This is a genomic window from Pseudomonas sp. CGJS7 (genome assembly GCF_036961695.1).
On record NZ_JBAMDI010000101.1, the window covers coordinates 1 to 41780 of the forward strand.

Here is a 41780-nt window from a genome sequence, read left to right on the forward strand (position 1 = left end):
GTCGGCGGCGCGGCGTCGTCGCCGGCGCGGTAGAAGCCGTCGTTGCGATTGCGGTTGCTCGACCAGACCCAGGCGAACATCGCCAGACCGATCGCGAACGCGCCCAGCACCCACAGCCAGGCCTTGCCCGAGGGCAGCCAGGACGCGATATCGAAGGAACGGCGCGGTGCGGGGGAAGGCGTCGACATAGGGCAGGCGGCTCGCGGGTCGGGTGGGTCACGGCGATAGCGTGATGCCGTGCATTCTGCAATGAAACCGCAGGCTACGTCGTTCGTGTGCGGCGGGCGTGTGGCCGTTGTGCGCGGCGCGCGAACGGCTCGATCGCGCCTTGGCGGCCTCGCCGGCCGGGTTGGTTCGCGAAAAAACCGCTTTGACGCGATAATCTGCGGTTCTCCCCGCCACATCCGGCTAAGTCATGCTCGATCCTAACCTGCTGCGCCAACAGCCCGCCGAACTCGCCGCCCGTTTGCACGCCACCCGCGGCTATGCCCTGGATCCGGCGGTGCTGGCGTCGTTGGAGAGCGAGCGCAAGATGGTGCAGGTGCGCACCCAGGAACTGCAGGCCGCGCGCAACAAGCTCTCGGCCGAGATCGGCAAGCGCAAGAGCAAGGGCGAGGACGTCGCCGAGGTAATGGCGCAGGTTTCCAGCATGGGCGATGAGCAGAAGCTCGGCGAAGCGCGCCTGGAAGCGATCAAGGGCGAGATCGAGGCGATCGCGCTGGGCATTCCCAACCTGCCGCACGATTCGGTGCCGCTGGGCGCGGACGAGGCCGGCAACGTCGAACAACACCGCTGGGGCACGCCGCGCGAATTCGATTTCCCGGTCAAGGACCACGTCGAACTCGGCGCCCGCCACGGCTGGCTCGACGCGGAAACCGCGGCCAAGCTGTCGGGCGCGCGCTTCACCGTGCTGCGCGGCCAACTGGCGCGGCTGCACCGCGCGCTGGCGCAGTTCATGCTGGATCTGCATACCGAACAGCACGAATACCAGGAAACCAGCGTGCCGCTGTTGGTCAACGCCGACTCGATGCGCGGCACCGGCCAATTGCCCAAGTTCGAGGACGATTTGTTCGCGACCTTGGTCGGCGAAGGCGAATCGGCCAGCAAGCGCTACCTGATCCCGACCTCGGAAGTGCCGCTGACCAACATCGTCCGCGACGAAATCGTCGAAGACGCCGGGTTGCCGCTGCGCATGACCGCGCACTCGATGTGCTTCCGCGCCGAAGCCGGCAGCGCCGGCCGCGACACCCGCGGCATGATCCGCCAGCATCAGTTCGAGAAAGTCGAGCTCGTGGCCATCGCCCGTCCGCAGGACAGCTACAGCGAACACGAACGCATGACCCGCTGCGCCGAAGTGGTGCTGGAAACCCTGGGCCTGCCGTACCGCCGCATGCTGCTGTGCACTGGCGATATGGGCTTCTCCGCGGCCAAGACCTACGACCTGGAAGTGTGGCTGCCGAGCGAGAACCGCTACCGCGAGATTTCCTCGTGCTCCAACTGCGAAGCCTTCCAGGCCCGGCGCATGCAGGCGCGCTGGCGCAATCCGGCGACCGGCAAGCCCGAGCCGGTGCATACGCTCAACGGTTCCGGCGTGGCCATCGGCCGGGCGATGATCGCGGTGATGGAGAACTATCAGAACGCCGATGGTTCGATCACCGTGCCGGAGGCGTTGCGGCGTTATGTGGGTGGGGCTGAGACGCTGGCTTGATCGCCGTCGGCCGCTGAAGACTCGCGGCCCTCACCCCAACCCTCTCCCGCAAACGGGAGAGGGAGCAGTTACGCCGCTTGCTCTTAGCTCCCTCTCCCGCTTGCGGGAGAGGGCTGGGGTGAGGGCCGCAAGTCGCCCCGCACCCACCTTTCTCGCCCCCCAATAAAAAAGCCGGGCCCGTCAGGACCCGGCGAATGCCGGCGTGGGGGAGGGAACGCCGGACTTTGAGCTACACGGTTGGACACGGGTATTGCGGGACAGACACGGATGTAGCCTCAGGCCGCCTTGCGTTGCGGCAGCGCAATGGACGCGTGCGCGGCAGCAAGCGCATCGGCACGATGCTGAGGTGAGTAAGACACACCCTCGGCGCGCACGAACTCGACATCGGTCACGCCGATGAAACCCAGGACGTGACGCAGGTAGGTCTCTTGGAAATCGCTGGGCTGGCCGCTGTGCAAACCGCCGCGGCCGCTGGCGATGATCGCCTTCTTGCCCTTGGCCAGACCCTCCGGACCTTCGGCGGTGTAGCGGAAGGTCTTGCCGGCGACCGCGATCCGGTCGATCCAGGCCTTGAGCGTGGAAGGAATGCCGAAGTTGTACATCGGGGCGCCCAACACGATCACATCGGCGGCCAGGAATTGTTGCAGGATGCGCTCTGATTCCTCGGTTTCGGCCGGATCGACCTTAGCCAGGGAACGACCGGTAAGATGCGGTACCGGATCGGCGTCCAGGTCGCGGTATTCGATGCTCAGGCCGGGCAGTTCGTCCTGCCAACGGGCCGCGACCGCTGCCGACAGCTCGCGGGTCACGGAATTTGCGCCCAAGGCGCTGGAATCGATGTGCAGCAGCTTCATGGTGGGCCTCGTTGGGCTGGAAGGCGGGCGTCGCCGCGTTGGAGCAAAGTCTGGATCGTTGCGCGAATGGGATAAAGCTGGTTCAATATCACTCGCTGTTCTAATTTTGGAACTATCGTCATGCACGATCTCAATGACCTGTACTACTTCGCGATGGTCGTCGACCACGCCGGATTCGCCGCCGCCGAGCGCGCGCTGGGCATTCCCAAGTCGCGTCTGAGCCGCCGCATCAGCCAGTTGGAAACCGATCTGGGCGTGCGCTTGTTGCAGCGTTCCACCCGCCGATTCGCGGTGACCGAAGTCGGCAACAGCGTCTATCGCCACGCCCAATCGATGCTGGCCGAGGCGCAGGCCGCGCGCGAAGTGGTCGACCGCCTCAGCGCCGAACCGCGCGGGGTGATCCGGGTCAGCGTCCCGGTCGGTCTGGCCCAGCAGCAGATTCCCAAGCTGCTGCCCGAATTCCTGGCCAAATACCCGCAAGTGCGCGTGCAGTTGCACATCAGCAACCGGCGCGTGGACATCATCAACGAAGGCGTCGACGTCGCCTTGCGCGTGCGTTCCAAGCTCGACGACGACGGCAGCCTGGTGATGCGCAGCTTCGGCCAGATCCAGGAACTGCTGGTCGCCAGCCCCAAATACCTGACCCGCATGGGCCGCCCGACCAACCCCGACGAACTGGCCGACCACGTCACCCTGAGCATCAGCGAAGACGACGCCCGCCAGCGCTGGGAACTGCACGGCCCCGACGGCGAAGTGCGCAAGGTCGAACTCAAGCCGCGGGTGATGGGCTTCGATTTCCCGATGCTGATGGCGCTGGCCGAGCAGGGCGTGGGCATCACCTTGCTGCCGGAAACCGTCTGCGCCGAAGCCGTGCGCCGCGGCGACCTGGAAGTGGTGCTGCCCAACTGGCGCCTGCCGCAGGGCATCTTCCACGCCGTCTTCGCCTCCCGCCGCGGCCTGCTGCCGGCGGTGCGGGTGTTCATCGACTTCCTGGCCGAGAAAGCCCCGTCGCTGGTCGAATCCGCGCGCCTGCAGTGCAGCGACATCAAGGGCCACCCGTGCCCGGACAGCATTTCCGACCGCGACGGCAAGAAGCCCGACAAGCCGGTGAAGATTTCCGCTCCGGCATGAGACAATGCCGCGCGTCCGGCGCAAGGCCGGATGCGCGAAGCTGAGAGTTGCGCGCGGGCTTGCGGCCCGCGTTTACAACGGAGAGATGGCCGAGTGGTTTAAGGCAGCGGTCTTGAAAACAGTTGTAGGAGGTGTGGCAGAGTGGTCGATTGCACCGGTCTTGAAAACCGGCAACGGGCAACCGTTCGTGAGTTCGAATCTCACCGCCTCCGCCAATTTAGAACAGGCACTTACGCAGTATCGACGAGCGAGTGAACCGCGAGAGATGCAGCAGAGAGCTCAGTGGTCTCGCAGGCGAAACAGCCGTTCGAAAAAATTGGGGCCGTAAGCAAGCCGTAAGCACAAACACAAAAGCCATCTAGGCGGGACACACGAAGGAACAACGACAAGATGGCAGAGCAGTTTCACTATCCTCCCGAGGTGTTTAATCTGCTGGTGGATACGATTCCGCTGCTCTGCCGGAGCAAGCAAGACGTCGTTTTGTTCCTCCAAGGCGCAGGAGTTGTGCCGGAAGACCTCGCTGAGGTCTCTAGCATCGTTCGCGCCAACCGCGACGCTATCAACAAGTTCGAGATTGTCCGCAACGTGCTCACGAGGGTGAATGCGCGTGGGGATGGCGGGTTACGTCCTCGCCGCGAAATCATCAAGCGTGTTACCGAGTTCGACAACTTCGACACCTGCTGGGACTCTGACCGGCTCAAGGCCAAAGGGCTTGTGGCCGAGTTGAGTAAGACGGTCAACGTCAAGGACTCCTTCACGCGGATGAAGCAGGAACGTGATGCTGAGCGGGAACAGGCGCTTGTCCGTCAGCGCTCCGAGCAAGCGGCAGCGTCTGAGAAGCGCACTAAGATTGAAGAAGTCAGTACGCGACTATTCGCCCTGTTCGGCATGGACGACAAGCCGCAAGAGAGGGGCAAGCTGCTCGAAGCTGTACTGAACGACCTTTTTAAAGCCTACGGCATTCACGTTCGAGAGGACTTTCGGCGCAAGTCACCCGACACCAGCACCGTACTTGAGCAGATTGATGGGGTGATCGAATTGGACGGTGCCATTCATTTGGTGGAGATGAAATGGCTCAATGCGCCGGTCGGCATCGGCGAGTTTTCCCCTCACCTCAGTCGCTTGTTTATGCGCGCGAACGCGCACGGCATTTTCATTGCGACAAACGGCTACACAGAATCCGTGTTGACTGAATGCAAGAGCGCGCTGAACCTCAAAACTATCTTCTTGTGCTCGTTGCAGGAGTTCGTGATGCTGCTTCAACGGCATGGCGATCTGGTTGCACTGCTTAAGAAGAAATCGCAAGCAGCCATCATCGACAAGAATCCTTACCTTGAGGTTCTTAGCTAACAATGAGAACGGAGTGCCAATGACTCTTGATGAGATAAAAGCCTGTCTGCAAGCGGGTGGCTTTCAGATTGCGAATGAGACGGCGCTGGCGAATGGCACAGGCACGCAACTCCGGTTGCAGAATGGCGCAATCGTCAACAGTTACCACACAGGCAATTTCAATGTTCAGGGCAAGAGCCAAGATGCTGTGAAGGCATGCCTTGGTGTGCAGCTTACGCAAGCTGCGGCTGCGCCCGCATCGCAGAATGGCGCCGCTGCCAAGCCGATGCTCAGCAAGGTGTTTGTCGTCTATGGGCACGACGCAGCAGCACGCACTGAGCTTGAAGCAATGCTGCGCCGTTGGAGACTTGAGCCGCTAATCTTGGATCAGCTTCCATCGGAGGGGCAGACCATCATCGAGAAGCTGGAGAAGTACACGGCAGAGGTGAAGTTTGCTGTAGTGCTGGCCACCCCTGATGACGAAGGCTACCGCGCTGGACACGAGGACGAAAAGGCCTTCCGTGCGCGCCAAAACGTTGTGATGGAACTGGGCATGATGCTCACGCTGCTCGGTCGCAAGAACGTTGCCATTCTCATGAAGCAACAAGACAACATAGAGCGCCCGTCCGATATTCAGGGATTACTCTATATCCCGTTCAAGGATAACCTGCAAAAGGATGCAGGGCCGCTTCTGGCGAAGGAAATGGCGGCTCAGGGCTACCCGATTGCTTTGGCGAACTTGTAGCAAGTCTTACGTCTGACAAGTGCAGTGCTCGATTGGGTCCTTGAGCAACTGCTTGCCGAGAACGGGCTCATCGAATGAACCGCCCCTGATTTGCGGGCCTCGCGGCGAGGATGCGAGGGAGCCTCAGGCTTGGCATATTCGACGTTCGAATCCTGCCCGACACTCGCGAGAAATCCGCGCAGCGGGCCGTACCGGCCCGCCCCGCGATGCATCGACTCAGTTCACCGGCCCGCCGCCCGGCGGGGCGATGACGAAACAACGGCCGCGGTCGACGCTGTAGGGGCCGGTGGTGACGCCCCAGCCTGTGGGTTGCGGGTCGGCGCAGCCGCGGCTGATGTATTGCACGCCGATCACCTGGCCGGTGTTGTCGCGGTAGGTGCGGATCTCCACGTGCGCGTTGGTTTGCGCGGTGGCGGCGAAGATCGCGCTCAGCGATGCGGCCAGTGCGGCGGTGGCGAGAATCCTTTTCGTGTAGCCCTTTTGCATGGTCCTGCTCCTTGGTCATGGGGCGGGCGAAGGCCCGCTGGGGTACTTCCTGTGCCGGCGTCGCGGTCGTCATGGGGCGAACGGGCGATAGAGCTTTAGCGTCGGGCTGGGTGGGGTGTCAAAGCCGTATGCGCGGTTTTGTGAAAGGGGTGGTGTTGCTGGGCTCCGGGGGGATGGCGGGAGGCTTGGGGCAATCGGGTGACAGGTGAGTGTCGTCGTTGTTGGGAGTTCGTGGTCGCGGCTCGCGCCGCTCCTACAAGGGGGCTTCGGACTGGCGGGGTGAGGGGTAGGATTGGGGGGATGCCCGAATCGATCCGCTACCTGCCCACCGCCATCACCGGCGTCGACGCGATGAGCGCGGCGACGGCGCGGGCGTATCCGCGGCATGTGCACGACCAGTACGGGATCGGGGTGGTCGATGCGGGCGGGCATGCGTCGGCCAGCGATCGGCGCCAGGTCGAGGCCGGGCCGGGGCAGTTGATCTTCGTCAATCCAGGCGAGGTGCACGACGGGCGGGCGATCGGCGGGCGGCCGCGTGCGTGGCGGATGTTGTATCTGGATCCTGCCTTGGTCGAGCGCGCTCGCCTGGATATCGACGAAGGCGCGGGCCGGCCGTTGGTGTTCGCCGCGGCGGTGTTCGGCGATGTACGTGTGCGCGGGTTGCTGGAAACTGCGTTCGCGAGCGTGACCGCGGCGGACGCGCCGATGGCGTGCGAGACGGCGTTGCTGCGTTTGCTCGCCGGTGCGGGCGTCAACGCCGCTGAGCCGCGGCGCGCGGGGACCGACGCGGCCGTCTCGGTGCGGCGCGCGCGCGAACGCATCGACGCCGAGCCGGGCGCGGAGTTGTCCTTGCTCGATCTGGCCGGCGAGGTCGGCGTCAGTCGCTATCAGTTGATCCGCGGTTTCGCCCGCGAACTGGGCCTGACTCCGCATGCGTACATCGTGCAACGCCGGATCGCCTTGGCCCGGCGTTTGATCCGCGCCGGGCAGGGCGCGGCCGAGGCGGCGGCGCAGGCGGGGTTTTACGATCAGAGCCATCTCAATCGCTGCTTCGTGCGCCAGTTCGGCGTCACTCCGCTTCGTTACGCGCAAGGAGCGCGCTGAGCGGGCGGCGCGCACTTTTATCCAAGACCGGTGGTCGCCGTGGCGGCGACAGTGGGACTCCCACCCACAGGAGCCCGCCATGCGGTCCGTTCGCGAACTCGCGTTTTTCCGCTCGATTCATCGCCGCTCTTCGCCCGTCGCCGGAGCCGTCCGATGAGCGCGCTCGCCCCGGCCACTGCCATTCGCCCGTGCCGCGAGGACGAACAAGGCGCCATCCTGGACATCGTCAACGCCGCCGCCGAGGCCTATCGCGGGGTGATTCCGGCCGACCGTTGGCATGAGCCGTATATGTCGGCGCAAGACCTGCGCGATGAGATCGCCGCGGGCGTGGCATTCTCCGGGTTCCAGGCCGGCGGCGTTCTGCTCGGGGTGATGGGCATCCAGGCGGTGCGCGATGTCGATCTGATCCGCCACGCCTATGTGCGTCCAGGCCAACAGCGCTCGGGCGTCGGTGCGGCCTTGCTCCGGCATCTGCGCGAACGCGCGCAGCGTCCGGTGCTGGTCGGTACTTGGGCCGATGCGTCCTGGGCGATCGCGTTCTATCGCCGCAACGGCTTCGTGTCGGTGCCGCAGGAGCGTGCGAATGCGTTGCTGCGCAGCTATTGGCGGATTCCCGAGCGTCAGATCGAAACTTCGGTGGTGCTGGAGCTGGCCAGGGACTGACAGGTCTTTGTCGACGGCTTAACCGTGGTTTGTCGATTCTGGGCGGCGTGGATCGTCGTATCGATGGGGGCCGCACGGCCTTCGCCTTCGTTCATCCGTCGTCTACAGGAGAAATCCCCATGCAAAACAACCGCGTTGGTTGGTTCGAGATCTACGCCCACGATATCGACCGGGCCCGCAAGTTCTACGAGGGCGTGTTCGGTATCACCCTGGAGAAGCTCGAAAGCCCCGACGGCCAGATGGTGATGTGGGCCTTCCCGGGCGCCATGGATCAGCAGGCCCACGGCGCTTCCGGCGCTTTGGTGCATATGCCGGGCGCGCCGGTCGGCAGCGGCGGCACCCTGGTTTATTTCATGTCGCAGGACTGCGCCATCGAGGCCGGCCGCGCGGCGGCGCACGGCGGCAAGGTGGCGATGGAGAAGTTCGCCATCGGCGGCGATTATGGCTTCGCCGCCTTGCTCAACGACACCGAGGGCAATACCTTCGGCGTGCATTCGATGGAGTGAGTCGCGCAGCTTGCCGGGCCGTGTCGAAGACGCGGCCCGGCCAGCGGCCGCGAGCCATCGGCTCGCGAGGGCGGTCGCTAAAGATTCCGACAGCGGCCCGGGTCGGCGCGTTGTCTCATGAGGCCTGTCCATTCGGCTTCAAGAGAACGCATCCATGTCCATCGATTCAGCGCTTACGCCGGTCGCAACGGAATCGGCCGACCGCCGCGTCTGCGTGTTCGGCGCCTACGGCCACACCGGCCGCTTCGTGGTCGCCCGCTTGTTGCAGCGCGGCTGGCTGCCGGTGCTGTCGGGCCGCGATGCGGTGCGTTTGCAGGCCTTGGCTGCGGCGTTTCCGCAATCCCCGGTGCGGGTGGCTTCGGTGGACGATCCCTCGTCGCTGGATGGCGCATTGGAGGGGACGGTGGCGGTGATCAATTGCGCCGGGCCTTTCAGCGAAACCGCCGAAGCGGTGATCCAAGCGGCGCTGCGCGCCGGCGCGCATTACCTGGACACCGCGGCCGAGCAGCAACCCGTGCTCGCCGCGTTCGACCGCCATGCCGAGGCCGCGGTCCGCGCCGGTATCGCCGTCGTGCCGGCGATGGCGTTCTACGGCGGTCTGGCCGATCTGCTCGCCAGCGCGGCGATGCAGGGTTGGAGCGAGGCGGATTCGCTGGACATCGCCATCGCCTTGGACAGCTGGCATCCCACCGAAGGCACCCGCATCACCGGACAGCGCAATACCGCGCGGCGTTTGACCATCGCCGGCGGCGTTCTGCAGCCGTTGAGCGATCCGCCCGCGCAGCGCGCCTGGCGTTTCGACGGCGCGTTCGGCGAGCAGGCGATGGTCGCGGTGCCGTTCAGCGAAATGTCGCTGATTTCCCGGCATTTGCGGGTGCAACGGGCCGAGTCCTTCCTCAATTTGGCGCCGCTGCGCGATGTACGCGATCCGTCAACGCCGACGCCGGTGGCTGCCGACGCGAGCGGGCGCTCGGATCAGGTGTTCGCCATCGAAGTCAGCGCGCGCCGCAACGGCAGCGAGCGCAAGTTGAGCGCGCAAGGGCGGGACATCTATGCGGTCACCGCGCCCTTGATGGTGGAAGCCCTGGAGCGGATAGTCGACGGGCGCAGCCGCGGCGCCGGGGTGTGGGCGCCGGGCGCGACCTTCGATGCGCGCGATTTCATCGCCAGTCTGGCGCCGCACGATCTGCAATGGTCCGCTTGAGCGGCTGAGCGCCTATCAGTTGGGCAGCGACAGGATCGCCTGAAGCCCGCCGTCCTCGCGCGGCGACAGCGTCAGCGTCGCACCCAGCGACAGCGCCAGTTGTTGCGCGATCGCCAGGCCCAGGCCGGCGCCGCCGCTGTCGCGGTTGCGCGAGGATTCGATCCGGTAGAACGGCTGCATCACCGCGTCGAGCTCGTGCGCGGCGATGCCGGGACCGCGGTCGAGCACGCGGATTTCGACCGCGCCGCCGTCGCCGCGCCGGCCGACTTCCAGCTCAGCCGCGCCGGCGTATTTGATCGCGTTGTCGATCAGATTGCCGACGACCCGGCGTAGCGCGTGCGGCCGGCTGAACACCGGCGCGCCCAGGGTTCCGCTCAGCGATACGGGCTTGCCGGTGTCCTGGTAATCGCAGACCAGACTGTCGAGGAACGCATCCAGATCGAGCTTGATCGGCGCCTCGGCCGCGCCGTGCGCGCTGCGCGCATAGGCGACGCCTTCACGCACCAGATGCTCCATCTCGCCCAGATCGCCGATCAGCTTGTCGCGCTCGGGCGAGGCGTCCATCGCCTCGGTGCGCAAACGCATGCGGGTGATCGGGGTCTGCAAGTCGTGCGAAATAGCCGCGAGGATCTGCAGGCGTTCGCTCAAATACGCGGCGATCCGATCCTGCATGGCATTGAACGCCGACACCGCCTTGGCCACCTCGGTCGGCCCGCCTTCGCGCAAGGGCGCGGCGCCGCCGCTGGGGCTGAGCGAATCGGCGGCGCTGGCCAGCCATGCCAGCGGCCGGGTCGCCAGCCGCACCGCTACCCAGGTGCATAGCAGCAACAACGCCAGTTGCGCTGCGAGCACGAACGGCAGCCATTGCGCGACCGGCATGGTCGAGGGCGTGACTTCGACGATCAGCGGTTGCCCGTCGCTGAGGGTGAGGTGGACCTGGAAGCGTTCGGGCCGGGTCGAGGTGGTGTCGGCGCGCAGCGGATAGCGCGGGCCCAGCGCCGAGCCGATCAGGCGGACGATGTTCTGCGCGCGCTCGCTCAATTCCGGCTTGCCGGGTTCGCCGGCGCCGAGCACGTAGTGGTAGGTGCGGCGCTTGAGCTGCGGCAGAAATTGCGCGCGGTCGGACGCGGGAATGCGTTCGAGCACCGCGACCGAGGTGATCACGTCCTGCTCCAGATTGCCGAGCATCATCGAGGTGGCGGTGACGTAACGCTCATAGAACAGCAGCCCGAACGACAATCCGTGCGCCAGCAACAAGCCGGCGAACAGGATCAGGTACAGCCGCGAGGCGATGCTGCGCGGCAGCCATTTCGACGCGGCGGCGGGCGTGGGCGCGTTCACGTTTCCTCGCCAACCAACGTGACCGGCATCGAGAACACATAGCCCTCGCTGCGAACGGTCTTGATGTAGGTCTGCTCGCGCGCGCCGTCCTGCAGGCGCTGGCGCAAACGGCTGACCAGCAGATCGATGGAGCGGTCGAAGTGTTCGGCGTCGCGGCCCTGGGTCAGGCTGAGCAATTGATCGCGGCTGAGCACGCGCTGGGGATGATCGAGGAACACCCGCAACAGCCGGAACTCGGCGCCGCTGAGCGCCACCGCGGTGTCTTGCGGATCGAGCAGGTGGCGCGCGCTGGTGTCCAGGCGCCAATCGCCGAACGCGATCAGCCGGCTGGCTTCGCTGATCTGCAGGTTCGGCGGCAACATCCGCGTGCGCCGGATCACCGCGTTGATCCGCGCCAGCAACTCGCGCGGCGAGAACGGTTTGACCACGTAATCGTCGGCGCCCATTTCCAGGCCGATGATGCGGTCGGTGGCGTCGTCGCGCGCGGTCAGCATCAGCACCGGGATCGCGCGGTGCTTGCCGGCGCGCAGGTTGCGGCACAGCACCAGGCCGTCGTCGCCGGGCATCATCACGTCGAGCACGATCAGATCGACCGCCTGCGTATCCAGCAGCGCACGCATTTCGCGGCCGTCGGCGGCGACGCTGGCGCGCAGGCCGTTCTTGCGCAGGTAATCGGCGACCATCTCGCGGATGTCGCGATCGTCGTCGACGACCAGAATGTGATCAACGTGGTTCATGCATCGATTCCGCCGAAGAAAAGGCCGCCATGCCGGGCCGCGTTCGCCGCGATTATGCCACCGGGCGCGGGCGGCGCCGGCCCGGCGGCGGGTGCGCTCAACGTTCGGCCAGCAGTTGTTTGATCTTGGCCTCGGTCTGGGCGTAATCGCCTTCGCCGAAGTGCTCATAGACCACCCGGCCGTTGCGGTCGATCAGGTACAACGCCGGCCAATAACGGTTGTGGTAGGCGTTCCAGGTGGCGTAGGCGTTGTCTTGCGCGACCGGATACTCGATGCCGAAGCGCGCGACCGCCGCATCGACATTGCGCGGGATCTTTTCGTAACCGTATTCGGGCGTGTGCACGCCGACCACGGTCAGGCCGCTGTCGCGATAACGCTGATGCCATTGCTTCACGTGCGGCATCACCCGGATGCAGTTGATGCACGAATAGGTCCAGAACTCGACCAGCACCACCTTGCCGCGCAGGCCGGCCATGGTCAGCGGCGGACTGTTGATCCAGCGCTCGATGCCGGCGAATTCGGGCGCGGTCGGCGCGGGTTGGGTGTGGGTGCCTTGCACCGGTTCGGCCTGCGCGCCGGGCGTGCAGGCGACCGCGGCCAGACACAGGCTCAGGGCGCAGAGGAGGGGTTTGAGCGTGCTCAGGGTCTTGGACATGGCGGTTTGCCTTCGAAAGGATTGGGGGATTCAAAGTCCGGTGGAGACCGCCGGCAGCCATTGCGTAGCCCAGGCGGAAAACAGCACGTCGTACTGCAGCAGTTGCAGCAGGGCGACGGCGATGGCGACGGCGCCGAAGATGCGGCGGGTCGTTACGGCGTGGCGGTTGAAGAACGCCAGCCGCGCCGACACCCAATGGCCGCCGTACGCGATCGCCAGCAGCGGCACGCCCGCGCCGAGCGCATACAGTCCGAGCAGGGCGGTCGCTTTGGCCGGCGCTTGCGCCGAAGCGGCCAGGGCCAGCACCGAGGCCAGGATCGGCCCTGCGCACGGCGTCCACACCAGGCCGAGCGAGGCGCCGATCAACAGCGCGCCGAGCTTGCCGGTGCGCGCGGGGCCGGCCGAAACGCCTGAGGTCAGGCGTCGTTGAATCTGTGCGGCCAACCAGTCGAACGGCGCCGACCACAGGCAACTCAACCCTGCCAACAACAGCATCGCGATCGCGGCGGTGCGCACGGCGTATTGCCATTCGCCGGAGATCGCCGACAGCGCGCCGAGGGCGATGCCCCCGGCGGCGAAACTGGCGGTGAAGCCGGCGACGATCAGCAACGGTTCCAGCTTGCTGCGCCCGGCGGTGGTGGCCAGCACGATCGGCAACACCGGCAGGATGCAGGGCGAGGCGATGGTGGCCACGCCGGCGGCGCCGGCCAGGGCGTACTCGGCGAAGGCTTGCGCGAACATCGCTCAGCCTCCCGCGTGCGCGGCGGGTTCTTCGGCCTTGACGCCGGCCGCTTCCAGAATCGCGTAAGCGACCTCGCGCGGTTGCGACAGCGGCGCGGCGTGGCCGGAGGCGATCGAGCGCACCTGCGCGCCGATCCGGCGCGCGGTGTCGGCCTGCAGTTCCGGCGCGATCATCCGATCGTTGCGCGCGATCACGTACCAGCTCGGCTTGCCGCGCCACGCCGCCTGGGTCACCGCTTCGCCGAACGCGCTGGCCTTGATCGGCGCCTGGGTGCTGAAGATCAGGCGCGCGTCGCGGGGTTTTAGCTCCGGGGCGAAATCTTCCGCGACCGTGTGCTCGTTCAACCACAAAAAACCATCGTGTTCGCGCAAGCCGCTCAGACCGTGCGGAACCGGAAAGCCGCGGCCTTGATCGCCGGTGTTCTGACCGACGTCGGGCGCGAACGCGGCGACATAGACCAGGGCGCTGACCCGCGGATCGGTGCCGGCCTGGGTGATGACCGTGCCGCCCCAGGAATGGCCGACCAACACCACCGGTCCGGAGGCGTTGTCGATGGCGCGGCGGGTGGCCTGGACGTCGTCGCTGAGCGAAGTCAGCGGGCTGTGCGTGGCGACGGTGCGCACGCCCCAGGACTGCAGGATCGCGATGACCTTGTTCCAGCTGGCGCCGTCGGCGAAAGCGCCGTGGACCAGCACCACGGTCGGGGCGGCGTTGTGGTCGCGGACGTCGGCGGCGGCCAGGGACGGAACCAGCGACAGCGCGGTCAGGGCGGTGAACAGTGCGGTGCGGAACATTGGGCGGATCTCGTTGGGAAGGTGCGGCTATTGCAGCGTCGCGGCCTGTCTCGGCTGTGTCGGCGGCGGCGGGGTTTTGTAAGCCAGTGCGGCCGGCGCGGGCCCGATCTACATTCGCTTACAAATCTCCGCCGCCGCCGCGCGTACGGCTCAGACGATTTCGAACTCGACTTCGACGTTGTCGCGGATGGCGTGCGAATACGGGCAGGTCTGATGCGCGGTCTCGACCAGCGCGCGCTTCTGCGTGTCGTCCAGGCCCGGCAGGCTCACGCTCAACTTGACCGAGAGCAGGTAGCGGCTGCCGCCGTCGGTCTTGCCCAGCGAGACCGCCGCATCGACCGCGGTGTCGGCGGGCGGACGGATGCCGAGTTTCGCCCCGGCCAGCTGCATCGCACCGATGAAACAGGCCGAGTAGCCGACGCCGAACAACTGTTCGGGATTGGTGCCGGGCCGGCCTGAGCCCGGCGTGCTGAGCTTGACTTCCAGCGCGCCGTCGTCGGAACGGCCGCCGCCGTCGCGGCCGCCGGTGGTGTGGGTGTGGGCGGTGTACAGCACTTGTTCGGTGGTCTTGATCATGGTGGTTCTCCTGGGATGTGCGGCGATGCGGTTGTGCTCGCCGGGGGGATGAAACTTCGGGCAAGCGGAGTGGGCGGATCGATTACGCGGAGTCGGCGCGTTGCAGCGAATGCCCGCGCGCTGCGCGCTTGTTGGCTTGGGCGAGCTTGCCGACCCAGCGGATCGCCACCGCCGACAGCAGGATCGCGAACGGCACGGCATAGGCCGGGCTCATCGGAATGCGCTTGAAGTAGGAGTAGGCGAAGATCGCCGCGATCACCCACATGCCGGTGGTGTGCAGACGCTTCCACGCGCGCGGGCCGAGCCGGCGCACGGCGCCGTCGAACGAGGTCGCCGCCATCAGCACGATGAACGCGTAGCCGATGCTGCCGGGCACGTTGGCCAGGCCGGTGCGGCTGGGCCAGAACTCCGGCGCCAGCTGGCCATAGGCGTAGATGGCGATGGCGTGGACCAGGTGCGAGAACGCGAACGCCAGGCCGATGTAGCGGCGTTCGCGCAGCAGCGCCTTGGTCACCGGCGAGGGCACCAGGGCGACGAAAGCCGAGGCAGTGAAGGCCAGCAAGAACAGGGCGAACGACGTGCGTGCGGTCGCGCGGATCGCGCTGCGCAGGGCTTCGGTCCAGTCGGCGTTGGCGCACAGGATCAGGCCGACCATGGCCAGGATCGCCACGGCGATGGCGCCGAACAGGCTCCAGCCGGTGAGTGTGGGCAGGCGGTTTTGCGGTTTCATTGGGTTGCTCCGACGATGGAATCGAGCGCGATAGGGATAAGAGGAGGCGAGCGGCGATCAGGGTTCGGGCTGGGCGCAAAGCACGATCGAGTCCTCGCGCATGCGCTGTAGCAGCGCCAGCCCTTGCGCTTGCACCGAGGCGGGATCGCCGCCGGTTTCCTGCGCGAGCGCGTCGAGGTGAGCGCGGCCGCTGCGGGCATCGGTTTGCAGCGAAGTCAGCAGGCGGTAGGCCATGGGCGCGATCCGGGCGAAGCGAACCTGCAGGGCGGCGTCGCGATGCACCAGCAGCAAGGTCGGCTGCTCGGGCGGAGCCAGCGGCTGGAACTGCGGGCCGATGGCGTCGACCGGCCAGCGATAGCCCAGCGGCATCGCCAGCGGCGAAAGCAGCAGCACCGAGTCGAGCAGGTCGCCGTCGCGGCGATGCGCCGGCAGCGCGGCGTCGCTGAGCTGCAGATCGATTTCCACCCATTCGTAATGCGCCAGCTCGGCCAACCACGGCGCGCTGTCGTCGAGCGCCGGGTAGCCTTGGACGAAATCGACGAACTCGGCGGCGATGCGGGTGAACAAGGGCGTGGCGCTGCGGTGTTCGGCGTAGAACGCGCGCACCAGCGTCCGCCACGCGCTTTCGTCGAGGGTTTGCCGCAGCACCGGGAAGCTGCCGGCCAGCAGCGATTCGATCGAACCGAAGAACAATTCGCGATAGATCCGCAGCCGGCGATCTTCCAGACCCGGCGGCGGCGCGTGCCGCGACGGGTCGCGCAGATGCCGGGCCAAGGCGTATTGCTGTTGGCGCAGGCGCTCGCTCATGGCGCGGCCTCCGCGGCGGCCTGCATGGAGCGGATGCGCGCGGTTTCGGCCAGCAATTCGCTCAGCGGCGGGAAGTTGAAGTCGCGTTCGAGCAAGGTCGGGCGTACGCCGAAACGGGCATAGGCCTGAGCGAGCAGCGACCAGACATCGTCCTTGACCGGCGCGCCGTGGGTATCGACCTTCAGGTCTGTGTCCTGGTCGAAATGCCCGGCGATATGCAACGAGGCGATGCGGTCGGCGGGCAGGCGGGCGAGGAAGTCCGCGGCGTCGTAGCCGTGATTGCAGGCGTTGACGAACAAATTGTTGACGTCGAGCAGCAGGTCGCAATCGGCCTCGGCCAACACCGCGCCGATGAAGTCGATTTCGCTCAGCGCCTGATACGGCGCGGCGTAGTAGGACACGTTCTCCACCGCGATCCGCCGGCCCAAGGCGTCCTGCGCCTGGGCGATGCGGCGGGCGACGTGGCGCACGGCTTCATCGGTGAACAGGATCGGCATCAGATCGTAGAGATGGCCGTCGTCGCTGCAGTAGCTCAGGTGTTCGCTGTACAGCGCGACCCGATGGCGGTCGAGGAAGTCGCGGGTTTGCGCCAGCAACGCGGTGTCCAGCGGCTCGGGGCCGCCCAGCGACAGCGACAGGCCGTGGCAGCTGAGCGGGAAACGCGCCGACAGCTGCGCCAGCGCATCGCCGTAGCGGCCGCCGACGCCGATCCAGTTGTCGGGCGCGCATTCGAGAAAGTCGAGCGCGTCCTCGTCCATCGTCAGCAATTGCGCGATCAAGCCGCGGCGCAGGCCCAGGCCGGCGCCGCGGATGGACGGGTAGCCAGCGCTGCGCGTAGCGGTGAAGGCGGGAAGGTTCATGGCGATACCTCGAATCGAAAAGCGCGCTCCTTCCCGGTGGGAAAGGGAAGGAGCGCGAACCGGTCAGGCCTGGCCGCCGCACTTGCCCTCGCCGCACTTGCCTTCGCCCACTTCCTTGCCGGCGGCGCGGCGCGAGGCCTCCACCGACTTGAGCGCTTCGGGCAGCGAGATGCTGCCGTTCTTGTCGGTGTCGATGCGGTCGAACTCGGCGGCGCGGGTGGGAGCGGCGGCGACGAATTCGGCGCGCGAGACTTTGTGGTCGTGGTTGGTGTCGGTCTTGGCGAAGCTTTCTTCGCCGCACTTGCCCTCGCCGCATTTGCCTTCGCCGGCCTTGGCGGCGTGGCTGGCGGAGGCCAGATAACCCTGCGCCAGAGGCTGCACGGCGAAGGCGGACTGGCTCAGGATCAAGCCGCCGGCCAAGGCGACGCCGATCAGGCCGATGCTGTGCTTGCCGCTGCGGGCGGTGGAGTTGGAGTCGTGGTTGCGGGACATGGTGTTCTCCGAGAGATGCGGCGATGCCGCGGGATAGGGCCGCGAATGCGGCGGATGCAACGAAAGCGAGGCGGCGCGGAAGGCGCGGCGGGCGTTCTCAGGCGAACGCGGATGCAGGTGCGGCGATGGCGCGCGCAGGTTTGAACGCGATCAACGCCAGACCCGACAAGGCGAGCGCGCCGCCGATCCAAGGCAGCAGCAGACTGGTCGGCAGGCCGAAGGCCAAGGCGACCCAGCCCCAGGCGCGGCGGTCGGCGCGGATGGTGGATACGTTGGCGCTGCGTGTGATCAACGCGTCGACGCTGAGCTTGCCGCCGCCGTTGAGCACCAGCGGCAACAGCATCGCCAGATACAGCAGCGGCAGCTTGTAGTTGCCGTGGCCCTGATCGCTGATCGCGTAGCCCTGCCACAGCTCGGCCAGGCTCGACCAATCGCTGGGCCAATGCACGGCGTAGATCGCCACCACCGTGAGCACCCACAAGGCGAAGGCCGCATAGCGCGTGCCCAGGCCGATCAGCAAGGCCAGGCTGGCGCCCAGCTCCATCCAGGTGGCCAGGGTCCAGTTGAGCTGCGGGCCGAGCAGCGAGAACGGCAGCGGAAACTTGTCGCCCAGATCGGCGAACCAGTTCTCGCCCAGCCATTTTTCGCGGCCGGCTTCGAAGAACTCCCAGGCCAGCAGCACGCGCAGACCGGCCGGCGCGAGCCAGCGGCCTACCGCGTCGACGCGGGGGATGAGCGGGGTGGTGCTGGAAAGCTTGGGGAAGTACCGCATGTCCGACTCCTGAGGCCGCTGGCCCGTTTGGGTGCGGCTATTTCGGAGTGCGGCGGTATCGCCAGGGTGTCGGCGGGAGTGCGGATTTGTCAGCCAACCGCGCGGATCGGCGCGCGGATACATTGCGATACAAACGCCGGGCGGCCGCGGCGGGCCGCCCGGCGGATGCGGGCCGTGCGGGCGCCTCAGCCGCCGCCGCGCGGGCGGTTGCGCCAGTCGACGTAACGCCGCAGCAAGGCGTCGTCGAGCGGCGGGCAGACGTCCAGGCCGCCGAGTTCCTCGACCGCGTTGCCGATCCGGATCGCGCCGAACGCGGTCGCCACGCTGGGATCCTCGGCCAGATCGGCCGGTAGGATCGAGGCGATGTTGCGGGTGGATTCGTCGCTCGCGCAGCGCGACAGCCAATCGCGATACGCCAGGCTGCGCACCGGCGCGCCGTCGCTGGCGGCGATGGCGGCAATGAGCCGACTCAGCGCGAATGCGCGCGGATGGGTCAGGTTGAGCGTGCGTCCGCGGGTGTCCTGGCGCAGCGACAGTTCGACGATGAACTCGCTCATCCGGTCCACCGGCACCCAGTTCAACGTATCTTCCTGGTCGGGAACGGCGCGATGGCGCAGGCAGGCGTCGACGAACAGGCTCCAGGTATCGCTGTCGTTGCTGATGCCGCTGTCGGCCGCGCCGCAGATATGCGTCGGCCGATACACCGTGTAACCCAGGCCGCGGCTGCCGCCCAATCGCAGCAACTGCTCGGCGACCCATTTGCTTTGGGTGTAACCGGCCGACAGGCCTTGCCAACGCGCGAACAGATCCTCTTCGTTGCGCACATCGATCCACGCCGGGTCCAGCGGCGGCAGTACGCCGGTAGTAGACACGTAGTGGATATGTTTGGGCGCGCCCAGGCTGGCCAGGCGCAGCACTTGTTCGGTCGCCAGCACGTTGGCGGCCTTGAGCGTGCGGTAGTTGTGCAGCGAATTGACCCAGGCGCCGTTGTGGTAAATCGCGTCGAGCGACTGGGCCAATTCGGCGAACCGCCGCTCGCTCAGGCCCAGCCGCGGTTGGGCGAGGTCGCCGGGCAGCACGACGATGCGCTCTGGGTCGAGCGGCGGGTTCAATCCCAGCGCGTTCAAGCCGCGCCGCAGCCGTTGCAGGCCTTGCCCGGCGTCGTCGCAGCGGATCAGGCAATGCACGCGCGCATCGGTACGACGCAGCAAGCGGGTCAGCAGGAACGCGCCGAGAAAACCGGTGGCGCCGGTCAGCAGCACTTGCCGCGGCGACAGCGGCGCGGCGTGCGGGAGGGCGGCGCGGATGTCCGGGGCGAGCTGGATTTCTTGCCGCAGGTCGACGACCGCGCTCACGGCATCGGCAGGCGCGCGCAGCAACTCGGCCATGTCCTTGAGCACCGGACGCAGGAACACTTGCCGGACCGGCACCGCGCCGCGCTCGCGCGCATCGGCGTCGCGCGCCGCGCCGATGCGCGCGGCCAGTTGCGCGGCCAGCAGCGAATGCCCGCCGAGTTCGAAGAAATGATCGTCGCGGCCGATGCGTTCGACCCCGAGCAAGGCGCTCCACAGCGCCGCGAGCGTGGTTTCCGGGCCGTCGAGCGGCGCTTGGAAATCGTACCGGGCCAGGTCTTGTCGGTCGGGCGCGGGCAAGCGCTTGCGGTCGAGCTTGCCGTTGGGCGTCTGCGGCAAGGCATCGACGGCGACGAACGCGGACGGAACCATGTAGTCGGGCAGTCGCGCGCTCAGATGCGCGCGCAAACGCGTGGCCAAACCGCTGCGCGGCGCGCCGGCAGCGGCCGGCACCACGTACGCGACCAGACGTTTGTCGCCGCCGTCTTCGCGCGCGAGCACCGCGGTTTCGGCCAGTTCGGGGTGCTCGGCCAAGCGCGCCTCGATCTCGCCCAATTCGATGCGGAAACCGCGGATCTTGATCTGATCGTCGTTGCGGCCGAGAAAAATCAGTTCGCCGTCGCCGCGGTAACGGGCCAGATCGCCGCTGCGGTACATGCGCGCGCCGGCCGTGTCGGCGAACGGATCGGCGATGAAGCGCTCGCGCGTCAACGCCTCGCGGTTCCAATAGCCCTGGGCCAGGACCGCGCCGCCGATATGGATCTCGCCGACCGCGCCCAACGGCGCCGGTCGGCCGCGCGGATCGAGCAGGTAGATGCGGGCGTTGTCGATCGGACGGCCGATCGGCGCCTGATCGGGCCAGGCTTCGACCGTGGGCGGCAGGGTGTAAGCGGTGACTACATGCGATTCGGTCGGGCCGTAATGATTGTGCAGGCGGCAGTCGGGCAACTGCTGGAACAAGCGGCGGATCTGCGGGGTGATGCGCAGTTGCTCGCCGGCGACGACGACATCGCGCAAGGCCGGCGACAGCATCGCGATGCGCGCGGGATCGTCGGCCGCGGCTTCGGCCAGCGCTTGCAGGGCGATGTAGGGCAAGTGCAGACGTTGCACGCGCTCGCGCGCGATCCTGGCGATCAGCAGGCCGAAATCCAGGCGCAGTTGCGCGTCGATCGAGACCAAGATGCCGCCCGCGCACAGCGTGCCGAAGATCTCCTGGAACGCGACGTCGAACCCGAGCGCGGCGAACTGCAGCGTGGTTTGCGCGGGCGGCAGTTGCCGGTTCTGCCATCGCAGCAGATTGACCAAGGGCCGGTGCGGCATGGCCACGCCCTTGGGCACGCCGGTGGAACCGGAGGTGTAGATCAGGTAAGCCGGACGATCGGCGTCGGCATGCGTGTCGCCCGGGTTTTCATGCGCCTCGTCGTCGGCGGTGAAAGCGTCCGCGGTGAGTCGGTCCAGATCGAGCGCGTGGGCGCAGTGCGATACCGCATCGCCCAATGCGCGGCGGCCGGCGGCGTCGCCCAGCAACAGCGCCGGTTGCGCTTCGGCCAGCACTTGGGCCAAGCGCTCGGCGGGATAGTCCGGGTCCAGCGGCAGATAAGCGCCGCCGGCCTTGAGTATCGCGATCAGCGCCGCCACCATCGCCGCGCCGCGGCCGGCGCAGATCGCCACCGGCTGCCCGGGCCGCAAGCCTTGGGCGATCAATCGGTGCGCCAACCGGTTGGCCAGGGTATCGAGCTGGCGATAGCTCAATGAATCGTGGTCGTGAACCAGCGCGATCGCGTCGGGCGTGCGCTCGACTTGCTGTTCGAACATCCGGTGCACGCAGGTGTCGGCGACGGCCGCGGTCTCGCCGCGGTTGAAGCGTGCGAGCAACAGCGCGCGCTCATCGGCGCCGACCACGTCGATATCGGCGATGCTGCGCGCGTCGTCGGCGACCATCGCCCGCAGCATCGCGATCAGACAGTCGCGCTGGCGTTCGATGGTCGAGCGGTCGAACAAGGCGGTGCTGTAGTACAAGGTGCCGTCGACGGTTTCGCCGGCGGCGGACGCCGCCGATGGGCTCAGGTGCAGTTCCAGATCGAACCTGAGCGTGTCGACGGCCATGCGCGGCGGCTCGGCGCGCAGACCGTCGAACGCGAACACGCCCGCTTCGTTGGTCTGCCAGGCGAACAACACCTGGAACAGCGGGGTGTGATCGAGCCGGCGCGGCGGTTGCGCCGCTTCGACTACGCGCTCGAACGGCAGATCCTGATGGTCTTGCGCCGCCAGCGCGACCGCGCGCACCCGCGCCAGCAACTCGGCCACGCTGGGGTCGCCGCTCAGGTCGATGCGCAAGGCCAGGGTGTTGACGAAGAAGCCGATCAGCGGCTGGATCTCGGCGCGGTTGCGGTTGGCGCTGGGCGTGCCGACGATCAGGTCGGTGTGTCCGGACAAACGCGCCAGCACCGCCGACCACGCCGCCAGCAAGGTCATGAACAAGCTGCCGCCGTGCCGTCGGCTCAGGCGTTGCAGCGCATGGGTCAGTTCGGGCTCAAGATGCAGCGCTACTTCGGCGGCGGCGAAGCACTGTTGCGCCGGCCGCGGCCGGTCGGTCGGCAGCTCCAGCAGCACCGGTGCGTCGGCGAGTTGGTTGCGCCAGTAATCGGTCTGCGCGTCGAGCCGGTCGCCGTCTAGCCACTGCCGTTGCCATGCGGCGTAGTCGGGGTACTGGATCGCCAACGCGGGCAACGAATCGGCGCGGCGTCCATGCGCGGCGTTGTAGAGCTCGCCGAGTTCGCGCGCCAGTATCGCGATCGACCAGCCGTCGGCGGCGATGTGATGCAAAGTAATCAGCAACTCGTGTTCGTTTTCGCCCAGCCGGATCAGCCGCGCGCGGATCAGCGGACCGCGGCTCAGGTCGAACGGCGCGTGCAGTTCTTCGTCGGCGATGGCTTGCAAGGCGGCGTGCGCATCGTCGCTGCCGCGCAGGTCGTGCTCGGGCAGTCCCAGCGCGGTGTCGGCCGGCAACAGCCGCACGCGCGGCTGGCCGTTGCGGGCGATGAACACCGTGCGCAGGCCTTCGTGGCGCGCCAGCAGACGGTCGAGCGCCTGACGCAAGGCGTCGCGATCCAGCGTTCCGTGCAGGCGCAGCGCCAGCGGGATGTGATAAGTGACGCTGACGCCTTCGAGCTGGGCCAGAAACCACAGGCGCTGTTGCGCGAACGACAGCGGCAGTTCGCCATCGCGCGGGGTCGAGACGATGCGTCCTGCATCGGCTTCGCGCAGGCCCAAGGCCTGGCCACGCTGATACAAGCGAGCGCGTTCTTTGCCGCCTAGTTTGCCGAGGATGGATTTGATCGAGGTTTGCATGGCTAGGTATCCCCGTTTCAGGCGTCGGTCTGCAGCGCGGCGATCAATACCATTTCCGCGAACGCGGACAACTGCGGATGGTTGAACAGTGTCGACGGCGGCAAGCTCACGCCGTAATCGCTCTGCAGGCGGCCGAGCAAGCGCATGGCCAGCAACGAGTGGCCGCCGAGTTCGAAGAAATCGTCGTCGCGGCCGACGCGTTCGAGCCTCAGCAGTTCCTGCCACAGGCCCGCGACCAGCGCTTCGATTTCGTTCTGCGGGGCGAGGTAACGGCGACGGGCGAAGGCATCGTCGGCCGGCGCCGGCAACGCCGTGCGGTCGATCTTGCCGTTGGCGTTGAGCGGTAGCCGCGGCAACACCACGAACGCCGACGGCACCATGTAGTCGGGCAACTGCGCGCTCAAATGCGTGCGCAGCCGCGCGACCAGATCCTCGTCGTCGCGCGCGACCAGATACGCGACCAGACGCGGGTGTCCGGGCTCGTCCTCGCGCGCCACCACCACCGACTGGCGCACCGCGGGATGTTCGCAAAGCCGCGCCTGGATCTCGCCGAGTTCGATCCGGTAACCGCGCAGCTTGACCTGCTGATCGTTGCGACCCAGGAACAGCAGATCGCCGTTGCCCAGGTAACGGACCAGATCGCCGCTGCGGTACATGCGCGCGCCCGGCCGCGGGTCGAACGGGTCGGCGAAGAATCGCTCCGCGGTGAGTTCGGCTTGATTGAGGTAGCCGCGGGTCACGCCGACGCCGCCGATGTACAACTCGCCCGGCGCGCCCAGCGGCACCGGCCGGCGCTGCGGGTCGAGCACGTAGGCGCGGGTGTTGGCCAGCGGGCGGCCGATCGGCGCGCGCGCGGATTCGTCCATGTCCGCGGGCGGATCCCAGACGGTGGCCAATACCGTAGTTTCGGTCGGGCCGTAGACGTGCACGACCCGGGCGCGTTGGTTCAAGCCGCGGATCAAGCCCGGATCGACCGCTTCGCCGCCGACGAAGAACATCGGCGGACGCGCGAATTCCGGCAGTTCGGTCCGTCCCTGCAAGAACGCCGGCGGCATGTAGCTGTGGCTGAGGCCATGTTCGGCCATCCAGGCCAGGTAGGCGCCGGCGTTGCCGCGTTCGGATTCGGTCGGCAGGTACAAGGCCGCGCCTGCGCACAGGCTCAGACCGAGATCGATGATGCTGGCGTCGAAACTCAACGAAGCGAACTGGGCGATGCGGCTGTCGGCGTCGACGCCGAAACGCCGGATCTGGCTGCTGGCGAACTGCACCGCGTTGCGGTGTTCGACCATCACGCCCTTGGGCGTTCCGGTCGAACCGGAGGTGTAGATGATGTAGGCCAGATGCTGCGGTCGCAGCGCTGGCAGCTGCGGATCGGCGGCGGAATGATGCGACCACACCGCGCAGTCGGCCTGCAGGTCCAGCCAGGTGAATCCGGCCAGTTCGCCCAGCGCGCGGCGACCGACGGCATCGCCCAACACCAGCAGCGGATCGGCGTCGGCCAGCATCCGGTTCAAACGCGCGGACGAATGCGCCGGGTCGAACGGGACGTAGGCACCGCCGGCCTTGAGCACGGCGAGCAGGCCGACGATGGCGTGCGGGCCGCGCTGGGCGCACAAGGCGACCCGGTCGTCGGGGCGCAGGCCCGATTCGATCAGGTAATGCGCCAGACGGTTGGCGGCCTGGTTCAACTCGGCATAGCCGGTGCGTTGGCGGTCGTGCACCAGCGCGGTCGCGTGCGGGGTGCGTTGCGCGTGTCGTTCGAAAAGTTGATGGAAACAACTTTGTTCGGGGTAGGGCGCGTCGGTGGCGTTCCAGGCGTTAAGCAGCAAGTCGCGTTCGCGTGCGTCGGCCAATTCGATCTGCGTTATGGGCTGCGCGGTATCGGCGAGCATCGCCCGCAACGCGGCGATCAGATAGTCGCGATGGCGCTCGATCGTGTCTGGATCGAACAAGGCGCTGGCATAGACCAGGCCGCCGGCCAGCGCGCCGTCGGATTCGGCCAACTGCAGCTCCAGATCGAACCTGGCTGTGTTCGCCGGCAACTCCAGCGGTCCGGTGTCGAACGCGCCCAGGTCGAGCGCCGTCGCCGCGTCCAGCCAGGCGAACACGACCTGGAACAACGGCGAGCGATCGGTCTGCCGCGGCGGCCGCGCGGCGTCGATCACACGTTCTAACGGAAGATCCTGCGCATCCAGCACCGCGGTCCGCACCCGCGCCAGCAACTGGCCGATGTCCGGATCGCCCGACAGATCGATGCGCAGGGCCGCGGTATCGACTGACAAGCCAGTCGGCGGTTCGATTTGGTCGCGGCCCCGACCCGCGTTGGGCGCGCCGACGAGCAGGTCGTCCTGCCCCGACAGTCGCGCCAGCACCAACGACCACGCCGCCAGTACCGTCATGAACAAGGTGGCGCCGTGGCGGCGGCTCAGGCGTTCCAGCGCCGCGGTCAGTTCGGCGTCCACCCGTATCGGTATGCGTGCGTCGGCGAAGGATGGCCGCGGCGGCCGCGGGCGATCGCTCGGAAGTTCCAGCAGTGCCGGTGCGTCGGCCGAATGCCAGGTCGGCGACGGCTGTGGGGTGCTCGAGCTCGAGCGGGTTTGAATGTCGTCCATGAGACCCACGATTACTCGGGTGAGTCGCCGAGATTGAGATCGTGGTTACCTGGCCGGTGCAATCAGTGCGGGTACGTGCGGCAGCGGTTTATCGATCCCGGGGCAGGCGAGGCCGCTGTTCAACGATGGCATCGCCCATCCGGTAGACCGGCATCGAGGTTCCCGGGCGCGGCCCGCGGACAGAGCAAGGCGACGATCAGCGCCGCAGCGCCGATCCAGCCAACAGCGCGCCAAAACCCACCAACAAAGCGCCGAACGCGCGATCGATCCACAGCCGCCAACGCAACAGCGCCGCGCGCACCGAGCCGTGCGAGAACAACAATGCGACCAGCGCGAACCAAACGATATGCGTCGCCGAAACGAACGCGCCGTAGCCGATGCGTTGCGCCATCGGCGTGGCCGGCTGCACCACTTGCAGGAACAGGCTGACCACGAACACGGTGCACTTGGGGTTGAGTGCGTTGGTCAGAAAACCGGTGCGCAGCGCGGCCCAGTCGGACATCGCCGCCACCGGCGCCTGGGCTTCGGCCGCCGCCGGTTCGCGCGAGCGCAGCATCTTCACCCCCAGATACAGCAGATACAGCGCGCCGACGATTTTCAGCGCCGCGTACAGCCGCAGCGATTGCTGGATCACCAGCCCCACGCCCAGCAACGTATAGGCCACATGCACCCACACCCCCAGGCCGATGCCGAGCGCGGTCAGCACGCCGGCACGGCGCGAGAGCAACAGGCTGTTGCGCGAGACCATCGCGAAGTCGGGGCCGGGGCTGAGCACGGCCAACACGGTGATGGTGAGTACGGCTATCGATTCGTGCATCCGCGGCGGGTCGGGTAGGGCGATATCGGGCTAAATTAGGCGGGGTTCTGTCAGGCCGCAAACGATGAAAGATCACCATCAGCATGAGCTGGACTCACGATACCGGCGCGCCGCGCTGCCCCCGCTCGGGGCGCTGCGCTGTTTTGAGGCCGCCGCGCGGCTGGGCAGCTTCACCCAGGCCGCGCGCGAACTGCATCTGACCCATGGCGCGGTCAGCCGCGCGGTGCGCTCGATCGAGGACGCCCTGGCGGTGGAACTGTTCGAGCGGCGCAGCCAGCGGGTGTTCCTGACCGCGGCGGGCGAGCGTCTGCGCGATGCGGCCGGCGCGGCGTTCGATGTGCTGGCGGCGGCCGTGCGCGAGTTGCGCGAACCGCCCGGCGCGCCGGCGCTGGTGCTGTCGTGCGAGCCGACCTTGCTGATGCGCTGGCTGATTCCGCGTCTGCCGGGGTTTCATGCGCGTCATCCTGGGATCGCGTTGCGGTTGGTCGCCGGAGGTGGGCCGGTCGAATTCGACGGCGTCGATCTGGCGATCCGCCGCGACGACTTCGACTGGGGCCGGCGCGTGCACGCGCAGCGCCTGTTCGAGGAACGGGTCGGGCCGGTGTGCAGCGCCGGTTATCGCCAACAACATCTGCAAGGGCAGGGGCGCGGCGCGCGCTGGGACGACGGCGCGGCGCTGTTGCACAGCGCGACCCGGCCCGGCGCCTGGGCCGATTGGTCGCGCGCGGCGCGCCGGCGCCTGCCCGCGGGGCAGAACCAGAGTTTCGAGCACTTCTATTTCAGCCTGCAGGCCGCGGTGGCGGGCGTCGGCGTGGCGATCGGGCCTTGGCAGTTGGTGCGCGACGATATCGACGCCGGGGTGTTGGTGGCGCCGATGGGATTTCTCGCCGACGGCAGCGCGTATCACCTGTTGTCGCCGCGGCCGATCCAGGCCGGATCGGTCGGCGCGCAATTGCTGGCGTGGCTGTGCGAGCAGGCCTGAAGGCGAGTCAGGCCTCGGCCGCAGCTTCCTCGGGCAGCTCCGCGCCGCCGCGGAAACTCGGCGGCAGTTCGCGCAAGCGGGCCACGTCGCGCAACGGCGGCGCGCCGAACAAGCGGCTGTATTCGCGGCTGAACTGCGACGGGCTGTCGTAGCCGACCGCATGGCCGGCGCTGGCCGCATCCATCGCCCGGCCCAGCATCAGCCCGCGCGCCCATTGCAGCCGCAACTGCTTCTGGTACTGCAGCGGGCTCATGCGGGTGACCGATTTGAAATGCGCATGCAGGGCCGAGGTGCTCATGCTCGCGTGCGCGGCCAGTTCGGCCATGTCGAAGGGTTCGCGGAAATGGCGCTTGATCCAGTCGATGGCGCGCACGACATGGCGCAGCCGGCTTTCGCCGTGGGCGATCTCGTGCAGACGCGAGGCTTGTTCGCCCTTCATCAGCCGGTACAGCAGTTCGCGCTCGACCAGTGGCGCGAGCATGGCGATATCGTCCGGGGTATCGAGCAAGGCCAAGAGCCGATTGGCCGCATCCAGCACATCGTCGCCGGCGTCGCTGAGCATCAGGCTCGGGCCGGGCGCGCCGCCGTTGGGTGCGGGCAGGCCCGATTCCAGCCACAGGCCGCTGAGCAGCGCCGGGTCCAGATCGATGCGCAGGCACAGATACGGCTGCTGCGCGCTGGCCTCGACGATCTGGCCGAGAATCGGCACGTCGACCGACACCACCAGATAGCGATTGCGGTCGTACTCGAAGATGCGGTCGCCCAGCATCACCCGCTTGCGGCCCTGGGCGACGATGCACACCGCCGGCCGGTGCAGTTCGTGGATGGCGTCGATCTCGCGGCTGGCGCGGATCAGCTGCACCCGCGGCAGGGCGGTCTGATGCAGCCCGTCGACGCCGGAGTTTCGATCAATCGCCTGGGCCAGGCGCTCGCTGGAGTTCATCGTGTCCGACCTTGCCGTGGGCGCCGAAGCCGGCAGTTTCAGCGGCGTTTCGGCGATAAGAGGATGGTTGCGATGATCCGCCGGAGCGCCGGCGCCGGCAAGCCGCAACCGGTCGGTTTGGAGAATCGTGCAAGAACCCGCGGCGATCGTTCTACCCCCGCCGGGGCCGGAATCCGCATCGTGTCGACCAGGCCGGACGACCCGCGTCCGCCATTCCACCCAGGAGTCCGAAATGAACGTTGCTTCCGCTACCCAAACCGGGGAATTGCAGGGCAAGACCGTACTGATCACCGGCGCCAGCAGCGGCATCGGCGAGGCCACCGCGAGGCTGTTGAGCGAACGCGGCGCGCGGGTGCTGATCGGCGCGCGCCGCGACGAGCGTCTGCGCGAGTTGAGCCAGGCGCTGAACGCCGCAGGCGGCGAGGTGCTTTATCGCCCGCTGGATGTCACCGACCCGGCCGACTTCGCCGCGTTCGTGGCCTACGCACAAGATCAGTTCGGCGCGATCGACGTGCTGGTCAACAACGCCGGGGTGATGCCGCTGTCGCCGCTGAAGGCGCTCAAGCTGGACGAATGGAACCGGATGATCGATGTCAACGTGCGCGGCGTGCTGCACGGAATCGCCGCGGTGCTGCCGTCGATGGAAGCGCAAGGACACGGCCAGGTGATCAACGTCGCGTCCTTGGGCGCGCACTACGTGGTGCCGACCGGCGCAGTGTACTGCGCGACCAAGTTCGCGGTGTGGGCGATTTCCGATGGCCTGCGTCAGGAAAGCGACAAAATCCGGGTCACCACGATTTCGCCGGGCGTGGTCGAGTCGGAACTGGCCGACAGCATCACCGATCCGGCCACGGCCGAGGGCATGAAGGAGTTCCGCCGCATCGCCATCGGGCCGGATGCGATCGCACGCGCCATCGCGTTCGCTATCGCTCAGCCGGCCGATGTGGATGTCAGCGAGGTGATCGTGCGGCCTACCGCCGGTTCGTTCTGAGCGTGAGCTTATGAACGAAGGCCCGCGCCGTTTTCGGCGCGGGCCTTCGTTTTTTGCACATCGACGCGGCCAACCGCAGCGCCGGGTAAGCAAGTGTCAACCGCCGCAGCCACCACAGCCGCCGCAACCACCACCACAGCCGCCTCCGCCTCCGTCGCCACCGCCGCCCCCATCTCCGCCGCCACCGCCGCTGCCCGCGTTGGCGGGCGGCGTGCGGACTTGGTGGTAGTCGGAGAGCGGCGTACCGATCAAGGCGGCGGGGCCGGCGAGGGCGACATAAGTCATCGCATCGTCCGAACCAGCCGATCGCCGCTGGCGAGCGCGGTACAGCTCCCAATGACCGGCGTGGCTGAGTTGTTCGTCGGGCATCGATTGCAGGCGGCTGAAGGTGAACAGCGCGCTCAACACCGTCAACGCGATCAACCATCCGACCGGGTGCTGTCCTTGCAGGCCGATGTAGATCTTGATCAAGCCGAACAGGGTCAGCGCCGCCCATGGAATCATCGACAGCAGGTTGGCGTTGTCGCGCTGTTCGTCGGTATTGATCAAGCCGGCGTCCTGCAACGGCCGGTCCATGCGTTCGTACCGCTGGCGCAAGGCTTCGACGACGCCGGACAAGGTGCGGCGGGTCGCGATCACCTCATCCAGCGTCTCGCGCAGAATCGGCGGCAGCGCTTGCCGTTGCTCCGGCGACAGCGGGCGCGCTTGCAGCCAGACCTGATCCTTGCTCCGCGCTTCGCGTGCGCGCTTGCGGTCGAATTCCAGGCTGACCGCATCGCGCGCAAGCAACTCGGCCACGATCGCGTCGGCGACGCGCTCCGCGCCGCCGGCCAGATACGCCAGCTCCCATGGATCGGCTTCGCGCGAACCGCGCTCGCCGCGATTGAGAGCGCGCTGTTGCAACCAATGGCTGATCCGCGAGGCGGCGAACATCAAGGTCGCGAACCACAGCAAGAACACGGGGCCGCGCCAGTGCAGCGGGTTGAGCTGTTCGGCGTAAGTGGCGATCAGCAGGTAGGCGATCGCCGCGGTTACGATCATCCGCATCGTCCACGGCGAACCCAGCGAAGGCTCGCGGCCGGCGTCCATCGCGACGGCGGGTTGGATCGGCGCGGTCTGCGCAGGCCGCGGCGGCGGCCACAACGGCTGCGGCGGCGGGCCGAAGTAGCGCTGGTAGCTGCGCACGGTATCGGCGTATTGGCGCTGATAGCGCTGCGCCTCGCCGACGCCGCCGCGCGAGGGGATGTGATGCAGCCACTGGCGCAGCACATGCCGGCAGAAGCTCACGTAGCGGCGGGTGTCGGTGATGTGCGCGTGCCAGACCTCATCGACCGCTGGGCTGGGGGTGACCGGGTGTCCGGCGCTGACCGCGAGAAAGCAAAAGCGCAGATACTCCGCGATCGCGGCCTGCGCATCGGTGGCGCTCCACTGCGCCTGGGTGGCCACCCGCAGCACGAATTCGTCGCTGCCGGTCGGGTCGAAGCGGTATTCGCTCAAGCGTTGCCACAGTTGCCGCTGGGTCGTGGTCCATTCGGCGGCGTCCATCGCCGCGGTGTTCGGATCGCTCATGACAATCCTCCGCAAGTCCATCCGTTGAACCGCTGTGCCTTCGCTGGCGCGGGCTAGAACCGTTACCGCCGTACCAGCTTGGCCGGCAAACTACGCGTGCGCCGGACGCGGCGAAATAGCTCGATCGGGTTAGTCCGATGGGCGCGGAGGCAGCGAAAATTTAACGGTGCAATCGCGTTATCCGGATGGATGCGATGAGATCGCGCCGGCGGATGCGGCGCATTTCAGGTTTCAATCGCGGCGCGCCGACGGATCGATCAGCGATGTTCGAACGCTCGCGGCGACGAAGCGAGCGATGGCGGCAAGTTGCCGCTTGGGCCTGCGATAGTCGCGCGGCCCGCGAACGCAGGCCGCGCGCGTTGATCAACGTTCGCCGAACAGCGCGTTGATCTTCGAATAGTCCATCGCCTCGGCGCTGAGCGGTTGCGACAGGCCGTCGCTGAGAAAACCCGAAGCCAGCGCGGCGGTGCGGGCGAACACCGAGGCCGAGATGTCCGAGCCCGCGCTGAGCCGGCGCACGCCCCAATTCTGCAACTCCGACGCCGCCGGCAAGGCGGGGCGGGCGAGCAGATTCAGCGGCAGCCCGGCGCCGGCGGCGATGGCGCGCACCGAGTCCGGATCGGTCAGCCCCGGCACGAACAAGCCGTCCGCGCCGGCGGCGCGATAACGCGCGGCTCGGGCCAGGGTTTCTTCTACGCGCTGCGGCTCCGGCACCAGGCCGCGCAGATACACGTCGGTGCGGGCATTGAGGAACAAGTTCACGCCCAGCCGCGCGCTGGCGCGCTTGATGTGTTCGATCTTCGCGCACAGCAGATCCGGGTCGGAACCGCCGTCTTCCAGATTGATGCCGACCGCGCCGACGTCGATCAAGCCGGACACGGTTTCGGCGACCGCGGCCGGATCGTCGGAATAGCCGCCTTCGGCATCGACGGTCAGCGGCACCCGGATCGCCCGCGCGATGTCGGCGACGGTGGCGACCAGGCGGCGTACCGGCAGCAGGTCGCCGTCGGGATAACCGTGCGACCAGGCCACCCCGGCGCTGGTGGTGGCCACGGCCGCCGCGCCCAGGCTTTCGATCAGCCGCGCGCTGCCGGCGTCCCAGGCGTTGGCGAGCAGCAACAGTCCGTCGCGGTGCAGTTCGTGGAAACGGGTGGCCAGATCGGTCTGACGATTCATCGTGGGGCTCACGGGCGGGAAGGCGAGCAGGATGCCACGCCCCCACCGGTCCGACTCGCCGTTTTCGGCCATCCACGCGCGCCCGCGGCGGCGGCCGGGGGCGTCGCCGCGGCCGGGGTTCGGGCGGGATCGCGGTGCGCGTTCGCCGGCCGGCCCCAGCGCCTGGATCGGATTGTCCCGATTGCCGCCAAAGCGACATTCGACGCCGTTTTCCGGCCATTCGCACGGCCGGTCGGATCGGCGCCGCATGGCTGGGTTACCATTGATTCGCGCCCGCGGTAGCAATTGAGCGTGGTCGTTGCCGAAGTTGTGACCCAGTTCCAGGGTTGCGCCGGCAGTTGCTATCGGTGCGCGTCTTTTCACCGACGTCGATCCGGAGTTTTTGCGGCTTCGGGGCGTCGCTGTTGAGTCAAAGAATTTCGGCGCCTTGCACGGTTGTGGAGCGCCGCGTAGCCTCGCTTGCGTAGGCCGAATGTAGTTTTGGGGACGTTATGACCATCCGTGTATTCATCGTGGACGACCACGCGTTGGTGCGCACGGGTATGCGCATGATTTTGTCCGCGGAAACGGATATCGAAGTGCTCGGCGACGTCGAGAGCGGCGAGGAAGCCTTGCCGCTGGTGCGCAAGCTCAAGCCCGATGTGGTGCTGTGCGATCTGCATCTGCCCGGCGTAAGCGGGTTGGAAGTGACCGAGCGCATCGTCAAGGGCGATCACGGCACCCGCGTCATCATCGTCTCGGTGCTCGAAGACGGGCCGATGCCCAAGCGTCTGCTCGAAGCCGGCGCGTCGGGTTATGTCGGCAAGGGCGGCGACGCCAGCGAACTGTTGCGCGCGATCCGCGACGTGGCGCGCGGCAAACGCTATCTGGCCAGCAACATCGCCCAGAACCTGGCCTTGTCCAATCTCGACGGCGGCGCCTCGCCGTTCGATGAGTTGTCCTCGCGCGAACTGGAAATCGCCTTGCTGCTGGTGCAGGGCTTCCGCCAGGAAGAAATCGCCAAGCGCCTGAGCCTGAGCGCCAAGACCGTCAACACCCACAAGACCCGCTTGTTCGAGAAGCTGACCATCACCGACAGCATCGCGCTGGCGCGTCTGGCGGCGCAGTACGGGCTGGCCGATCCGGCGCATTCGCTCTGAGTCCGAGCGTTTGAACGAGCGCGGGTAAGCGCCGCGCGGTCGCTTCGATTCCCGCTCCGCGCAAACAAAAAACCGGCCGCTTTCGCGGCCGGTTTTTTTATTCGCCGACGACCGATCGCAGCGCGACCGGTCGTTTTGCCTGGATCAGGCGCGGCGTTCGTCCGAACCGCCGTCCTGGTCGCCTTCGCCGTCCTGCGCGGCTGCGCTGGCGGCGTCGCTGCGGACCGGTTCGGCCGGGTGCGGCAGGGTGTCGAACAGGCCGGCGGTGCGCGGGGTCAGCGGAGCGGCGGGCTCGACCGATTCGGCCTCGGCGCTGCTGGCGACCTGCGCGGGCGCGAACTCCGCCGGAGTCGGCGCGGCGACCGCCACGGCGGCGGCTTCGACCGGCAGGCCGATCGAGGCTTCCACGGCCGGCGAGGGCGCGGCGACCTGAGCGGCCGCGGCTTCGCTGCGGCCGAAGTCTTGCGTGCCGGCAACGGTCACGACCGGCTCGACGATTTCCTGCTCGACCACTTCGGCCGTCACAACCTGGGTTTCGACCACAGTGCTTTCGACGACCGCGCTTTCGACTACGGCCGTCTCGACCGAAGTCGCCGTCGCCGATTCCGGCGCGGCTACAGCGGCTGCTTCAACCCGCGCCGGAGCCGGATCGATAGCCGCGGCAATGGCTTCGACGGCGGCGATGGCCGGCTGCACCGGTTCGATCGCCTTGACGGCGGTCTCCACCGGCGCGGTTTCCGCCGGAGTCGCAGCGCCGGCGCCGAACGACAGGTTCGGCTTGGCGAAGCTGCTTTCCGGCGCTTGGAACGAGACTGCCGCGGCCGGTTCGCTGCGCGCCGGTTCGGCATGCGCGGGTTCGGCCTGCTTGGCTTCGGCCGGAGCCGCTTCGGCCTTGGCCGGAGCGACGTCGGCGCTGGGCTTGGCCGGTTCGCCGAACTGCGCGAACGACGGCTTGGCGCCAGTGTCGGCCTGCGCCGACGGCACGAAGGTGCTGGCCGCGGTGGCGACGACGGCGGCCGCGGCCACCGGCGTTGCGACTGCAGGCGTTACGACCGCAGGCGCCGCCGGCTTGGCGTCGTCGTCGAAATCGAACTCCGGCTGCGAGCGGTTCGCGGCGGCCGGAGCCGGGGCGGGTTCGGCGCCGGCTTCGTCTTCGTCGTCGAAACCGTTCTCGTCGGTGCTCTGGCCTTCGCCCAGGGCGCCGGCCTCGCCGTTGCCGCGACGGCGGCGACGGCCACCGCGACGGCCGCGACGGCGACGTCCGCCGCCTTCGCCCGCGCCTTCACCGGACTGATCGGCATCGCCTTCGCGCGCTTCGGCGGTACCGGCGGCGACGGTTTCGGCGACGGCCGCTTCGGTCGCCAGCTTGGGCTCATCGGCGGTTACCGGCGCAGCGATCGGCGCAGCGGCGTTGGCCGCAGCAGCCGCGACCGGCACCGCGGCGGCGACCACGACCTCGGCGGCAGTAGCAGCGGCAGCGGCGTCCTGACGCTGCGGCTTGGGCTCGCGCGGCGGACGCTGCGTCTGCGCGGCGTTGCCCTGCGCGTTGCGTTCTTCGTTCTGCGCCTTGGGCTGCGCGGCCTGATTGGCTTGCGCGTTCTGCTGCGGGTTCTGCTGGTTCTGCTGCTTGGGCTGATTCTGCTGCTTCGGCTGCTGCTGTTGTTGCTGCTGCGGCTGCTTCTGCTTGGGCTGCTGGTTCTGCGCGTTCTGCTGCGCCGATTGCGGCTGCTGTTGCTGCTGCGGTTGCTTGTCGCGACGACCCTGCTGGTCCTGGCGCGCTTCGTCGCGACGGCCGCCATCGCGTCCGCCCTTGCCGTTGTTGCGCTCGTTGCCGCGGCGCTGACCGTTGTTGCGGTCGTTGCGCTCATTGCGGCCGCCACGGCCGTCCTGGTTGCGGCCCGACTGGGCGTTGGCCGATTCCGCCGCGGCCGGCGCCGGCTGCGGGGCGCCGCGGAAGAAGCGCAGGATGCGTTCGACCAGGCCGACCGAGTGGGTCGGGGCGGCGACGGGGGCCGGCGCGGGAGCGGGGGCTGCTGCCACCGCCACGGAGGCTTCGCGGGGTTCCCGCAGCGGGGCGGGCTGGAGCGGTTTGACGTTGGTGACCGCCGGCGCATCCGGAATATTCAGATGGGCCTTGGTCAGCGCATGCACCGGCAGCTTGCGCTGGGTGCCGCGCTGGTAGCTGGGCTTGCTGGTTTCTTCGCCCAGTTCGTTCTCGCGCACCCGGGTGACTTCGTAGTGCGGCGTTTCCAGTTGCTCGTCGGCGACGATCACGATCGGCGAATCGTGGCGCTGCTCGATCTCGGTCAGCGCGCGGCGCTTTTCGTTGAGCAGGAAGTTGGCGATCTCGGTCGGCGCCTGCACCAGCACCTGGCCGGTGTTTTCCTTCATCGCGTGCTCTTCGGCCACGCGCAGGATCGACAGCGACAGCGATTCGACGCTGCGCATGCGGCCGTGGCCGTCGCAGCGCGGGCACACCAGCTGGCTGGACTCGCCCAGCGACGGGCGCAGGCGCTGGCGGCTGAGTTCGAGCAGGCCGAAACGCGAGATCCGGCCGATCTGGACCCGCGCGCGGTCCTGCTTGAGCGCGTTCTGCAGCTTGTTCTCGACCTCGCGCTGATGGCGGTTGGACGACATGTCGATGAAGTCGATCACCACCAGGCCGCCGAGGTCGCGCAGGCGCATCTGGCGGGCCACTTCCTCGGCCGCTTCCAGGTTGGTGTTGAACGCGGTTTCCTCGATGTCGCCGCCCTTGGTGGCGCGGGCCGAGTTGACGTCGATCGCGGTCAGCGCTTCGGTCTGGTCGATGACCAGGGCGCCGCCGGAGGGCAGGCGCACGGTGCGCTCATAGGCGTTTTCGATCTGCGATTCGATCTGGAAACGGTTGAACAGCGGGGTCTCGTCGGCGTACTTCTTCAGCTTGCGCAGGTTGTGCGGCATCACCTGCTCGACGAACTCGCGCGCTTCGGCGTACATCTCGTCGGTATCGACCAGGATCTCGCCGATGTCCGGACGCATGTAGTCGCGCAGGGCGCGGATGATCAGGCGCGATTCCTGGTAGATCAGGAACGGGGCCGGCTTCTTCAGCGCCTCGTCGGTGATCGCCTTCCACACGCTGACCAGGTAATCCAGGTCCCACTGCAGCTCTTCGGCGTCGCGGCCGACGCCGGCGGTGCGGATGATCACGCCCATGTCGTCGGGGATGTTGAGCTTGTCCATCGCCTCCTTGAGGGCGGCGCGGTCGTCGCCCTCGATCCGGCGCGAGACGCCGCCGGCGGTGGGCGAGTTGGGCATCAGCACCATGTAGCGGCCGGCCAGCGAGATGAAGCTGGTCAGGGCGGCGCCCTTGTTGCCGCGTTCTTCCTTGTCGACCTGGACCACGATTTCCTGGCCTTCGCGCAACAGCTCGCGCAGGCCGGCCTTGTTGTGGTCGACGCCGGGCTGGAAATAGTCGCGGGAGATTTCCTTCAGCGGCAGGAAGCCGTGGCGGTCGGCGCCGTAATCGACGAAGGCCGCTTCCAGGGAAGGCTCGAGCCGGGTGATGCGGCCCTTGTAGATGTTGGACTTCTTTTGTTCCTTGGACGGCTGTTCGATGTCGATGTCGTACAGGTTTTGGCCGTCGACGATAGCGACCCGCAGTTCTTCCGCCTGCGTCGCGTTGATCAGCATGCGCTTCATTGTTGCGTTCCTCGCGCGCTCTACCGCGCGGAACGCCATGGCGTTTCGCAATCTGGGAACACAGGCGCCACCGTCGCGAACGTCGGCCGCAACGAATGCGGGCCGCCCGCGCGCCGGCGAGGCCTCCACTACCAGCGCTACATCACCACGGCACGCCGCGGGAGCGCTTCTTACTCATTCCAAAACTTTCGGGCCGGCGACGCGAACGTCGCACGGGGCGGGGCGGCGACGGTTTCGGACCGGCTCAATCGAGCGTCAGGCCCTGGCGTCGCACTGGTGTCCATCGCGATGGTTTGACCCATCGGGCGAAGGCCGGTTCCGCCGGTCCGTCGCTGCTAACATGGCTACCCCGTGGGCAGTGGTTAGACGCGGACCGGAATCGCGGGAGGGGCTTTCGGCCCCGTACCGGGCCGCACGCTTGTCAGGCGTTATGGCTGGTACAACTCCCTGCGAAATCAAAACCTTATCTCGCGTCGCGAGTGTAACAGATAACACTACGGGATGACCCAGTCAGCAAACTCCGGCAATGCCGGCGCGCGCCTCGTGCGCGTGCCCGAGGACCGCGACGGCCAGCGGCTCGACAATTTCCTCCTCGGCCAGCTCAAGGGCGCGCCCAGGTCGTTGATCTATAAGCTCGTGCGTTCGGGCCAGGTGCGCGTGAACGGCGGCCGGGCCAAGGCCGAGCGCAAGCTCGAGGCCGGCGATGAGGTGCGGATTCCGCCGGTTCGTCTCACCGAGGCCGGCGACAAGCCGACCCCGCCGAAGGGGTTCATGGACGCGCTGGACGCGGCGATCGTGTTCGAGGACGCGCGCCTGCTGGCCCTCAACAAGCCCTCCGGCGTGGCCAGCCACGGCGGCAGCGGGATCAGCTTCGGCGCGATCGAGACCCTGCGCGCGCTGCGTCCGAACCAGACCCTGGAACTGGTGCACCGGCTCGACCGCGACACCTCCGGGCTGCTGATCGTGGCCAAGAAGCGTTCGGCCCTGACCGAGATGCAGGCGCTGATGCGCGAGGACCGCGCCGTCACCGGCGGAGGTATCGCCAAACGCTACCTGGCGCTGTTGACCGGGCGGATGCCGGACGGGGTGATGAGCGTGGACGCGCCGCTGCATATCGGCCTGCGCCAGGGCGGCGAGCGGCATGTGCAGGTGCACCGCGACGGCAAGGAGTCGCTGAGCCACTTCAAGGTGCTCGAACGCAAGGGCGGGCAGTCGTATTGCGAGGTCCGGATCGAAACCGGCCGCACCCATCAGATCCGCGTGCATGCCCAGCACATCGGCCATCCGGTCGCCGGCGACGACAAATACGGCGAGGCCGAGGTCAACAAAAAGCTGCGCGACCAGTTCGGCCTGCGCCGGCTGTTCCTGCACGCCTCGACCCTGGAATTCGCGCTCGACGGCGGACGCGAGCCGTATCTGCTCAATGCGCCGCTGGCGCCGGAGCTGATCGAAGTGCTGGACCGGCTGGGCTGAGCCTCGCCGGGCGAGGGATCAGTCGATCTTGAAGCGCGCCGGCGCGATCGGGCGGCCGTCGATCGCGATGTCCAGCCGGTAGCTGCCGGCGACCGTTCCGGCCGGCAGCAGGAAGCGCGACTGCTGGCGCGTCCTGGACGGGCGCAGGCTGCGGCGTTCTTCGCGAATCGATGCTCCGGCCTGGCCGTTGGCGGCTACGGACCGCCAGTTCGCCACCACCAAAGTCGGAACCAGGGCGTATTGGGCGAGCTGGGCCTCGATCGGGTCGCTGGAGGCGAACTGTGCGCTGGCCTTGTCGCTGCCGAGCTTGCGCAACTCGATGCTCGGCGCGCAGTACTCGGGCGGCGTCGCGGGCAGGACGAAGTCCACCGGCACTCGCAGTCTCGATGCGACCGGCGAGCCGCCGCGGATTTCAGGATCGAAGCGCCAATGGCGGGTGGCTTCGAGTGCGGCGCGGTCGAGCAAGGGCTCGCGGCTGCTGCGTTCGATCCGCTTGTCGAAGAGTGTGCCTTCGGAGTCCAGGCTCAAGACCATCACGACGGTGCCGTGGATGCCCGCGCAGACGGCCGATGGCGGGTATTTCGGCAGCCCGTTGTTGTAAGCCTTCGATGGCCTGTCGCGCTTGTGCGGCTTGATAGCGGGCGGGCGGCGCGGCGACGGCGGCAACAGGTCCGAGCCGCTGGTAGGTTCCAGCGCCGGAGGTTCGGTCTGGCCGTAAACCTCCGGGGCGCCCGCGAAAGCAGCCGGCAACAGCAGCGACACGGCGCTCATGCGGCGGAAATTCGACATCCCGGACGACTCCCCTCGAGCCGGTTAGCGAATGCGGCGGTTGTCGGCTTAGCCCGGTCCGCAATGCTCGGGGCGTTCGGCCGGCGGATGGAAGGTCACCGGCACCTGGATATCGGTGGCCACCGGCTTGCCGTTGCGGGTCGCCGCTTCGAAGCGCCAGCGCTGCACGCCCTTGACCGCGGCGTTGTCCAATGCCGGGGTCTTGCTGCTGGTCAGCACGTTGGCCTTGGTCGGTTTGCCTTCCGGGCCGACGGTGAGTTGCAGCACCACCTTGCCGCCGATCTGGTCGCAGCCGATTTCCTGCGGATACTCCGGCGGCGGCGTGTCGACCGCGCGCAGCGGGGTCGAGGGGATCACCGGTTCGTCGGCCGGGCGCGGGCCGCAGCCGGCGAGCGTCGCCGCGATCAATCCGGCGGCCAGCGCCGTCGGCAGGCGCAACGATGCGGAGACGGGATTACGGCCACTGGATGCGTTCATGGTGATCAACCTGTCAGGGCTTCGGCCTTGGCCGCGCAGATGAAGTCGTTCTCGCTCAGACCGCCGACGTCGTGGGTGGAGTAACGCACCACGCAGCGGTCGTAGTGAACGCCTAGGTCGGGATGATGATCCTCGCGATGGGCCATGAAGGCCAGTGCGTTCACGAACGCCATCGTCCGGTAGTAGTCGTCGAAGCGGAAGGTCTTGGTCAGGGCGTGGCCGTCCTCGGCCAGTTCCCAGCCCGGCACTTCCGGCAGCAGCTCGCGCACGCGCGCTTCGCTGAGACGGTGTTCGCTGCCGCGCAGGGCCGCGCAATGGGCTTGCGAGAGGGGGATCAGATCGTTCATGCGGGTACTCCTGGCGGCCCGGCGTGGCGGCCGCGGCGTTGCGTCGGCGCCGGCGGCCGATTCCATGAACGGAATCGTATCGCCGACGGTCGTAGGATGCATGCGCGACATAAGGCCGCGCCGACCCCGGTAGAATAGCCCGATGATCAACATCTCTGAATCCGCCCAGGCGCACTTCCGCAAACTGCTCGAACGCGAGGCCCTGCCGGGGCTCGGCGTGCGGCTGTCGGCGGTGCACGCGGGCACGCCGCGCGCCGACGTGCGCCTGGAGTTCGCCGAGCCGGCGGATCTGGCCGGCGACGAGTGGGCGGTGGACTGCGAAGGCTTCACCTTGTGGTTGAACGCCGACAGCGTGCAATACCTGGACGGCGCCGAGATCGACTACGAGCACAAGGCCACCGGCGGCCAGCTGCAGATCCGCGCGCCCAAGATCAAGGGCGAGGCGCCGGCCGATTCGGCCTCGCTGGTCGAACGCGTGCGCTGGGTGGTCGAGCACGAGGTCAATCCGCAACTGGCCCAGCATCGCGGCAGCGTCTCGGTCCAGGAAGTCACCGCCGACGGCGTGGTGGTGCTGCGCTTCGGCGGCGGCTGCCACGGCTGCGGCATGGCCGATGTGACCCTCAAGCAGGGCATCGAAACCACGTTGATGAGCAAGGTGCCCGGGGTGACCGCGGTGCGCGACGCCACCGATCACGACACCGGCAACGCGCCGTACATGCCGCGCGATACCGCGGCCTGATTCGGGCGCGGCGCAGCCCATGCCCACCGCCGCATCGATCATCGAGGCCCTGCAGCGACGCTTGCGGCTCTCGCTGCGACGCGACTCGCTCACGCCCGGCCAGTTTCCGCCGGGCTGGCAATCGTGGCTGGACGCGATGAGCGGGCAGGTCGGTGCGGTCACCGGCGCCACCTCCGAGGCGATGGTCGCCGCGCTGGCGCAACGCCCGTTGACCTCGCCGCCGCCGCGCGCGCGCTCGTTGAGCCGCTGGCAGGCGTTCGCCACCTTGTGGCGCCAGCAATGGACGCCGCCGGAGCGCGAGGAACGCGGCCTGCGCTGGGCCGCCGGCATCGTTTCGCTGCTGTGGCATATCCTGTTCGGCGGCTTGCTGATCTGGCTGATGTATCTGCAGTTCTTCGCCACCCGGCCGCCGCCGCAGGGCGAAAACGTCACCATGATCGAGTACATCGGCCGGGGCACGCCGAAGGAACCCGGTGGCGGTCAGCAACAGCCCAGCGATCAGCCGCAGACCGAACCGGCCCCGCGCACCGCCGAAGCTTCGCCGCAACCGGCGCCGCCGCAGGCCGCGTCGACGCCGCCGCAGGTGTCGGTCGCCGCGCCGCCCGCGCCTGAGTTGCAGGCGCCGCTGCCCGAGGTCGCGCAGCGCGACGTGCCCGAGCCGCAAATTCCGCCGCCGACGGTCGAGCAACCGGTGATGGTGAGCAAGGCGGTGCCCGATTCGCCGCAGATTTTCGTGTTGCCGCCGACCCGCAAGCGCGTCGACGACAGCTTGCGGGTGCCGCAGATCGAATCGGCCGCGCAGCCGCTGCGGACCGTCGACGTGCCCGCGCCGGTGCAGCCGCCTTCGCGCGAACTGCCGCAGCGCGAGATCGCGATGCCGACCGTGTCGGCGCAGCAGCGCGAGGTGGCGGTGCGCGAGATTCCGGCGCCGTTGCCGCAATTGCCGGTGCGCGAATTGCCGACCCGGCCGATCGAAACGCCGCAACTGCGCAGCGCCACCCCGCAGGTGCGCGTGGCCGAAATTCCAACGCCTTCGGTTCCGGCGCCGGCACCCGCCACCACACCAGCGCCCGCCACCGCGCCCGCGACTGCGCCTGCCGCTCAGCCCA

General features: G+C 67.8%; 36 protein-coding genes, 1 tRNA gene and 2 pseudogenes. 15 read left to right on the forward strand and 24 right to left on the reverse strand.

What is annotated here, in order from left to right; genetic code table 11:
• The coding region (locus tag V7787_RS38770; RefSeq protein ID WP_336092869.1) for a hypothetical protein at nt 1–188 on the reverse strand (188 nt) is incomplete at its 3' end.
• 227 nt (nt 189–415) lie between these two features.
• Here V7787_RS38770 and serS point away from each other — a divergent pair.
• The gene (serS, locus tag V7787_RS38775; RefSeq protein WP_336092871.1) at nt 416–1708 is read left to right on the forward strand and encodes a serine--tRNA ligase; all 1293 of its coding nucleotides are present in this window, start codon (nt 416–418) and stop codon (nt 1706–1708) included.
• Nucleotides 1709–1983: 275 nt separating this feature from the next.
• Here the strand turns inward: serS and V7787_RS38780 are convergent, their stop codons facing one another.
• Complete coding sequence (locus tag V7787_RS38780; protein ID WP_336092873.1) at nt 1984–2562, reverse strand: FMN-dependent NADH-azoreductase; 579 nt, start codon at nt 2560–2562, stop codon at nt 1984–1986.
• A gap of 120 nt (nt 2563–2682) precedes the next feature.
• Between V7787_RS38780 and V7787_RS38785 the strand changes: the two genes are divergently transcribed.
• From V7787_RS38785 to V7787_RS38800, 4 genes are all read left to right on the forward strand, one after another.
• Nucleotides 2683–3693, forward strand: coding sequence for a LysR family transcriptional regulator (locus V7787_RS38785; RefSeq protein WP_336092875.1), 1011 nt, complete (start codon nt 2683–2685; stop codon nt 3691–3693).
• 127 nt (nt 3694–3820) lie between these two features.
• Nucleotides 3821–3908: transfer RNA gene (locus V7787_RS38790), tRNA-Ser, on the forward strand.
• Between the two features lie 175 nt (nt 3909–4083).
• On the forward strand, nt 4084–5043 hold the full coding sequence (locus V7787_RS38795; protein WP_336092877.1) for a restriction endonuclease: 960 nt from the start codon (nt 4084–4086) through the stop codon (nt 5041–5043).
• Nucleotides 5044–5062: 19 nt separating this feature from the next.
• Nucleotides 5063–5767 (forward strand): TIR domain-containing protein, encoded by a 705-nt coding sequence (locus tag V7787_RS38800; RefSeq protein ID WP_336092879.1) that lies wholly within the window; start codon nt 5063–5065, stop codon nt 5765–5767.
• A 216-nt stretch (nt 5768–5983) separates the two neighbouring features.
• Here V7787_RS38800 and V7787_RS38805 read toward each other — a convergent pair whose 3' ends face one another.
• Entirely contained in the window at nt 5984–6253 is a 270-nt protein-coding gene (locus tag V7787_RS38805) for a hypothetical protein (protein ID WP_336092881.1), read from the reverse strand.
• A gap of 300 nt (nt 6254–6553) precedes the next feature.
• Between V7787_RS38805 and V7787_RS38810 the strand changes: the two genes are divergently transcribed.
• From V7787_RS38810 to V7787_RS38825, 4 genes are all read left to right on the forward strand, one after another.
• The gene (locus V7787_RS38810; RefSeq protein WP_336092883.1) at nt 6554–7357 is read left to right on the forward strand and encodes an AraC family transcriptional regulator; all 804 of its coding nucleotides are present in this window, start codon (nt 6554–6556) and stop codon (nt 7355–7357) included.
• Nucleotides 7358–7510: 153 nt separating this feature from the next.
• Nucleotides 7511–8020: a GNAT family N-acetyltransferase gene (locus V7787_RS38815; protein ID WP_336092885.1), complete on the forward strand. Its 510-nt coding sequence runs from the start codon at nt 7511–7513 to the stop codon at nt 8018–8020.
• A gap of 119 nt (nt 8021–8139) precedes the next feature.
• Nucleotides 8140–8526 (forward strand): VOC family protein, encoded by a 387-nt coding sequence (locus V7787_RS38820; protein ID WP_336092887.1) that lies wholly within the window; start codon nt 8140–8142, stop codon nt 8524–8526.
• Nucleotides 8527–8680: 154 nt separating this feature from the next.
• On the forward strand, nt 8681–9730 hold the full coding sequence (locus V7787_RS38825) for a saccharopine dehydrogenase family protein (RefSeq protein WP_336092888.1): 1050 nt from the start codon (nt 8681–8683) through the stop codon (nt 9728–9730).
• Between the two features lie 15 nt (nt 9731–9745).
• Here the strand turns inward: V7787_RS38825 and V7787_RS38830 are convergent, their stop codons facing one another.
• The 14 genes and pseudogenes from V7787_RS38830 to V7787_RS38895 form a co-directional block, all read right to left on the reverse strand.
• The gene (locus tag V7787_RS38830) at nt 9746–11071 is read right to left on the reverse strand and encodes a HAMP domain-containing sensor histidine kinase (RefSeq protein ID WP_336092889.1); all 1326 of its coding nucleotides are present in this window, start codon (nt 11069–11071) and stop codon (nt 9746–9748) included.
• The gene (locus V7787_RS38835) at nt 11068–11808 is read right to left on the reverse strand and encodes a response regulator transcription factor (RefSeq protein WP_336092890.1); all 741 of its coding nucleotides are present in this window, start codon (nt 11806–11808) and stop codon (nt 11068–11070) included. The genes V7787_RS38830 and V7787_RS38835 overlap by 4 nt, the downstream gene beginning before the upstream one ends.
• A gap of 97 nt (nt 11809–11905) precedes the next feature.
• Complete coding sequence (locus V7787_RS38840) at nt 11906–12463, reverse strand: thioredoxin family protein (RefSeq protein ID WP_336092891.1); 558 nt, start codon at nt 12461–12463, stop codon at nt 11906–11908.
• 30 nt (nt 12464–12493) lie between these two features.
• The gene (locus tag V7787_RS38845; RefSeq protein ID WP_336092892.1) at nt 12494–13204 is read right to left on the reverse strand and encodes a cytochrome c biogenesis CcdA family protein; all 711 of its coding nucleotides are present in this window, start codon (nt 13202–13204) and stop codon (nt 12494–12496) included.
• A 3-nt stretch (nt 13205–13207) separates the two neighbouring features.
• On the reverse strand, nt 13208–13999 hold the full coding sequence (locus tag V7787_RS38850; protein WP_336092893.1) for an alpha/beta fold hydrolase: 792 nt from the start codon (nt 13997–13999) through the stop codon (nt 13208–13210).
• Nucleotides 14000–14149: 150 nt separating this feature from the next.
• Nucleotides 14150–14575 (reverse strand): Ohr family peroxiredoxin, encoded by a 426-nt coding sequence (locus V7787_RS38855; protein ID WP_336092894.1) that lies wholly within the window; start codon nt 14573–14575, stop codon nt 14150–14152.
• An 82-nt stretch (nt 14576–14657) separates the two neighbouring features.
• Nucleotides 14658–15305: a ferric reductase-like transmembrane domain-containing protein gene (locus V7787_RS38860; RefSeq protein ID WP_336092895.1), complete on the reverse strand. Its 648-nt coding sequence runs from the start codon at nt 15303–15305 to the stop codon at nt 14658–14660.
• Between the two features lie 57 nt (nt 15306–15362).
• On the reverse strand, nt 15363–16112 hold the full coding sequence (locus V7787_RS38865) for an HvfC family RiPP maturation protein (RefSeq protein ID WP_336092897.1): 750 nt from the start codon (nt 16110–16112) through the stop codon (nt 15363–15365).
• Nucleotides 16109–16972, reverse strand: coding sequence for an HvfB family MNIO-type RiPP peptide maturase (locus V7787_RS38870; protein ID WP_336092899.1), 864 nt, complete (start codon nt 16970–16972; stop codon nt 16109–16111). Before V7787_RS38870 ends, V7787_RS38865 begins: the two co-directional genes overlap by 4 nt.
• Before the next feature lie 63 nt (nt 16973–17035).
• A complete protein-coding gene (locus tag V7787_RS38875; protein ID WP_336092901.1) occupies nt 17036–17464 on the reverse strand; it encodes an HvfA family oxazolone/thioamide-modified RiPP metallophore in 429 nt (142 codons plus the stop codon).
• A 280-nt stretch (nt 17465–17744) separates the two neighbouring features.
• Nucleotides 17745–18236 (reverse strand): annotated as a pseudogene (locus V7787_RS38880) (HvfX family Cu-binding RiPP maturation protein); the annotation flags it as partial.
• 185 nt (nt 18237–18421) lie between these two features.
• Nucleotides 18422–22939: a non-ribosomal peptide synthetase gene (locus tag V7787_RS38885; protein ID WP_336092903.1), complete on the reverse strand. Its 4518-nt coding sequence runs from the start codon at nt 22937–22939 to the stop codon at nt 18422–18424.
• A 17-nt stretch (nt 22940–22956) separates the two neighbouring features.
• A complete protein-coding gene (locus V7787_RS38890) occupies nt 22957–25551 on the reverse strand; it encodes a non-ribosomal peptide synthetase (protein WP_336092905.1) in 2595 nt (864 codons plus the stop codon).
• Nucleotides 25552–25747: 196 nt separating this feature from the next.
• The gene (locus tag V7787_RS38895; RefSeq protein WP_336092907.1) at nt 25748–26368 is read right to left on the reverse strand and encodes a LysE family transporter; all 621 of its coding nucleotides are present in this window, start codon (nt 26366–26368) and stop codon (nt 25748–25750) included.
• Between the two features lie 64 nt (nt 26369–26432).
• On the opposite strand from V7787_RS38895, the gene V7787_RS38900 reads away from it, so the two are divergent.
• A complete protein-coding gene (locus V7787_RS38900) occupies nt 26433–27350 on the forward strand; it encodes a LysR substrate-binding domain-containing protein (protein ID WP_336092908.1) in 918 nt (305 codons plus the stop codon).
• A 7-nt stretch (nt 27351–27357) separates the two neighbouring features.
• On the opposite strand, the gene V7787_RS38905 is transcribed toward V7787_RS38900, so the two are convergent.
• A complete protein-coding gene (locus V7787_RS38905) occupies nt 27358–28293 on the reverse strand; it encodes an AraC family transcriptional regulator (protein WP_336092909.1) in 936 nt (311 codons plus the stop codon).
• Nucleotides 28294–28525: 232 nt separating this feature from the next.
• Between V7787_RS38905 and V7787_RS38910 the strand changes: the two genes are divergently transcribed.
• The gene (locus tag V7787_RS38910; protein WP_336092911.1) at nt 28526–29284 is read left to right on the forward strand and encodes an SDR family oxidoreductase; all 759 of its coding nucleotides are present in this window, start codon (nt 28526–28528) and stop codon (nt 29282–29284) included.
• Between the two features lie 96 nt (nt 29285–29380).
• On the opposite strand, the gene V7787_RS38915 is transcribed toward V7787_RS38910, so the two are convergent.
• Both V7787_RS38915 and V7787_RS38920 read right to left on the reverse strand, forming a co-directional pair.
• The gene (locus tag V7787_RS38915; protein ID WP_336092913.1) at nt 29381–30853 is read right to left on the reverse strand and encodes a TIGR04222 domain-containing membrane protein; all 1473 of its coding nucleotides are present in this window, start codon (nt 30851–30853) and stop codon (nt 29381–29383) included.
• A 363-nt stretch (nt 30854–31216) separates the two neighbouring features.
• Complete coding sequence (locus tag V7787_RS38920; protein WP_336092915.1) at nt 31217–32029, reverse strand: isocitrate lyase/PEP mutase family protein; 813 nt, start codon at nt 32027–32029, stop codon at nt 31217–31219.
• A gap of 491 nt (nt 32030–32520) precedes the next feature.
• Here V7787_RS38920 and V7787_RS38925 point away from each other — a divergent pair, with 491 nt between their 5' ends.
• Entirely contained in the window at nt 32521–33168 is a 648-nt protein-coding gene (locus tag V7787_RS38925) for a response regulator (protein WP_336092917.1), read from the forward strand.
• 144 nt (nt 33169–33312) lie between these two features.
• On the opposite strand, the gene V7787_RS38930 is transcribed toward V7787_RS38925, so the two are convergent.
• Nucleotides 33313–36846 (reverse strand): Rne/Rng family ribonuclease, encoded by a 3534-nt coding sequence (locus V7787_RS38930; RefSeq protein WP_336092918.1) that lies wholly within the window; start codon nt 36844–36846, stop codon nt 33313–33315.
• Nucleotides 36847–37347: 501 nt separating this feature from the next.
• Here V7787_RS38930 and V7787_RS38935 point away from each other — a divergent pair.
• Nucleotides 37348–38319 (forward strand): RluA family pseudouridine synthase, encoded by a 972-nt coding sequence (locus V7787_RS38935; protein ID WP_336092920.1) that lies wholly within the window; start codon nt 37348–37350, stop codon nt 38317–38319.
• A gap of 18 nt (nt 38320–38337) precedes the next feature.
• Here V7787_RS38935 and V7787_RS38940 read toward each other — a convergent pair whose 3' ends face one another.
• The 3 genes from V7787_RS38940 to V7787_RS38950 form a co-directional block, all read right to left on the reverse strand.
• Nucleotides 38338–39081, reverse strand: a complete 744-nt coding sequence (locus V7787_RS38940; protein ID WP_336092922.1) for an energy transducer TonB — start codon at nt 39079–39081, stop codon at nt 38338–38340.
• 75 nt (nt 39082–39156) lie between these two features.
• On the reverse strand, nt 39157–39585 hold the full coding sequence (locus V7787_RS38945; protein ID WP_336092924.1) for an energy transducer TonB: 429 nt from the start codon (nt 39583–39585) through the stop codon (nt 39157–39159).
• Nucleotides 39586–39590: 5 nt separating this feature from the next.
• Nucleotides 39591–39932: a 4a-hydroxytetrahydrobiopterin dehydratase gene (locus V7787_RS38950; RefSeq protein WP_336092925.1), complete on the reverse strand. Its 342-nt coding sequence runs from the start codon at nt 39930–39932 to the stop codon at nt 39591–39593.
• A 142-nt stretch (nt 39933–40074) separates the two neighbouring features.
• On the opposite strand from V7787_RS38950, the gene V7787_RS38955 reads away from it, so the two are divergent.
• Both V7787_RS38955 and V7787_RS38960 read left to right on the forward strand, forming a co-directional pair.
• Entirely contained in the window at nt 40075–40671 is a 597-nt protein-coding gene (locus V7787_RS38955; RefSeq protein ID WP_336092926.1) for an NfuA family Fe-S biogenesis protein, read from the forward strand.
• Nucleotides 40672–40690: 19 nt separating this feature from the next.
• Nucleotides 40691–41780, forward strand: a pseudogene (locus V7787_RS38960) (hypothetical protein); the annotation flags it as partial.

Coding starts and splice junctions, on each gene's coding strand:
- V7787_RS38820 (WP_336092887.1), top strand. CDS start 8,140: ATGCAAAACAACCGCGTTGGTTGGTTCGAGATCTACGCCCACGATATC.
- serS (WP_336092871.1), top strand. CDS start 416: ATGCTCGATCCTAACCTGCTGCGCCAACAGCCCGCCGAACTCGCCGCC.
- V7787_RS38815 (WP_336092885.1), top strand. CDS start 7,511: ATGAGCGCGCTCGCCCCGGCCACTGCCATTCGCCCGTGCCGCGAGGAC.
- V7787_RS38800 (WP_336092879.1), top strand. CDS start 5,063: ATGACTCTTGATGAGATAAAAGCCTGTCTGCAAGCGGGTGGCTTTCAG.
- V7787_RS38825 (WP_336092888.1), top strand. CDS start 8,681: ATGTCCATCGATTCAGCGCTTACGCCGGTCGCAACGGAATCGGCCGAC.
- V7787_RS38905 (WP_336092909.1), bottom strand. CDS start 28,293: ATGAACTCCAGCGAGCGCCTGGCCCAGGCGATTGATCGAAACTCCGGC.
- V7787_RS38915 (WP_336092913.1), bottom strand. CDS start 30,853: ATGAGCGATCCGAACACCGCGGCGATGGACGCCGCCGAATGGACCACG.
- V7787_RS38780 (WP_336092873.1), bottom strand. CDS start 2,562: ATGAAGCTGCTGCACATCGATTCCAGCGCCTTGGGCGCAAATTCCGTG.
- V7787_RS38785 (WP_336092875.1), top strand. CDS start 2,683: ATGCACGATCTCAATGACCTGTACTACTTCGCGATGGTCGTCGACCAC.
- V7787_RS38810 (WP_336092883.1), top strand. CDS start 6,554: ATGCCCGAATCGATCCGCTACCTGCCCACCGCCATCACCGGCGTCGAC.
- V7787_RS38835 (WP_336092890.1), bottom strand. CDS start 11,808: ATGAACCACGTTGATCACATTCTGGTCGTCGACGACGATCGCGACATC.
- V7787_RS38950 (WP_336092925.1), bottom strand. CDS start 39,932: ATGAACGATCTGATCCCCCTCTCGCAAGCCCATTGCGCGGCCCTGCGC.
- V7787_RS38930 (WP_336092918.1), bottom strand. CDS start 36,846: ATGAAGCGCATGCTGATCAACGCGACGCAGGCGGAAGAACTGCGGGTC.
- V7787_RS38955 (WP_336092926.1), top strand. CDS start 40,075: ATGATCAACATCTCTGAATCCGCCCAGGCGCACTTCCGCAAACTGCTC.
- V7787_RS38865 (WP_336092897.1), bottom strand. CDS start 16,112: ATGAGCGAGCGCCTGCGCCAACAGCAATACGCCTTGGCCCGGCATCTG.
- V7787_RS38795 (WP_336092877.1), top strand. CDS start 4,084: ATGGCAGAGCAGTTTCACTATCCTCCCGAGGTGTTTAATCTGCTGGTG.
- V7787_RS38875 (WP_336092901.1), bottom strand. CDS start 17,464: ATGTCCCGCAACCACGACTCCAACTCCACCGCCCGCAGCGGCAAGCAC.
- V7787_RS38885 (WP_336092903.1), bottom strand. CDS start 22,939: ATGCAAACCTCGATCAAATCCATCCTCGGCAAACTAGGCGGCAAAGAA.
- V7787_RS38910 (WP_336092911.1), top strand. CDS start 28,526: ATGAACGTTGCTTCCGCTACCCAAACCGGGGAATTGCAGGGCAAGACC.
- V7787_RS38945 (WP_336092924.1), bottom strand. CDS start 39,585: ATGAACGCATCCAGTGGCCGTAATCCCGTCTCCGCATCGTTGCGCCTG.
- V7787_RS38805 (WP_336092881.1), bottom strand. CDS start 6,253: ATGCAAAAGGGCTACACGAAAAGGATTCTCGCCACCGCCGCACTGGCC.
- V7787_RS38840 (WP_336092891.1), bottom strand. CDS start 12,463: ATGTCCAAGACCCTGAGCACGCTCAAACCCCTCCTCTGCGCCCTGAGC.
- V7787_RS38855 (WP_336092894.1), bottom strand. CDS start 14,575: ATGATCAAGACCACCGAACAAGTGCTGTACACCGCCCACACCCACACC.
- V7787_RS38925 (WP_336092917.1), top strand. CDS start 32,521: ATGACCATCCGTGTATTCATCGTGGACGACCACGCGTTGGTGCGCACG.
- V7787_RS38845 (WP_336092892.1), bottom strand. CDS start 13,204: ATGTTCGCGCAAGCCTTCGCCGAGTACGCCCTGGCCGGCGCCGCCGGC.
- V7787_RS38935 (WP_336092920.1), top strand. CDS start 37,348: ATGACCCAGTCAGCAAACTCCGGCAATGCCGGCGCGCGCCTCGTGCGC.
- V7787_RS38850 (WP_336092893.1), bottom strand. CDS start 13,999: ATGTTCCGCACCGCACTGTTCACCGCCCTGACCGCGCTGTCGCTGGTT.
- V7787_RS38900 (WP_336092908.1), top strand. CDS start 26,433: ATGAAAGATCACCATCAGCATGAGCTGGACTCACGATACCGGCGCGCC.
- V7787_RS38920 (WP_336092915.1), bottom strand. CDS start 32,029: ATGAATCGTCAGACCGATCTGGCCACCCGTTTCCACGAACTGCACCGC.
- V7787_RS38890 (WP_336092905.1), bottom strand. CDS start 25,551: ATGGACGACATTCAAACCCGCTCGAGCTCGAGCACCCCACAGCCGTCG.
- V7787_RS38870 (WP_336092899.1), bottom strand. CDS start 16,972: ATGAACCTTCCCGCCTTCACCGCTACGCGCAGCGCTGGCTACCCGTCC.
- V7787_RS38860 (WP_336092895.1), bottom strand. CDS start 15,305: ATGAAACCGCAAAACCGCCTGCCCACACTCACCGGCTGGAGCCTGTTC.
- V7787_RS38895 (WP_336092907.1), bottom strand. CDS start 26,368: ATGCACGAATCGATAGCCGTACTCACCATCACCGTGTTGGCCGTGCTC.